A 57,671-nucleotide genomic window follows, 5' to 3' on the forward strand; every position below is an offset into this window, starting at 1 on the left:
TCCGCCCCCCCCGGGCCGCCCCCCGCCCTGGGGGGTTGCCCGCCGCGATTGGCGCGCCCCCGGCTCCGGGGGCGGCCCGGGGGGGCCTCGACGGGTACTACGCCTTCGGGTCGTCGCCCGGGGCGGGCGCCTCGGCGGCGGCCGCAGCCTCCTCCGCGTCCGCGGACGCGGAGGACTCGGGCGACTCCGGGGACGCCGGGGACTCCGGGGCCGCCGGCGACTCCGAGGGCTCCGGCTTCGCGGAGGGCGACTTGGTGATCGTCACCTCCACCGACTCCCTCGCCGTCGGCACCGTCACGCCCTCCGCGTTCTCCGGGTGGTGGCACGCGACGCGCTGGCCCGGGCGGAGTTCGAGGAGCGGGGGTTCCGTCGTCCTGCAGACGTCCGTCGCCTTCCAGCAGCGGGTGTGGAAGCGGCAGCCCGGCGGCGGGGCGATCGGGGACGGGACGTCGCCGGTGAGAAGGATGCGCTCGCTCTTCGCGCCCTTGCGGCGGGGGTCCGGGATCGGGACCGCCGACATCAGGGCGCGGGTGTACGGGTGCATCGGCGACTCGTACAGGGACTTGCGGTCCGCGAGCTCGACGATCTTGCCGAGGTACATCACCGCGATCCGGTCCGAGACGTGCCGGATCACCGAGAGGTCGTGCGCGATGATCACGTACGTCAGGCCCAGCTCCTCCTGGAGGTCGTCCAGGAGGTTCACCACCTGGGCCTGGATCGAGACGTCGAGGGCCGAGACGGGCTCGTCCGCGACGACCAGCTTGGGCTTGAGGGCCAGCGCCCGCGCGATGCCGATGCGCTGGCGCTGACCGCCCGAGAACTCGTGCGGGTAGCGGTTGTAGTGCTCCGGGTTCAGGCCGACCAGGCCGAGGAGGCGCTGGACCTCCTTCTTGACCCCGCCCTCCGGCTCCACGCCCTGGAGGCGGAAGGGGGCCGAGACGATCGAACCGACCGTGTGGCGCGGGTTCAGCGAGCCGTACGGGTCCTGGAAGATCATCTGGATGTCGCGGCGCAGCGGACGCATCTTGGCCACGCCGAGGTGCGAGACGTCCACGCCCTCGAACTCGACCTTGCCGCCCGTCGGTTCGAGCAGCCGCGTGATCAGCCGGCCCATCGTCGACTTGCCGCAGCCCGACTCGCCGACGACGCCGAGCGTCTCACCCGGGAAGACCTCGAAGTCGATCCCGTCGACCGCCTTGACCGCCCCGACCTGGCGCTGCAGCAGCCCCTTCTTGATCGGGAAGTGCTTCACCAGGCCGTTGACCTTGAGCAGGGGCTCGGTGCTCTTGTTGTCGCTCACAGCTTCGGCGCAATCTCTTCGGTCCAGATCCGGGTCCGCTCCTCGCGCGACATGTGGCACGCGGAGTGGTGACGGCTGCCCGTCTCCTTCAGCTCGGGGCGCTCGGTGCGCGTGATGCCGCCCTTGGGCACGTCCGCGTACGGGCAGCGCGGGTTGAAGGCGCAGCCGCTGGGGACGTTGATCAGGCTGGGCGGGTTGCCCTTGACCGGGATGAGGCGCTCGGTCTGGTCCCGGTCGATCCGCGGCATCGAGCCGAGCAGGCCCCAGGTGTAGGGGTGCTGCGGCTCGTAGAAGACCGCCTCGGCCGGCCCGCGCTCCACGCACCGGCCGCCGTACATCACGAGGATGTCGTCGGCGACCTCGGCCACGACGCCGAGGTCGTGCGTGATGATGACGACCGCGGAGCCGAACTCCTTCTGCAGGTCCCGGATCAGGTCGAGGATCTGCGCCTGCACGGTCACGTCGAGCGCGGTGGTGGGCTCGTCCGCGATGAGCAGTTCGGGGTTGTTGACCAGCGCCATCGCGATCATCGCGCGCTGGCGCATACCGCCGGAGAACTCGTGCGGGTAGTTGGAGAAACGCTTGGCCGGCTCGGGGATGCCGACCCGGTCGAGGAGTTCGACCGCCCGCTTCTTGGCGGTCTTCTTGTCGACCGGGTGGTGGACCCGGTACGCCTCCACGATCTGCGCGCCGACCGTGTAGTACGGGTGCATCGCGGACAGCGGGTCCTGGAAGATCATCGCCATCTCGCGGCCCCGCAGCTTGCGGACCTCTTCGGGGTCGGCGGTGAGCAGCTCGCGGCCGTTCAGCCAGATCTCGCCGGAGATCCGCGCCTTCTGCCGGCCGTACTGGCCGACGGTGTGCAGGCCCATGATGCCGAGCGAGGTCACCGACTTGCCGGAGCCGGACTCGCCCACGATGCCGAGGGTCTTGCCCTTCTCCAGCTGGAAGGAGAGCCCGTCGACGGACTTGACCAGGCCGTCGTCGGTCGGGAAGTGGATCTTCAGGTCGCGGACGTCGAGGAAGGCGTCGGACGGGGCGTTGCCGGTGGCGACCGGTTCTCCGAGCGCCGCGCCGGTCTTGGTCAGCTTGTCCGTCATGCGAGCCTCACTCGGGGGTCGATCACCGCGTACAGAAGGTCCACCACGAGGTTGGCGATGACGACGGCGGCGGCGGTGATGAGCGTGACCGCCATGATCAGCGGAAGGTCGCGCTCGGTGACTCCCTTGATCGCCATCTGGCCGAGGCCCTGGAGGTTGAACGCGGTCTCGGTCAGGACCGCGCCGCCGACGAGGGCGCCGAGGTCCATGCCGAAGATGGTCAGGATGGGGGTCATCGTGGAGCGCATGGCGTGCTTGCCGAGCACGACCCGCTCCGGCAGACCCTTGGCCCGTGCCGTACGGATGTAGTCCTCGCCGAGGACCTCCAGCATGGTGGCGCGGGTGAGCCGCGCGTACATCGCCGCGTAGAGGAACGCCAGGGTGATCCAGGGCAGCAGCAGTCCGCCGAACCAACTGGCGAAGGACTCGCTGATCGGCACGTACGAGGCGTTGAGCCAGCCCAGTTGGGTGCGGAAGATCAGCATCGCCAGCATGGCGGTGAAGAAGATGGGGAGCGAGACGCCGGCGAGGGCCGTGACCATCGCGGCGCGGTCGACGAGGGTGCCCCGCTTGAGCGCGGAGACCACACCGGTCGAGACGCCCATGAGCAGCCACAGCACGGCGGCGCCGAGGACCATGGAGATGGTGACGGGGAACGCGTCGACCAGCATCGTCGAGACGTCCTGCTCGGTACGGAAGGAGTAGCCGAAGCAGGGTGCCTCGCAGTGGATGGTGCTGCCTCCGCCGGTGTAGTCACGGCCGACGAAGATTCCGGAGACGAAGTGCCAGAACTGCACCAGGATCGGCTCGTCCAGGCCCAGCTTCTGCCGGACACCTTCGATGGCAGCCGGATCCGCCTGCTTGCCGACGAACATCACGGCAGGGTCGCTGCCGGTCATCTTGGGGATGAGGAAGAAGATGCTGAGCGTCGTCAGGGTGACGACCATCAGCATCACTGCGACGGCGAACAGCCGTCGGACGAGATATGCAAGCATGCGGTCGGCCGACCGGCGGCCGGGGGTCCCGATCGGGATCCCCGGCCGCCGTGAGCGGCCATCACCTGCCCTTCGGACCTAGCGGCGGGTGGTGCGCCGTTGGAGCGGGTGGATTGACTCTCGGACTACTTCATGACGCCGAGCGACGCGTAGTCGTAGCGGCCGTTGTACGCGTCGGCCGTGTAGACGTTGGTCAGTCGCGAGGAGCGCCAGATGATGTTCTTCTCGTGCGTGAAGGGCAGGTACACCGCGGCGTCGGAGACCTTGGTGTTGATCTGCTTGTAGAGCTCGCCGGCCTTGACCGGGTCGGTCTCCTTCAGCGCGTCGTCGAACAGCTTGTTGACCGCCGGGTCGTTCAGCTCCGAGAAGTTGTTGTTACCGCTCTGGAGGATGAAGCGGCCGTCGACCAGCGGCTGCAGGAAGCCCTGGCCCGACGGGAAGTCGGCGCCCCAGCCCATGATGATGATGCCGTAGCCCTTGTCCTTGACGACCTTCGGCGAACCGATGATGCCGGAGGTCTGGGCGCCGTCGAACTGGTCGATCTGGGCGTCGATGCCGACGGCCTTCAGCGACTGCTGGAGGGACTCGGCGGTCGCGATCTCGATCTTCTTGTTGTTGCGGACCGCGATGGTGGTCTTGAAGCCGTTCGGCTTACCGCACTTGGCCAGGGCCTCCTTGGCCTTGGCGATGTCCGGCTTGCCGGCCAGCTTGCCGTACGGGTCGGCCTTCGGGTCGGCACCCTTGATCGCCGGCGGCAGCATGTTGGTGGCGATGTCGCCACCGGCCTGCGGGCCACCACGGGCGGTCTGGAGCGACTTGGAGTCGGCCGCGTAGATGATCGCCTTGCGGCACTCGACGTTGTCGATGACCGTCTGGGGGAAGACCGCGTAGCGGATGAAGCCGGTCTGCGGGTTGTCCGCGTTGCCCTTGTGCTGCTGGAGCACCTTGGCGCGGGCCGCGGCGCCGACACCGGTGGCGTTGATGTCGAGGTCGTACTCGCCCTCGATCAGCCGGTTGTCCATGTCGTCGGCGTTGGTGGTGAACTTGACGCTGATCTTGTCCGGCAGCGCCTTGCGGACGGTGTCCGTCTTGGCGTCCCACTTGTCGTTGCGGACGAGCAGCATCGACTTGTTGGGGGTGTACGACTGCCATTTGTACGGGCCGGAGGAGAAGGGCTTCAGGCCGTACTGGGCCTTGGTGTCCTTGTCCTGGCGGACCGGGGAGGCGGCGGGCATGGCCAGCATCTGCAGGAAGTCACCGTTGGCGACCGGCAGCTTGAAGATGATGGTCTTGTCGTCCGGGGTCTCGATCGCCTTCAGGCCGAGCTTGTCCGGCGTGGTGTCCTTGTAGGGACCCTTGTACTCCATCTTCGGGTCGAGGACCTGCTGGAGGTAGATCGGGCCGCCGGAGATGACGTCCTGGGCCCAGATGCGCTCGATGCCGTACTTGATGTCCTTGGAGGTGATCGGCTTGCCGTCCTCCCAGGTCACCCCGTCCTTCAGCGTGAAGGTGTACGTGAGGCCGTCGGGCGAGACCTTGCCGGCGTCCGTGGCGAGGTCGGGGACCAGCTCGGTGGAGGCGGCGCCCGGCTCGGCCTTGAACGTGACCAGCTGGCGCGTGTAGTAGCGGGCGAAGTCCCACACGAAGCCGTAGTAACCGCGCTGCGGGTCCCACGAGTCGGCTTCCTGCGAGCCGATGAACTTCAGCTCGCCGCCCTTCTTGTCGGACGGGTTGGCAACCTTGTTCACGGCGGCGTTGAAGCCGGCCGCGCCGGTCTTGCCCTTGCCGTCGCCGCTGCCGCCGCCACACGCGGTGGTGACGACCATCGTGGCCGCGGCGAGCAGCGCGCCCGCGGCGACTCTGCGCCGCGAAGAGCTGTTCAGATTCATGGTCTCGCAACCTCCGGAATAGTGGCGGCCGTTACGGCGGTCCGCCGGTGTTGATGTGCCTCCTGTCAACAGCGGCAGGGGCGGGTCTGTGCGGGCTGGCAGGCGGTCAGCGTGCGGCCTTCGGGTCGAGCGCGTCCCGCACGCCGTCGCCGAAGAGGTTGAACGCCAGAACGGTGATGAAGATCGCGAGGCCGGGGATCACCATGAACAGGGGGTCCGATTCATAGGTGGAGATGGCCGTCGACAGCATCTGGCCCCAGGAAGCGGTGGGCGGCTTCACACCCGCGCCGAGGAAGCTGAGGGCCGCTTCGGTGAGGATGTTGGTGGGGATCATGAGGGTCGCGTAGACCATGATCGGGGCGATCAGGTTGGGCAGCAGCTCCCGGCGCAGGATGTAGAGGCGGCCGGCGCCCAGGGAGCGGGCGGCCTCCACGTACTCGCGCTCGCGCAGCGAGAGGGTCTGGCCGCGGACGATCCGGCCGACGTAGGGCCAGCCGAAGAAGCCGATCACGACCACCAGCGCGCCGATGCGGACCCCCGAACCGGAGAAGCCGAGCAGCTCGTTGGGGAGCACGGAGACCAGGGCGATGGTGAAGAGCAGCTGCGGGAAGGCGAGCATGACGTCCATGACGCGGCTGAGCGCCGCGTCGACCCAGCCGCCGAAGTAGCCGGCGACGATGCCGAGGATCGTGCCGAGGACGACCGCGAACATCGCCGCGAGGAAGGCGACGAGGAGCGAGATGCGGGCGCCGTAGATGATCCGGCTGAAGACGTCGCGCCCGTTGACCGGCTCGACGCCGAGCAGGAAGTCGGAGCTGATGCCGCCGTAGGGGCCGATCGGGGTGCCGAAGAGCGGGTCGATCTGGTCCTCGTGGAACTCGTCCGGCGGGTGGCCGAGCAGCCCCACGATGAGGGGCGCGAAGATCGCGACGAGCACCAGGAAGATCACGATCGCGCCGCCGGCCAGCGCGAGCTTGTCACGCTTGAGCCTGGTCCAGGCGATCTGCCAAGGGGAGCGTCCCTCGATCGTCTTGCCCGGTGGCGCCGGGGGCACGGCATCGACGGCGGCGGTCGACTCGGCCGCACTCGTCTCGTGCAGTGGTGCCGTCATCGTGGTGAGGACCCCTCTCGGCCGCCGGTAGCCGGCCCTTGCCCGCCGCGGGTAGCGGCTTGGTGGAACAACTGCGAGGCATCGGCCAGGAGGCCGAACGCCCGGTGTTCCGGGGAGTCTTCAATGTGGTCGCGATCACCCGCCAGACCTCACGGTGAATGTTTGCTCAACCGTGATGCGGTTCGTTGCCTTCCGTTATCCGGACTCTGTGATCGCGTCAGCGGACCATCTCGCCCACTATTCGGCCAGAACGGACATCTACCCCAACCCCCCTGCGACAGGGGTGAATTGGGGGGACGGAGCGGACGTATCAGTACGTGCGGGGCACGGCCGGAGGGTAGCCGTAGCCGGGCGTGGGCGGGGCGGGCGCCGCGTGCGCGTCGCGGTCGTAGAACGGCCGCGCGTTGGCGCGCAGCCACATCGCGACGGGGTCGTACGTGTCCGACATCGCCACCGTCGAGACGGGCAGGCCGTCCGGGACGGCGGAGACCGTCTGGCGCATCATCGCGCGCACCGACTCGACCGAGGCGGCGGAGGTGTCGTACAGGTCGAGACCGATGGCGAGGTACGGGGAGCCCAGCGCGGGCTGCACCCAGGCCCGGCGCAGCGCCCGTACGGACGGGGTGCGATGGGCGTTCTGGGTCAGCAGGGCGTAGAACTGGGGGATCTCCAGGGCGGGCTCGGAGAGCCGCAGCGGCCCGGCGGGCATCCGGTCGAGACCGGTGGCGATCCGGCGGAGGTCGGCCCAGGGGATGCCGACGCCGCCGCCCGCGTCGTGCGGGTTGAGCCAGATGCCCACCCGGTCGGGGTAGAGCGCGCGGGCGATCTCGCGGCCGGTGACGACCTCGTGGGCGCGGTTCCAGCCGGAGGCGGCGAGCTCCTGGGCGGAGGTGACGCACGGGGCGTACCCGAAGCCGTCGATGTCCATGTGCCCGTACTGGGCGTCGGGCGAGCCGGGCGTGCCCTGCCAGAGCAGCGTCCAGACGCTGCCGTCGGCGAGGGCGTGCAGCAGCTGCTCGTACGCGTCGTAGCGCCCGGGTGCCACCTGGCGCAGCATGCGCTCGACCTCGCCGGCCGCAGCCGTGCCTGACGCGCTCACCCTGGTTCCCGCCCCTCGTCCGTCCACCGCACCAGCTTAATTACCGGGAGGCCCGCTGATAGAAGGGGCGCACCCGCTCCAGCATCCAGTCGCCGACCGGGTCCTGCGCGACGTCCAGCAGGATGAGGTTGACCGGCCAGGCCACCTCGACCCGGCCGAGCGCGCGGCCGAGGGCGTCGAGCGGGGCGTTCCGGTCGACGCCGTCCCAGGCGACGAGCTCGACGCCGACGAAGAGGGCCGGTTCGGTGCCCTCGACGCTGGCCAGGGCGCGGCGGGCGGAGAGGACGACGCCGGTGGCTTCGAACTCGGCGGCGGCGGCGGAGAGGAAGTCGACGGGGTCGTCCTGCCAGTCGGGCTCGAAGAGCCGGACCCGGCCGCCGCTCGCGGGGCCGTCCAGCGGGGTCCGGCCGACGCGGCAGAGTTCGGCCACGGCGGGCGGGGGCAGCGGGGCGCCGACGGTGCCGCCGGGGTTCACGGCGATGCCGAGCTGCGGGGGCAGGCCGCGGGCGAAGTCACGGGCGGGGGCGACGGTGAAGGACATGTGGCTGCCGACGCAGGCCATGAACTGCTGCTCGGAGCTGAAGACGGGGACGTACGGGAGTCCGTCGATCTCCATCGTGGGCAGGTCGAGGTCCCGGCTCTCGGGGCTGCCGCCGTTGGGCAGCGGCACCCAGACGGGGCTCCGGCCGAGGACCTCGACGAGGCGGCCTCCGGCGGAGGGGTTGCCGAGCGAGGCCGCGAGGACCTCTTCGAGCTCGTTGCCCGGCCACGTAACGTCCACGGTTTCCGTTTCCCTTTACTCACGCGCCCTGGTCACGACGCCCTCGGGGCAGAACCCTAACGCCGCCCTGGCGCCCCTGTGGCCAAAAGGGCTCAGTGGGCGGAGCGGAAGGTGATCGTCCGCAGGACTCCGGCGGCGTCCCGGTCGAGCAGGGTCGCCGAGGCGCACCCCCGGGGCAGCCGTCCGGACTCCACCGAGGCGAGCAGCCGGCCGACGGCCCGGCGGTGCCGGGCGAAGGCGTACCCCGAGACGCCGCGGCCGCGCTCGCGCTGGCCGGCGCGGGCGGTGTCGGGCGTCACGTCGAGCAGGATCAGATGGAGGGCGCTGCCCCGGCGGCGGGCCTCGCGGGCCAGCCAGTTCCGCACCCAGGACTGCGTGCCGCAGTCGTGGACGACGACGCTCCGCCCGGCGCGCAGGGCGCTCCGCAGCCCGGCGTAGTGGGCGATCCGGGCCAGTGGGCGGTAGACCGCGTACGGCAGGAAGGCGGGCAGCCGGGCCTCCCAGCGCTCGCGGGCGTCCTGGGAGTCGATGCCGAGGCCGTCGGCGGCGCGCCGCATCAGCGTCGACTTGCCGCTTCCGGGCAGCCCGGAGACCACGACGAGGTCCCCGGCGGCGAAGAAGAGCGTCCGGGGTCCCCGGCCGCCACGCTCGCGCAGGTCGCGCAGCAGGGGCGCGGCGCGGCGCCTGCGGGACCGGGCGCGGGCGCGCGGGGCCGGTATCCCCGTACCCGCGGCGTAGGCGCCGGTGTGCTGGATCGTCATCGTCGTCTCCCCCTGTCGGGTCCCGGGACCCCTTGCCCACAAAGTGTAAAGAAGGGGTAATCAGCCACAAGCGATTTGCCGATCGGACACCGCGTGCAATGATGTGCGCGCCAAGCGCACACAACCTCATACCGGCCGCTCGAATCCGCGCGGGAGAGTCCCGGAACCACCACGGTGGGCCCCGGGCGCCGAAGGAGCAAGACCCTCCCTTGAATCTCTCAGGCCCCGTACCGCGTGGATGAGGCAGATCTGAAAAGCGGGACGCCCGTGGCGTTCCCACCCAAGGTGCAAGCCGATCTCTCGGTGACGAGATGCTCTCGGTGAACCTCTCAGGTTCCATGACAGATGGGGAGGATTGTCCTCACCCGTCATGCATGTCGTGCCCTGCACGCCCCTGGGACTTGGGAGCCACCCCATGAGCAACGCCCCCCGCCTGACCGCCCTCGATGCCCTGCATCGTTCGCTCGGCGCGACCATGACCGACTTCGCCGGCTGGGACATGCCGCTGCGCTACGCCAGCGAGCGGGACGAGCACAACGCCGTCCGCACCAAGGCGGGCCTCTTCGACCTCTCCCACATGGGTGAGATCACCGTCACCGGTCCGCAGGCCGTGGAGCTGCTCGACTTCGCGCTGGTCGGCAACATCTCCACGGTGGGCGTGGGCCGCGCCCGCTACACCATGATCTGCCAGGAGGACGGCGGCATCCTGGACGACCTGATCGTGTACCGGCTCCGGGAGCAGGAGTACATGGTCGTCGCCAACGCCTCCAACGCGCAGATCGTCCTCGACGCGCTGACCGAGCGCGCGGCCGGTTTCGACGCCGAGGTGCGCGACGACCGGGACGCGTACGCCCTGCTCGCCGTCCAGGGCCCGGAGTCCCCCGGCATCCTGAAGTCCCTCACCGACGCCGACCTGGACGGTCTGAAGTACTACGCCGGCCTCCCGGGCACGGTCGCCGGGGTCCCGGCGCTGATCGCCCGTACCGGCTACACCGGCGAGGACGGCTTCGAGCTCTTCCTGAAGCCGGAGCACGCCGAGGGCGTCTGGAAGGCGCTGACCGAGGCCGGCGCCCCGGTCGGTCTGATCCCCTGCGGCCTCTCCTGCCGTGACACCCTCCGCCTGGAGGCGGGCATGCCGCTGTACGGGCACGAGCTGACGACCTCGCTCACCCCGTTCGACGCGGGCCTCGGCCGGGTCGTGAAGTTCGAGAAGACGACGAACGAGGGCCGCTTCGTCGGCCGCGAGGCCCTGGAGAAGGCCGCCGAGCGCGCCGAGACCGCCCCGCCGCGCAAGCTGGTCGGCCTGATCGCCGAGGGCCGCCGGGTCCCGCGCGCCGGCTTCTCCGTCGTCGCGAACGGCGAGGTCATCGGCGAGGTCACCTCCGGCGCCCCGTCGCCGACCCTCGGAAAGCCGATCGCGATGGCCTATGTGGACGCGGCGCACGCCGACCCCGGTACGCAGGGTGTAGGTGTGGACATCCGCGGCACCCACGAGCCGTACGAGGTCGTGGCGCTGCCCTTCTACAAGCGCCAGAAGTGACGTTTCGCACGCCGGAACGTCTCGCTCCGCGTCTCATCCCGTAAGACCCGCGTTCATCAGCACTCATCCGATCCAGGAGAATCAGGTCATGAGCAACCCCCAGCAGCTGCGCTACACCAAGGAGCACGAGTGGCTGTCGGCCGCCGAGGACGGCGTCGCGACGGTCGGCATCACGGAGTTCGCGGCCAACGCGCTCGGTGACGTCGTCTACGCCCAGCTCCCGGAGGTCGGTGACACGGTGACCGCGGGCGAGACCTGCGGCGAGCTGGAGTCGACCAAGTCCGTCAGCGACCTGTACTCCCCGGTCTCCGGTGAGGTCGTGGCGGCCAACCAGGACGTGGTGGACGACCCGTCGCTGGTGAACACCGCTCCGTTCGAGGGTGGCTGGCTGTTCAAGGTGCGCGTCACGGGTGAGCCGGACGACCTGCTCTCCGCCGACGCGTACGCCGAGTTCTCCGCCGGGAACTGAGACCCCCAAGGGATCGCAACATGTCTGTGCTGAACACCCCTCTCCACGAGCTGGACCCGGACGTCGCCGCCGCCGTCGACGCCGAGCTCCACCGCCAGCAGTCCACCCTTGAGATGATCGCCTCGGAGAACTTCGCTCCGGTCGCGGTCATGGAGGCCCAGGGCTCGGTCCTCACCAACAAGTACGCCGAGGGCTACCCGGGTCGCCGCTACTACGGCGGCTGCGAGCACGTCGACGTGGCCGAGCAGATCGCGATCGACCGGATCAAGGACCTGTTCGGCGCCGAGTACGCCAACGTCCAGCCGCACTCCGGCGCCTCCGCGAACCAGGCCGCGCTCTTCGCGATCGCCCAGCCCGGCGACACGATCCTCGGCCTCGACCTGGCCCACGGCGGCCACCTGACCCACGGCATGCGCCTGAACTTCTCGGGCAAGCAGTTCAACGTGGTCGCGTACCACGTGGACGACGCCGGTCTGGTCGACATGGCCGAGGTCGAGCGCCTCGCCAAGGAGCACCGCCCCAAGGTGATCATCGCGGGCTGGTCGGCGTACCCGCGCCAGCTGGACTTCGCGGAGTTCCGCCGGATCGCCGACGAGGTCGAGGCGTACCTGTGGGTCGACATGGCCCACTTCGCGGGCCTGGTCGCGGCCGGTCTGCACCCGAACCCGGTCGAGTACGCGGACGTGGTGACCTCCACCACGCACAAGACGCTCGGCGGCCCGCGCGGCGGCATCATCCTGGCGAAGAAGGAGTTCGCGAAGAAGCTGAACTCCTCGGTCTTCCCCGGCTTCCAGGGCGGCCCGCTGGAGCACGTGATCGCGGCCAAGGCCGTCTCGTTCAAGATCGCGGCTTCGGAGGAGTTCAAGGAGCGCCAGCAGCGTACGCTGGACGGTGCCCGGATCCTGGCCGAGCGCCTGGTCCAGGACGACGTCACCGCGCACGGCGTCTCGGTCCTGTCCGGCGGCACGGACGTGCACCTGGTCTTGGTGGACCTGCGCAACTCCGAGCTGGACGGTCAGCAGGCCGAGGACCGTCTCCACGAGGTCGGCATCACGGTCAACCGGAACGCGATCCCGAACGACCCGCGTCCGCCGATGGTCACCTCGGGTCTGCGCATCGGTACGCCGGCGCTCGCGACCCGCGGCTTCGGCACCGAGGACTTCGCCGAGGTCGCCGACATCATCGCGGAGACCCTGAAGCCCGGCTTCGACGCGGAGGCCCTGAAGGCCCGGGTCGTCGCGCTGGCGGAGAAGCACCCGCTGTACCCCGGCCTGAAGTAATTTCGTACCCTTTTGTTCGTACGAAGCTCCGGGGCACCGCGCACACTGGACAGTGAGCACGGTGCCCCACCCTTTTCCCGCACTGCTCTGTTCTGCACCACCCCGGCAGACAACGGCGTCAGCCCCCCACAAGGAGTTCCCCGTGGCCATCTCGGTCTTCGACCTGTTCTCGATCGGCATCGGCCCGTCCAGCTCCCACACGGTGGGCCCGATGCGCGCCGCCCGGATGTTCGCCCGCCGCCTGAAGAACGAGGGGCTCCTCGCCCACACGGCGTCGATACGGGCGGAGCTGTACGGCTCGCTGGGCGCGACGGGCCACGGCCACGGCACGCCGAAGGCGGTCCTGCTGGGCCTGGAGGGCAACTCCCCGCGCACGGTGAACGTGGAGACGGCTGACGACGAGTTCGAGCGGATCAAGGCGAGCGGCCGGATCAACCTGCTGGGCGCGCACGAGATCCCGTTCGACTTCGACGAGGACCTGATCCTGCACCGCCGCAAGGCGCTGCCGTACCACGCCAACGGCATGACGGTCTTCGCGTACGACGCCGAGGGCGCCCTCGTCCTGGAGAAGACGTACTACTCGGTCGGCGGCGGCTTCGTCGTGGACGAGGACGCGGTCGAGGGCTCGGACCCGATCATCCCGGACGACACGGTCCTGAAGTACCCCTTCCGCACGGGCGACGAGCTGCTCCGCCTGGCGAAGGAGACCGGCCTGTCGATCTCCGCGATGATGATGGAGAACGAGAAGGCCTGGCGCACGGAGGAGGAGATCCGCGAAGGTCTCCTGGAGATCTGGCGCGTCATGCAGGCCTGCGTCTCGCGCGGCATGTCCCGCGAGGGCATCCTGCCGGGCGGCCTGAAGGTCCGCCGCCGCGCCGCGAACACGGCCCGCAAGCTGCGCTCCGAGGGCGAGCCGGCGGCGCTGGCGATGGAGTGGATCACGCTCTACGCGATGGCCGTGAACGAGGAGAACGCGGCGGGCGGCCGCGTGGTCACCGCCCCGACGAACGGCGCCGCGGGCATCATCCCGGCGGTCCTGCACTACTACGTGAACTTCGTGCCCGGCGCCGACGACGACGGCGTGGTCCGCTTCCTGCTCGCGGCGGGCGCCGTCGGCATGCTCTTCAAGGAGAACGCCTCGATCTCGGGCGCCGAGGTCGGCTGCCAGGGCGAGGTCGGCTCGGCCTGCTCGATGGCGGCGGGCGCCCTCGCCGAGGTCATGGGCGGCTCCCCGGAGCAGGTCGAGAACGCGGCCGAGATCGGCATGGAACACAACCTGGGCCTGACCTGCGACCCGGTCGGCGGCCTGGTCCAGATCCCGTGCATCGAGCGCAACGGCATGGCCGCGGTCAAGGCGGTCACGGCGGCCAAGATGGCCCTCCGCGGCGACGGCAGCCACATGGTCTCCCTGGACAAGGTCATCAAGACGATGAAGGAGACCGGCGCGGACATGTCGGTCAAGTACAAGGAGACGGCGCGCGGCGGGCTCGCGGTCAACATCATCGAGTGCTGATCACGCGGGCTGATCACCGCCCACGGACCCCCGGGGCGGTGGGGGCCTCGTGCGGGTTCGGCTCGTCGCGCAGCAGCGGCACCGGGCCCCGCAGCGCGAATCCGCCGGGGAGGTCCAGTCGGCCGCCCCGGCGCTCGGCGATCACGGCCCCTTGCGCCGCCAGGCTCGTGTCGACCGCGCACTCCCCCGACCGCACGGCGGTCAGCCAGCCGCCGCGAACCACACAGACGAGCCCGGAGATCCAGAAGACCACGTTCAGCTGCACGTCCAGGGTGCCGATCTTCGCGCCGTCCACGTAGACGTCGACGTAGGGCCGGTGCGTGGAGGTCACCCGGTGGGTGGCGAGCGCGACGACCTCCTCGCTGCCCGGCATGTCCCGGGTGCGGCGCGCGGCGGACTGCAGCGCGGAGTGGCCGCGCCAGCCGGCGGCGGCCAGGTCGAGCACGTCGAGGCCCAGGAAGTCGTCCACGACCCTGGCCATCTCGTGCTCCACCGCCCGGTCGGCGGCGGGCGTCCGGCCCCGTACGGGTGCGAGCAGCGGCCCGGCGGTGTCATGGGCACGCAGCGGGCCGTCGAGGCCTTCGTTGTCGCCGAGCAGGAACGAGCGGACGGGCGTAGGGGGCGTGCCCCGCGGGGGCGCGGTCGTGGTCATCGGTCCTCCTCGTCGAGAGTCTGCCGGCCGGGGTCCGGGTGCGGGTCGAGCCGGGTGGTGCGGGTGGGCGGCTCGCCGGGCGGCCGGTACTCGATCAGCGCCGTGTCACCGGTGGCGGGCCGCAGGGTGGCCCGAACGTGGTTGCGCACCCAGCGGGGGCCCCGGTGCAGCCGCCCGAAGTAGACGGCCGCCGCGGCGGCGAGGGCGAGCAGGCCGCCCAGGGAGGCGGGGCCGACGACCCACCCGACGGGGGTCGAGCCGCCGTCGCCGCCGGTGGTGGTGCCGGGCGGCAGGTCGGTCGGCGGGTCCGTCGGCGGGTCGGTCGGGGGATCGGTGGGCGGGTCGGTCGGAGGGTCCGTCGGCGGGTCGGTCGGCGCGTCCGTGACCTCGTACGAAGCCTCGCCGTACTGCTCCGGATAGTCCTGGCAGACCGCCCGCACCGTGTGCGGACCCGCCTGGGCGTCGTCCGGGACGGGGACCTCGGTACTGAAGGTGGCCTGTTCCGTGACGGGGGCGGTGACCAGCGGCGCTTCGTCGCCGTCCCACAGAAGGTCGACGTTCGAGCACCGGAAGCCCGAGCCCTCCGCCCGTACGGTGCTCCCCCTCGCGCCCTCCGTCTCGGCGAGGGTGAGGAGCGGGTCCCCCGGGCTTTCGACGACGAGGTCGGCGTCCGCGTAGAGGGACGGATCGTCGGTGCACTCGGCCCGGAAGGTGTACGTGTCCGGGTCCGAGTCGGCCGGGATGGGCTCCGTGTACGAGAAGTCGCCGTTCTCCGACACGGGTATGCCGGACGCGATCTCGGGCCCGTCGACCACATGGAGGTACACGGTGCCACCGGGGCACCCGTAGAAGCCCGTGCCCCGGACGTCGATCACGTCTCCGACGGAGCCGTGATCCGGGTTCAGTGTGAGGGAGGGCGCGGCTGCCGGCGGTTCCGACGTGGTCTGCGGCGGTTCCGATGTCGTCGCCGGCGGCTCCGTCGTCGACGGTGGCGGTTCCGTCGTCGGCGGCAGTTCGCCCGTCGCCGTCGGGGTCGGTGTCGGCGGCAGTTCCGCCGACGCCGGGACGGCGACCGGTCCCACGCTGATCGCTACGCTCAGAAGCACAGCCATCAGCAATCGACGCACCAGCCGCGCGACAGTGACCATAGGGGTGAGGGAAGAGGGGAACACCCCTATTTTCTCACCAGGTTCACGCCCGCGCGCGTCGGCTCTCCCGTCGGCTCAGCCGCGGTTCCACTCCAGCCAGTACGGGTCGGGCACCACGGTCAGCAGCGCGGAGATCACCATGACCGCCCCCAGGACACCCAGCTCGATCCGGGCCGGTGCCTGTGCGTCCCCGCCCCTCGACATCCGGTACCGGGCGGTCAGCGCCAGCAGGCTCGCCACTCCGACCAGGGCCAGTTTGGCCAGGAGGACTCTGCCGTAGGCCGTCGTCAGGACGAGGTCCAGGGGGAGGCGGCGGAGGGTCGAGCAGGTTCCTGTGACGATGAGGGCCGTGAAGATCCAGGCCGCCACCCGGGCGTAGCGGACCAGGACGTCCCGGCCGTCGGTGCGGAGCCGTAGCGTGCGCAGGACGTACAGGAGGGCGCCGGTCCAGAGGGACGCCGCCGTCAGGTGGACGACCGTGAGGGTGACGCCGATCGCCGGGGAGGTGGGTTCGGGGTGCGCGCGGAGGGCTTCCGCGCCGACCACGACGGCCAGCGGGGCCAGGGCGAGCCCGGGGCGGCGGCTCGCGGCGCAGAGGGCGGCGAAGGCGAAGGCGTTCGCCGTGACGAGGAGCAGCTTGCCCTCGCGGGTGGCGTAGACCGTCGTGAGGCCGAGGCCGCTGACGGCGGCGAAGAGGAGGATGAGGCCCGCGGTCGCGGCCGCTCCGGACACGGCGGCGACGGCCGACCAGCTGCGGGGCAGGGGGCCGTCGCGGGCGAGCCGGACGCCTGCGAGTTCACCCAGATGGACGGCGAGCGCGACGAGGACGAGGAGCCTCAGGAGACTGGTGGCACCGGCCGCCGGGACGCGGAGTTCGCCGGTGCCCGTCTGGGCGACGCCGGCGCCCATGAACGCGAGCAGGACGGCGGCCAGCACGGCTATGACGGCCAGCGCGACGGCCGTCGGGCGTATCGGGGAGCCTTCGGATCCGGGAGACGTCACCGCTCGATCGTCACCGGCGCCCGGACGGGCGGCAACTCACGTGCGTACGCACGGAGTACACGCCGCCCGCCCTGCTCCGGAGGGGTCAGGCCTTGCTGAGGTGCGCCCAGAACTCGTCCCACGACAGCTTGCCGTCGTGGTTCGCGTCCCGCTGCTTGATGAGCGCCTCGGCGACGGTCTCGGTGACGTTGAAGTCACCCAGTTGGGCCATGACGCTCTTGTACTCGGCGGCGGTGATGAGGCCGTCCCCGTCCACGTCGAACCGCTCGAACGCCCTGCGTGCCGACTCGATGTCCGCCACTGTTTCCGCCCCTTCTCGATGCTTCGATGACGGGGGTCAGATTATCGGTCGGCCCGCCGCGCCCGGGCGCCGGGCCTTGCCCGATCATGGGATCATGAGTGACGACGTGGCACGGATCCTGGCAGCGGCGGCGCACGGGGAGTTCCCGCCGCCGGACGGTTCGACGACGGTCGTCCCGCAGCCCAGCCCCCGGGACGCCGGGGTCCTCGCCTTCACCGCGCACTCGGTCGTCTTCACGGACGAGGACCCGGAGTGGGTGCGGGCGGAGCTGGCGGCGGTGCCGAGCGACCCGCTGGCCGCCTCCATGAACCCGGAGTTCCTCATCGCCCTCATGCGCCGTACGGGACTGCGCATGAACACCGTCGATCTGCTGACGGTCGCCCCCGCCCTGCCCGGGGCCCCCGAGCTGGAGCTGCGGGAGATCGAGGACGTGGACCACCCCCGGGTGGCGCGGGCGCGGAAGTACCGCGACGACGTACGGGTGTGGGCGGCCGACGGCGGGGTGGTGATCCTGGGCCGGGGCGTGGCGGGCCGCTGGGAGGCCGCGATCGAGGTGGACGAGGACGTCAGGCACCAGGGGATCGGCCGGGCCCTCGCGCTCGCCGCCCGGCATCTGACGCCGGGCGACGTGGTCTGGGCGCAGCAGTCCCCGGGCAACGCCCGCAGCGTCCGCGTCTTCCAGGCGGCCGGGTACCGGCCGATCGCCTCGGAGGCCCTGCTCGTCGCGGGCTGAGCGGGGAACGCGAGCGGCCCCGCAGGCTCAGCGGAAGATTCCCGTGTGGCCCAGCGAGTACCGGCCCGGCTGCGGGTAGACCGCCAGGCCGTGCGGGCCGCCGCCGACCGGGATGCGGGCCAGTTGCCTGCCGGTCGTGGTGTCGATCGCGTAGACCTCGGAGTCGTAACGGCCGGACAGCCACAGCACCTTGCCGTCGGCCGAGACCCCGCCCATGTCCGGGGAGCCTCCGTCCGGCAGCCACCACTTCTTCGTCAGACGGTTCTTGGCGAAGTCGAAGACCGAGATGGAGCCCTCGCCGCGGTTGGGGACGTACATCTCCTTGGAGTCGCGGGAGATGTAGAGGCCGTGGCAGCCCTTGCCGGTGGGCAGGAGCCGCGGGGTGGTGAACTTCTCGCCGTCGAGGACCCACATGCCGTGGGCCATCATGTCGGCGATGTAGAAGGTCTTGCCGTCCGGGGAGATCTTCACGTCCTGCGGCATGGCGCCCTCGACGGGAAGCCTCTGCTGGCCGATGACCTCCATCTTCTCCGTGTCGACCTTCAGGAGTTCGCCGGAGAACTCGCAGGAGACGACGAAGTACCGGCCGTCGGCGGAGAAGTCGGCGTGGTTGACGCCGTAGCAGGAGACCGGGACGGTCTTCTTCCGCTCCATCGTGTGCGGGTCGCGGAAGACCAGCTCGCGGTCGAGGGAGGCCATGACGACGGCGTACTTCCCGTTGGGCGTGAAGTACAGGTTGTACGGGTCGTGGACCTCGACGGGCTTGCCCGCGACGCCGGTGGCCGGGTCGATCGGGGTGAGCGTGTGGCCGCGGTTGTTGTTGACCCAGAGGGTCTTCATGTCCCAGGACGGCACGACGTGCTGCGGCTGGATGCCGACCGGGATCGTCTCGATGACCTGGTACGTCGCCGGGTCGATGACCGAGACGGTGTTGGAGTTGGTGTTGGGGACGTACACCCGGCTCGGGAAGTCCTTGACCACGGGCGAGAGCTTGTTCGGGCGGTCGGCCGCGTAGATGTCCTTGGGGTCGAGGACGGGCGGCATGCCGGGCAGCCCGGCGGGGGCGGTCCGCCGCGGTACGGCGGGGGCCGCGCCGGCCTCCTTCTTGGCGCCGCCCCGGGGCTCGGGGGCCGGGTCGGCGATGCCGCAGCCGGCGAGCGCGGCGAGCAGCGCGGCGGCGAGGAGGCTCTTCGTGCGCGTGGTGAGAGGCAGCATCAGGTCAGCAGCTCCGTGGTCGTCACCGCGCGCAGGCCGCGGCGGTCGAGGTCGGCGAGGAGGGGCGGCAGGGCGGCGAGGGTGTCCGCGTAGCCGAAGTGCAGGCTCACCACGGACCCGGCCCGGACCTGCCCGGTGACGTTGCGGACGACGGCCGGGCCGCCGGGCGAGGTGTGGTCGAGGGAGTCGACGTCGTACGAGAGGACGTGCGGATAGCCCACCCGGAGGGCGGCGCGCCGGACGGTCTCGGTGGCGTGCCGGCTCCTGGAGGGGCGGAACCAGGTGCCGATGGAGCCGGTGAGGCGGCGCAGCCGGGTGGCGCAGGCGGCGATCTCGGCGCGTGCCTCGTCCTCGGTCATCGCGTTGACGTCGAGGTGGCGCTGGGTGTGGTTGCCGAGGTCGTGGCCGCCGTCGAGGACGCGGCGGGCGAGGCCCGGGTGGGCGTCGAGCCACTCCCCCACGGCGAGGACGGTGACCCGGGCCCCGCCCTTCTCGGCCTCGGCGAGCACGGCGCGGGCGAGGCCGGGGTCGCCCTGGCCGTGGAAGGTGAGGGCGACCCGGGGGCGGTCGCGCGGGCCGCCGGTGATCTCGGCGGGCAGCCCGGGGAAGCGGCGGGGCGCGGGGGCGGCCGGCGCGGGTGCGGGGCGTTCAGCTGGGTTCTCCGCGCCGCAGGCGGTGGTGAGGGCTCCCGCGAGTGCGGCGGCGCCCGCCCGCAGGACGCCACGGCGATCGGTGGGGGTCACCTGACCATTGAAGAGGCGAGATGCCCGAAAGGTAACGATTACGCCAATCCAGGACGTTTACAGACCGACCCGCCGCGTCCGAAATGCAGACAGGCCACGGAAACACCCGGTGAACACCATACTTATTCACCATTCGCAAGGCTGGTGCTCCATGTCACCAACGATTCACTGGTGAACTATGCGGCTATGTACCAAATTGTCCCAGTAGGGACTTTTGGCGCCAAGGCCCCCTGTCTGCCATAGTCGGGAACACGACCCCCATTGACCCGGGCCAGGTCGTTCCGAGCACCGTGGATACACCCCCCCGATCCGCGGCGCTCCCTACGCAGAAGCCCCCGCACGGGGGCTTCTGGGTTTTCAGCGGTCGGAGACCCGCATCTCGAACCAGGTGGTCTTGCCGCGCGGCTGCAGATCGACACCCCAGCGGTCGGAGAGCTTGTCGACGAGGAAGAGGCCGCGGCCGCTGATGTCCAGCTCCTGCACGGGCATCAGACACGGCAGACCGCGCGAGGGGTCGCGGACCTCCACCCGGATCCAGCCCCGGCGGCGCAGCAGCCGCAGCGCGAAGACGCGCGCCCCGGTGTGCCGGACGGCGTTCCCGACGAGTTCCGAGACCAGGAGGACGGCGTGCTCCGCGAGCTGCGGCGTCAGGGCCCACTGACGGAGCACCACGCACTGCGTGAGCCGGCGGGCGATGGCGGCGGACTCAGGACGGGACGGCAACCGGACGTCGTCCTCGGCCGGGTTGCCGTACAACTCCAGGGCTTCGAGGGCCTGTTCGTCCTCGCCGGTCGGTACCCACCGTGCGGCGGTCGCACCGCCGTGCTGCCGCGGTTGTTCCACACCCTCCAGGCCCGCCATGCCCCCCATCATGGCCGCACGGACGGGGCCGCGTGGCCGTTCCGGAGGAATCCGTACCCCGGAATCGACAATTCCAGGAGATTCCTCCGGCATATGCCAGCGGCGAGAAGCGGTACTGACGAGTACGGCGCGGGTCAGACGAACTTGGCCTTGCCCGGGCCCTCCTCGACGAAGCTCCGCATCCCGCGCTCCCGGTCCTCGGTCGCGAAGAGGCCCGCGAACCAGGTGCGTTCGATCGCGAGGCCGGTGTCGATGTCGGCCTCCAGGCCCTGGTCGATCGCCTCCTTGGCGGCGCGCAGCGCGATGGCGGGGCCCTGAGCGAGCTTCGCGGCCCAGGCGTGCGCCTGCTCGTAGACCTCGGCCGCGGGGACGACCCGGTCCACCAGACCGAGCGTCAGGGCCTCGTCGGCCTTGACCATCCGGCCGGTGAAGATGAGGTCCTTGGCCTTGGAGGGGCCGATCAGCCGGGAGAGCCGCTGGGTGCCGCCGGCGCCGGGGATCAGGCCGAGCAGGATCTCGGGCTGGCCGAGCTTGGCGTTGTCGGCGGCGATCCGGTAGTCGGCGCAGAGCGCCAGCTCGCAGCCGCCGCCCAGGGCGTAGCCGGTGACCGCGGCGACGACGGGCTTGGGGATCCGGGCGACCGCCGTGAACGAGTCCTGGAGCGCGCGCGACCGCTTCACCATGGCCGCGTGGTCCATGGCCTGCATCTCCTTGATGTCCGCGCCGGCCGCGAACACCTTCTCGCCGCCGTACAGGATCACCGCCCGCACGTCGTCGCGGTCGGCGGCCTCCTCGGCCAGCTCACGCAGCCGGTCCTGGACGGCGATGTCGAGGGCGTTCATCGGGGGGCGGTCGAGGCGGATCGTGCCGACGCCTTCGGCGACTTCGAGGTTCACAGTCATACGGGGCAGGTTAGTCCCCGTTAACGCAGCGGGGCCCGGTGCCGTTGGTCACAGCACCGGGCCCCCGCGGAGGAGAGCTACTTGATCCACTCCGACCAGGGCATGTTCCAGCCGTTGAGGCCGTTGTCCGGCTGGATCTGCTTGTCCTTCGAGTTCTTCACGACGACCACGTCACCGATGAGCGAGCGGTCGTAGAACCACGCCGCCGGGGTGGAGCTGTCGCCCGCGCCGCGCGCATCACGCAGACCGACGCAGCCGTGGCTGACGTTGGCGGAGCCGAAGGTCCCGGACGAGGCCCAGTAGTTGCCGTGGACGAAGGTGCCCGAGGTGGACAGACGCATCGCGTGCGGCACGTCCTTGATGTCGTACTCACCGCCGAAGCCGACCGTCGCGCCGTTCATCCGGGTCACCTTGTACTTCTCACTGATGACCATCTGACCGTTGTACGTGGTCGTGGCCGGGGCGCCCGCGGTGATCGGGATCGTCTTGATGATCTTGCCGTCGCGCTCGACCTTCATGGTCTTGGCGCTGGCGTCGACCGTGGAGACCTGGCGGCGGCCGATGGTGAAGGAGACCTTCTTCTTCTGCTTGCCGTAGACACCGGGGCGGCCCTCGACGCCGTCCAGGTTCAGCTCGACCGTCACCTTGGTGCCGGCGGCCCAGTAGTTCTCCGGGCGGAAGTCGAGACGGTCGTTGCCGAACCAGTGGCCCTCGACCCGGACGGCGGGCGTCGCGGTGACCTTGATGGCCTTCTCCACGGCCTCCGGGTCGGTGATGCCCCGGGTGAAGCGGATGGAGACCGGCATGCCGACGCCGACGGTCGAGCCGTCCTCCGGCGTGTAGTGGCCGAGGAAGGTGTTCTTCGGGACCAGCGTGGTGAAGGTGGTGTCCTTGGCCGACTCACGGCCCTCGGAGTCCTTCGCGATCGCGTGGACCTTGTACTCCGTACCGGCGGAGAGGTGTCCGACGGGCTGCCAGCTGGCGCCGTCCGCCGAGATCTTGCCCTCGACCGCGGCGCCCTTGGTGTCCGCGACCGTGACCGTGGTCAGCTTGCCCTGCTCGGCCGTGACCTTCAGCGCCCCGCTGGTGGCGACCGACTTGGCGCCGTCCTTCGGGGCGATGGTGACGACGGCCTGCGAGGCCGCGATCTCCTGCTTGCCGCCGTTGCCGGCCTGCGCCGGGTCCTGGCCCCCCTTGCCGCCGGTGGCGTCACCGCCACCGCACGCGGTCAGCAGCAGGAGCAACGCTCCCGTGGCCAGTGCCCCGAGGCGGTTGCCGCGGCGCCTTCGTCCGGTGGTCGCTCCGGATATCGGCTGCCCGTTCACTATGGTGTTCTCCCCTCGCACGACCCGGCACTGCCTGGGCCCCACCCCCGTGCACATCCTCTCGCGCACACGGCGTTAGATAATCACACCGGAAGACACGAAAGTTCCACGCGAATGTCACCGTTCAGTCCCAGTTCGCACGGGGTGCGAGTCACTCGCCCACGTCACCGCAGGGCCGAACCCGCCTTCCACTCCTCCCATTCCATGTTCCAGCCTCCGAGGCCGTTGTCGGGAGCGACCTTTCGGTCACGGGAGTTGACCACCTCGACGACGTCGCCGATGAGCGTACGGTCGAAGAACCAGCCCGCCGGGGAGTCCGCGCTGCCGCCCTTCTCGTCCCGCAGACCCACACAGCCGTGGCTGACGTTGGCCGAGCCGAACGTGGAGGGCGCGGCCCAGTAGTTGCCGTGCAGGAACGTCCCGGACTCGGTCAGCCGCATCGCGTGCGGCACGTCCTTGATGTCGTACTCCCCGCCGAAGCCGACCGTCCGGCCGTCCATCCGCGTCACGTCGTACAACTCCGTGACCACCATCTTCCCGTTGTACGTCGTGGTCTTCGGCGCCCCGGCCGTGATGGGCAGCGTCGCGAGCAGCTCGCCGTCCCTGCGCACCTCCATGGTGTGCTCGGCCGCGTCGACGACGGAGACCTGGGAGCGCCCGACGGTGAACCCGACGCGCTTGCGCTGGATGCCGTACACGCCCGGAGCGCCCTCGACGTCGCGCAGCGCGAGGTCGACGGTCACCTGGGTGCCGGGCCGCCAGTACTCGGCCGGGCGGAAGTCCAGTCGCTCCTTGCCGAACCAGTGGCCGACCACCTCGACCGGCGGGTCGGAGGTGACCTTGATGGCCCGCTCGACGGCCTCGCGGTTCTCGATCGCGCGGTTGAAGGCGAAGGAGACGATCATGCCGGTGCCGACAGTGGAACGGTTCTCCGGCTTGAAGTAGCCGATGAAGCGCCGCTCGGGCACGACGGTCGTGAAGGTGGTGTGCCGGGCCGAGCGCCGGCCATGCCCGTCGAGCGCCACGGCGTCCACGCTGTACTTGGCCGCGAGGGCGAGCCGGGAGTCCGGCCTCGGCCGCCAGCTCAGCCCGTCCGCGCTGATCTCGCCGGGCACCTCGGCCCGCTGGGCGTCCTCGACCTGGACGACGGTGACCCGCTCCAGGCGCCCGCTGTCGACCCGGACCTCGATCGGGCCGTCGGCCGCCACACCCTTGCTGCCGTCCTCCGGAGTGACCCGGATGACGTCGCCCGGTGCCCGCGCCTTCCCGGGCAGGGGGAGGTCGATCCCACCGCCGCCGTCGCCCATGCCGGTGCAGCCGGCCAGACCCGCCATCAGTGCCGCCACCACGAGGGCGCGGCCCGCCCGCTTCCATACAAGTTCCACGCTCAGCCCAACGACAGCCACCCTCCAGGGGAAACGTGCGTGCGGGTCATGTTGGGAGTACGGCCGTACGGGCAGAACAGGGGGAGGACCCCGTGCGGGGAGCCGCGGCCGGGACGCCGCGGGTCCGTGGCGGCGCGGGCCCGACGAGCCGCGGGAGGCCGACAGGTGTCGAGCGCAGCCGAGCAGGAGGCGGAGGCGGTGGGGGAGGAAGGGGCGCTCCTGCCTGCCCCGGAGCGGAGGCGGCCGGTGGTGTGGCCGGGTGCGCCGACGCCCTTGGGGGCGCGCTGCCGGGTCGGCCCCGACGGGGTCGCGGGCACCAACTTCGCGCTGTGGGCCGGCGGGGCGGAGGCCGTCGAACTCTGCCTCTTCGACCGGGACGGCACGGAGCGGCGGCTGCCGCTGACCGAGCTGACCCACGAGATCTGGCACGGCTTCGTGCCCGGAGTTGGCGCGGGCCAGCGGTACGGCTTCCGGGTGCACGGCCGCTGGGACCCGTGGACGGGGGCCCGCTGGAACCCGGCCAAGCTGCTTCTGGATCCGTACGCGCGGGCGGTCGACGGCGACTTCGCGCTGCCGCCGGAGGCGTACGGGCACGTCCGGGACTGGCCGCAGCAGCATGTGGCCGACACCGTGCGGGACGACCGGGACTCGGCCCCGCACGTGCCGAAGGGGGTCGTCGTCCTGGACGACGACGACTGGGCGGACGATCGCAGGCCGAAGACGCCGTGGCCGGACTCGGTCATCTACGAGCTGCACGTGAAGGGCTTCACCAAGCTCCACCCGGGCATCCCCGAGGAGCTGCGCGGCACCTACGCCGGGCTCGCGCACCCGGCGGCGGTCGAACACCTCGTACGGCTCGGGGTGACGGCGGTGGAGCTGCTGCCGGTGCACCAGTTCGCGCACGAGGACCATCTGCTGCGGCGGGGCCTGCGCAACTACTGGGGGTACAACTCCATCGGCTACTTCGCCCCGCACGCCGGCTACTCCTCCTCGGGGACCACCGGGCAGCAGGTCGGCGAGTTCAAGCGGATGGTGCGGGCGCTGCACGCGGCCGGGATCGAGGTCATCCTCGACGTGGTCTACAACCACACGGCCGAGGCGGGCGAGCTCGGCCCGACGCTGTCGCTGAAGGGCATCGACAACCGGGGCTACTACCGGCTCCAGTCCGACGCTCGCCGGTACGCCGACTACACCGGCTGCGGCAACACCCTGCACGTCGTCCAGCCGCAGGTGCTGCGGCTGATCACGGACTCGCTGCGGTACTGGGTGACGGAGATGGGCGTCGACGGCTTCCGCTTCGACCTTGCGGCGGCGCTCGCCCGCTCGATGCACGACGTCGACATGCTTTCCCCCTTCCTCGCGGTCATCGCCCAGGACCCGGTGCTGCGCCGGGTGAAGCTGATCGCCGAGCCGTGGGACGTCGGCAACGGCGGGTACCAGGTGGGTGCGTTCCCGCCGCTGTGGACGGAGTGGAACGACCGCTACCGCGACGCCGTACGGGACTTCTGGCGGGGCGCCCTGCCCGACGTACGGGACCTCGGCTACCGGCTCTCCGGATCGAGCGACCTGTACGCGTGGGGCGGCCGGCGGCCGTACGCCTCGGTCAACTTCGTCACCGCCCACGACGGCTTCACGCTGCGGGACCTCGTCACGTACGAGCGCAAGCACAACGAGGCCAACGGCGAGGGCAACCGGGACGGGACGAACGACAACCGGGCCTGGAACTGCGGGGCGGAGGGCGAGACCGACGACCCGGCCGTGCAGGGGCTGCGGCTGCGGCAGCTGCGGAACATGCTCACCACCCTGCTCCTGTCGACCGGGGTGCCGATGCTGGTCGCGGGCGACGAGATGGGGCGTACGCAGGGCGGCAACAACAACCCGTACTGCCAGGACAACGAGGTGAGCTGGCTGGACTGGTCGCTGCCCGAGGACCCGGGGCGGCGGGAGCTGCTCGCCCTGACCCGGCGGCTGCTCGCGCTGCGCCACCGCCATCCGGTGCTGCGCCGACGCGCCTTCTTCTCCGGTCGCCCGCAGGGCGCGGACGGGCTGCGGGACCTGGCGTGGTTCACGGCGGACGGCACGGAGATGACCGAGTCCGACTGGTACGCGCCGGCCGCCACGCTGGGCCTCTACCTCTCGGGCAGGGACATCCCCGGGCGCGACGAGCGGGGCGAGCAGGTCACCGACGACAGCTTCCTGGCGATCCTGCACGCCGGTCCGCACCCGGCGGAGTACCGGCTGCCGGGCCCGCCGTGGGCGGCGTCGTACGCCCTGGTCCTGGACACGGCCCTGGAGGACCAGACGCACGCCCCCGAGACCGTGTACGCCGGCGGGGCGACGGTGACGGTGGGGGCGCGTTCGGTGTGGCTGCTGCGGGTGCGGGCGTGAGGGGCCCGCCGGGTCAGGCGCGGCCCAGGATGCCGCGTTCGTAGGCCACCGCGACCGCCGCCGCCCGGTCCTTGACGCCGAGCTTGCCGTAGATGTGCGTGAGATGGGTCTTCACGGTCGCCTCGCTGATGAACAGCTCGACGGCGATGGCGCGGTTGGACGTGCCCTTGGCGACGAGTTCGAGGACCTCGCGTTCGCGGGCGGAGAGCGAGTCGTCCACGGGTGCGGCGGGGGTGCGGACGCGGGAGACGAGCCGGGAGGCGACGGCCGGGGAGAGCACCGTCCGGCCCTCGGCGGCGGCCCGGACGGCCGCGAACAGCTCCTCGCGGGGCGCGTCCTTGAGGAGGTAGCCGGTGGCGCCCGCCTCGATCGCGGGCAGGGTGTCCGTGTCGGTGTCGTACGTGGTGAGCACGAGGACCCGGGAGCGGGCGCCGCGCCGGGTCAGCTCGGCGATGGCGTCGACGCCGTTGCCGCCGGGCATCCGCAGGTCCATGAGGACGACGTCCGGGTCGAGCCGGAGGGCCAGTTCGACTCCCTGCACGCCGTCGGACGCCTCGCCGAGGACGAGGAAGGCGGGGTCGGCGGCGAACATGCCGCGCACCCCGTCCCGTACGACGGGATGGTCGTCGACGATCAGCAGCGTGATGGGGGTGCGGTCAGCCATGGTGCACCAACGGTACGCGGGCGGAGATCGCCGTCCCTTCGCCGGGGGCGGTCTCCACGGTGACGCAGCCGGCGAGGCGTTCGGCGCGGGCCCGCATGCCGTCGAGGCCGAATCCGCCGCCCGTGCCGGCCGTGGTGCGGGCGGCACGGGTGGGGACGGCCCGCGGGTCGAAGCCGTGCCCGTCGTCCCGGACGTCGAGGGTGATCTCGTCGCCCATGTAGGAGAGGGTCACGCCGGCCCGGGAGGCGCCGGAGTGCCGTTCGGCGTTCGCGAGCGCCTCCTGGGCGATGCGGAGCAGGGTGGCGGCGACCTCGTCGTGGGTGGGCTCCTCGGTGCCCGTGACGGTGAACCGGGTGGTGATGCCGGTCCGTTCGGACCAGGCCGCGACGGTCTTGTCCAGCGCCTCGGGGAGGGAGTCGTGCTCCAGGGCGACCGGGCTGAGGTTCTGTACGGAGCGGCGGGCCTCGCCGAGGCTGTGCCGGGCGAGGTCGGCGGCGCGCTGGACGTGGACGCGGGCGAGGGCGGGGTCGGGGGTGGCCGTGACGACCTGGAGCTGGGCGATGATCCCGGTCAGCCCCTGGGCGAGGGTGTCGTGGATCTCGGCGGCCAGTCTGCGGCGCTCGTCGGCGACCCCTGCCTCGCGGGCCTGGAGCAGGAGTTGGGCCTGCAGGGCGGCGTTCTCGGCGAGGGCCTGCTCCAGGCGGGCGTTGGTGCGGGCGAGTTCGGTGATGGTGGCGGCGCGCTCGGCGGCCTTCTCGGCCTCCTTCGTACCGAGGTGGGAGAAGACGACGGCGAGAAAGGCGTTGAGCGCGAACAGACCGCCGAAGGCGACCCAGGTGACGAGCGAGGTGGGCGGGAGCCCGCCGGACTGGGCCCCGGCCATGATGACGGCGGTGACGAGGAGCCCGGCGCGGACGAGCCCGCGGGGCAGGAGGTGGGGGCAGTCGAAGAAGCCGATGCAGGCGAAGACGGAGAAGAACGGGTTGAACCAGGTGAGCGCGAAGGCGAGGACGGTACGGACGGTGAAGTAGACGGTGGAGGCCCGGTCGGGTTCGCCGAGGACCAGGGGCAGGCCGCCCGGGTCCGTCCCGGGCGCCTGCCGCGTGGCCGTCCGGCGCTGGTAGGTGTCCCAGCCGATCTGGAGGGCGAGCGTGGCGACGGTCAGGGCCGTGGCGGCGGCCGTCTCCGTACCGTCCATGGCGAGGGCGTCCGCCGCCGTCGCGGCGAGCACCGTCGCGATGGCCAGCAGGCCGTACGGGCCCCAGCGGAAGAACTGGCGCCACCGCTCCTCGACCGTCGTGGCCATCACCCCGGCGCCCCCTCCCTCATTCCCAGCGGAACCAGCGCGCCGCCGTCGCGGTCAGGACGACCGTCCACAGGGCCATCACCCCCAGTGCGACCCACGCGGTCCCGCCGCCCGTCGTCGCGGCGTCGAGGGCCTGCGAGGCCGCGCCGAACGGCGTGAACTGCACGATGCCGCGGAGCATATCGGGCAGCACCTGCACCGGAACCCAGACGCCTGCCGTGAACATCGCCGGGAAGAACACGGCCGAGCCGACCGCGTAGGCGATGTTCTGCGTACGGGAGACGGCGCAGACGGCGGCTCCGAGGGCCAGACCGGCGGCGACGGCGAGCAGCAGCCCGAGGGCGTACGGGGCGAGGTCCTGCGGCAGCCGGACGCCGAAGGCGACGCGGCCGACGGCGATGACGAGGACGGCGGAGACCAGCGACGCGACCCCGTGGAGCACGATCTGGGCGGTGAGCAGCGCGGCCGGGCGGACCGGGGTGGTCGACATCCGGCGCAGGATGCCGCGTTCGCGGTGGCCGGTGAGGACCGGTGGCATGGCTTGGATTCCGGCCATGATCACGGCGAAGAGGACGGAGACGGGGACGTACAGGTCGATGACGCGGCGGCCGCCGAGGTCGGCGGAGGCCTCGCGGAAGGACGGGATCAGGCCGAGGATCACGAGGAGGACGGTGGGCGAGACCATCACCCAGAACAGGGTGGCGGGTTCACGGGTGAAGAGACGGACCTCGGTCCTGAGGACCATGGTGGTGGCGGTGCTCATCGCTGGTCGGCTCCCGTCAGGTCGAGGAAGGCGTCGTCGAGGGTGGCGTCGACGACCCGGAGTTGCCGGGCGGTGACGCCCCGGCGGGCGAGGAGGACGACGAAGGCGTCGACGGTGGCGTCGGTCCCCTCGACGACCGTCCGCCCGTCGCGGGTCTCCACGCCGGCCACCTGCGGCAGGGCCCGCAACTCGGCCGGGTCCAGGGGGGTTCCGGCCTCGAAGGAGATGACCTTGGAGGCGGTGGCGCGGCCGATCAGCCCGTCGGGGGTGTCGAGCGCGGCGAGGCGGCCCTTGTCGATGACGGCGATCCGGTCGCAGAGGCGCTGGGCCTCCTCCATGAAGTGGGTGACGAGCAGCACGGTCACGCCGGCGGCCCGGACGTCCTCGATGAGGGACCAGGTGTCGCGCCGGGCGCGCGGGTCGAGCCCGGTGGTGAGCTCGTCGAGGACGACGGCGCGCGGGTCGCCGACGAGGGCGAGCGCGATGAAGAGCCGCTGCTTCTGTCCGCCGGACAGCTTCCCGAACCGGGCCCCCAACTGCCCTTCGAGCCCGAGCCTCTCGACGAGGCCGCGCCAGTCGGCGGGCCGCTCGTAGAAGGAGGCGTACAGCTCCAGGGCCTCGCGGACGGTGATCTTCGGCTGGAGTTCGCTCTCCTGGAGCTGGACGCCGAGGATCCGGGTGACGTCGGCGTGGTGCGCGACGGGGTCGAGCCCGCCGACCCGCACGGTCCCGGCGTCCGGCCTCCGCAGCCCCTCGACACACTCGACGGTCGTGGTCTTGCCGGCTCCGTTGGGGCCGAGGATCCCGAAGATCTCTCCTTCGTCGACGTCGAACGAGACCCCGTCGACGACGACCTTGTCCCCGTAGGCCTTGCGCAGGCCCCGTACTTCGATCATTGGCATGGCTCAAGGCTGTCGCGAGCGGCCGAGGGGCGGCATCCGCCATCGCGCTCGACCTCGGGTCAACCGATCGGTTGATGGCCGGTACGACCGAGGGGCCCGGGCGCCCGGGTGGCGCGGCCGACCCCTGCGGCCGGCCCGGCGGCGGAAAACCACGTGAGCGGTGTCAGTGGTGAACCGTAGGGTCGGTCGTGATGCCCGGAGAAGACGCTGTCACCAAGAAGTCCGCCGTTCGGAACCTGCTGCGCCTGTGGCCCTATGTCCGGCCGGTGCGCGTGCGGTTGGCCTCGGCGGCCGTGGTCGCCGTCGTCGCCTCGTGCCTCTCGCTCGTCATCCCGCTCGTCCTGGAGTGGATGGTGGACGGGCCCGTCGCCGCCCGCGACCCCGGCGGGGTCTGGCTCGGCGCGCTGTACCTGCTGCTGCTCGGGATCGCGGAGGCCGTGCTCTTCGGGTTCCGGCGGTGGCTGGTGGCCCGGCCGCTGGCCGGGGTCGAGGCGCGGATGCGGGCGGATCTGTACGGGAGGCTGCAGCGGCTGCCGATCGCCTTCCACGACCGCTGGGCGTCGGGCCAGCTGCTCTCGCGCGGGACGACCGACCTGATGCTGGTCCGGCTGTTCCTCGCCTTCCCGCTGACCTTCCTCGTGGTCAACGGCGTGACGATCCTGGCCGGTTACGTCCTGCTGCTCGGCCAGGACTGGACGCTCGGGCTCGTGCTGCTGACGCCCGTCGTCCCGCTGGTGATCCTCTGCTCGCTCTTCGAGGCGAAGTACGCGGTCGTCGCGCGCCGCGCCCAGGACCAGGTCGGCGATCTGACGACCGTGGTCGAGGAGAGCGTGCTCGGCATCCGGATCGTGAAGGGCTTCGGGCGGCACCGCAGCCAGGCCCTCGCCTTCCGCGCGCTCGCCGAGCGGCTGCGCGGCACGGAGCTGGTCAAGGCGCGGCTGCTCGCCGGGATCTGGGCGCTCATCACGATCATCCCGGAGCTGGCGATCGGCGCCGCGCTCGTGCTCGGCACCGTCCAGGTCGCCGACGGCCGGCTGTCGGCGGGCACGCTCGTCGCCTTCCTGTCGACGGCGCTTGCGCTGCGCTGGCCGGTGGAGTCGATCGGCTTCCTGCTCGCGATGAGCCAGGAGGCGGCGACGGCGACGGAGCGGTACTTCGAGGTGATGGACGCGCCGGAGGAGACGCCCGGTCCGGCCGAGGCCGGCGGACCACCGGGGGCCCGGGACGGGGTCCGGTTCGAGAGCGTCACCTTCCGCTACCCGGACGCGCCCCCGGACGCCCCTCCCGTGCTCGACCGGGTCGATCTGCACATCCGGCCCGGGGAGACCCTCGCCCTCGTCGGCGAGACCGGTTCCGGCAAGACGACCCTCACCGCCCTCGTACCGCGCCTGCACGAGGCGACCGGCGGGCGGATCCTGCTCGACGGCGAGGACATCACGCTCATGGAGCGCGAACGGCTGCGCGCCCTCGTCGCGGTGGCCTTCGAGGAGCCGACCCTCTTCTCGGCGAGCGTCGGCGAGAACGTCCTGATGGGCGCGGCGGAAGGGGCGGGCGAACCCGAGCTGTGGCGCGCGCTCGCCGTGGCCCAGGCGGACGGGTTCGTCGCGGCGCTGCCCGAGGGTGCGGCCACCCAGGTCGGCGAGCAGGGACTGAGCCTCTCCGGCGGCCAGCGCCAGCGCCTCGCCCTGGCCCGCGCGGTCGTCGGCCGGCCCCGCTTCCTGGTCCTCGACGACCCGCTCTCCGCGCTCGACGTCCACACGGAGGCCCTGGTGGAGGCCGCCCTGCGCGAGGTCCTGCGTGACACGACGGCCCTGGTCGTGGCCCACCGGCCGTCGACCGTCCTGCTCGCCGACCGGGTGGCGCTCCTGTCACAGGGGCGCGTCGCGGCGGTGGGCACCCACCAGGAACTGCTCCGGAGCAACGCCGAGTACGCCTGGCTGATGTCCGGCGAAGGGGCTGAGACACGATGACGGCTGCGAAGAATCCGACGAGGACGACCGGCAAGGGCGCGGTCGCCACCGGCGGCGACCCCTTCGACCGGGACGACCTGCCCACCGCCCCCGGTGCCACCGGGGCCCTGCTGCGGTCGCTGCTCTCCGCGCACCGGGCACGGGTGGCCGTCGCCGCGCTCCTGCTGCTGCTCCAGCAGGCGGCCCTGCAGGCGGGGCCCTTGCTCGTCGCGTACGCCATCGACCGGGGTGTGCCGGCCTTCCGGGACGGTGACCACGGGCCCGTCGTGGCCGTCGCCGCCGGGTATCTGGTCTGCGCCCTGGCCGGCGGGCTCCTCCAGTACCTCTTCCTGCGCCGCGCCGCCCGCGTCAACCAGGACGTGCTGCTGGATCTGCGCGGGCGGATCTTCCGTCACGCGCAGGTGCTCAGCGTCGACTTCCACGAGCGGTACACCTCGGGCCGGCTCATCTCCCGGTCCACCACCGACGTGGAGTCGCTGCGCGAGCTGCTCTCCGAGGGGCTCCAGGAGCTGATCGGCGTCGTCCTCGCGTTCGTGTACATCTCGGCGATGCTGCTCTGGCTGGACCTGGGCATCGGGGCGGTCGCCGTCGCCTCCTTCGTCCCGCTGTATCTGCTGGTGCGGCTCTACCAGCGGCGCTCGGCCGTCGTCTTCGCCGAGCGGTCCACGGCCATCGCGGGCGTGATCGTGAAGTTCGCGGAGACGATGAACGGGATCCGGCCGGTACGGGCGTTCCGCCGGGAGCGGGCCAACGACGCCGAGTTCGCCGGGCTCAACCACCGGCACGAGCGCTCCAACGGCGACGCGCTCCTGGAGATGGCCCGCTATGTCGTCGGCTCCCGGCTCGTCGCGAACACGGCCGTGGCCGGCATGTGTCTGTGGGGCGCGTACCGGGTGGCGGGCGGGACGCTGGAGCTGGGTGTGCTCGCGGCGGCGGTGCTGTACATGCGGCGGCTCTACGACCCGATCGACCGGCTCGGCATGTTCCTCAACTCCTACCAGTCGGCGGCCGCGTCCCTCGGGAAGATCGCGGGCCTGCTCGCGCAGGAGCCCGGGGTGCCGGAGGCCGCCGCGCCGAGGGAGCTTCCGGCGGCCCGGGGCGGGCGCCCCGGCCGGGAGGTCGTCTTCGACGGGGTGCGGTTCGCGTACCGGACCGGGGGCGAGGTGCTCCCCCGCTTCGACCTGACGATCCCGGCGGGGCAGACGGTCGCGGTCGTCGGCTCCACGGGCGCCGGCAAGTCGACGCTGGCCAAGCTGCTGGCCCGGTTCTACGACCCGACGCAGGGACGGGTGCTGCTCGACGGGGTCGACCTCCGTGAGCTGGCGACGCCCGAACTGCGGCGGGGCGTGGTGATGGTGACCCAGGAGGCGTTCCTCTTCTCCGGAACCGTCGCCGAGAACATCGCGATCGGGCGGCCGGACGCGACCCGGGAGGAGATCGAGCGGGCGGCGAAGGCGATCGGCGCGCACGACTTCATCGCGGGGCTGCCGGACGGCTACGACACGGACGTACGGAAGCGGGGCGGCCGGATCTCGGCCGGTCAGCGGCAGTTGGTGGCCTTCGCCCGCGCCCTGCTCGCGGACCCGGCGGTACTGATCCTGGACGAGGCGACCAGCTCCCTGGACGTGCCCGGTGAACGGGCGGTGCAGCGGGCCATGGACACCGTCCTGGCGGGCCGCACGGCGGTGGTGATCGCCCACCGCCTGTCGACGGTGGAGATCGCGGACCGGGTGCTCGTGATGGAGGGCGGCCGGATCGTCGAGGACGGCCCGCCGTCGGAACTGGTCCGCGACGAGGGCCGGTTCGCGACGCTCCACCGGGCGTGGCGGGACAGCCTGGTGGGTTGAGGCCCGCCCGGCCCGGTGGAGCGCGGGTAGGACGCGCTCGCCCGTCGCGAGCGGGCCCGGGAGAACGCCGGTCGGCGCCGTGGCCATGATCGACGAAACGTCCGGTTAACGAACGCGCGGCTTCGAGCTCCGGACGAATTCCGGCCAACTTGTTGACACGCTCCTGACAGATGGCGGTCACAGCTGCCACTCTCTCCCCGACTCGTATGAGAGTTCGTGCTCCACAGCTCTGTTTGCACCGCCCGGACGACCCACCCAGCCGTCCGGTACCCCCCTCGCAAAAGGAGTCTGCGTGAGATCCACGCCCAGCCGTCGCGCCACCGCGACCGGCGCTCTGATCGCTGCCGCCGCCATGATCGCCGTCGGTGTCCAGACCGGTGCCGCGACCGCCGCGGACACCCCCGCCGCCCCGAAGGCCCAGGCCGGCATCGCCACCAACCCCGGCAAGCTCCCCGCCGACCTCAGCCCCGCCCAGCGCACCGCGCTGATACGCGCGGCCGACGCCGACAAGGCGGCCACCGCCAAGTCCCTCGGCCTCGGCGCCCAGGAGAAGCTCGTCGTCCGCGACGTGGTCCAGGACCGCGACGGCACGACCCACACGCGCTACGAGCGCACCTACGCCGGACTCCCCGTCCTCGGCGGTGACCTGGTGGTCGCCGAGTCCAAGGCCGGCGTGACCCAGGGCGTCACCAAGGCCTCCCGCGCGGAGCTGAAGAACGTCGACGTGACCGCCGACGTCGCCCCGGCCGCGGCCGAGAAGCAGGCGGTCGCCGAGGCCAGGGCGGAGGGCTCCAAGGAGACCGCGGCCGAGCGCGCCCCGCGCAAGGTCGTCTGGATGGCGCAGGGTTCGCCGGTCCTCGCGTACGAGACCGTCGTCGGCGGCCTCCAGCACGACGGCACGCCGAACGAGCTGCACGTCGTCACCGACGCCACCACCGGCGCGAAGCTGTACGAGTGGCAGGCCGTCCACAACGGCACCGGCAACACCCAGTACAGCGGCCAGGTGACCCTCGGCTCGTCCGGCACGGGCCCGTACACCCTGACCGACGCCGCCCGCGGCAACCACAAGACGTACAACCTCAACCGCGGCACGTCCGGCACCGGGACGCTCTTCTCCGGTGCCGACGACGTCTGGGGCGACGGCACCCCGCAGAACCTGGAGACCGCCGGCGCCGACGCGCACTATGGCGCCGCTCTCACCTGGGACTACTACAAGAACGTGCACGGCCGCAACGGCATCCGGGGCGACGGTGTCGCGCCCTACTCCCGGGTCCACTACGGCAACGCGTACGTCAACGCCTTCTGGTCCGACTCCTGCTTCTGCATGACGTACGGCGACGGCGCGAACAACACCAAGCCGCTCACCTCCATCGACGTGGCCGCGCACGAGATGACGCACGGCCTCACCTCGAACACCGCGAAGCTCGTCTACAGCGGTGAGTCCGGCGGCCTGAACGAGGCCACCTCGGACATCTTCGCGGCGGCCGTCGAGTTCTACGCCAACAACGCCCAGGACAAGGGCGACTACCTGGTCGGCGAGAAGATCGACATCCGTGGCAACGGCACCCCGCTGCGGTACATGGACAAGCCGAGCAAGGACGGCTCGTCCAAGGACGCCTGGTACTCGGGCCTCGGCTCCATCGACGTCCACTACTCCTCGGGTCCGGCGAACCACTGGTTCTACCTGCTCTCCGAGGGCAGCGGCGCGAAGACCGTCAACGGCGTGAACTACGACTCGCCGACCTCCGACGGGCTGCCCGTCACCGGCATCGGCCGGGACAAGGCCGCGCTGATCTGGTTCAAGGCGCTCACCACGAAGTTCAGCTCCAACACGAACTACGCCGGTGCCCGCACCGGTACGGTCGCGGTGGCCACCGAGCTCTACGGCGCCGGCAGCCCCGAGGTCCTCGCCGTCGAGCACGCCTGGGCCGGCATCAACGTGGGCGCGCGCCCCGGCGGCGGCAACCCGCAGCCCGGCAAGGTCTTCGAGAACGCGGCCGACGTGTCCATCCCGGACAACGGCGCCGCGGTGACCTCGACGGTCAACGTCACCGGCATCACCGGCAACGCGCCCTCCACCCTCAAGGTGGACGTGAACATCGTCCACACCTACCGCGGTGACCTCGTCGTCGACCTCGTCGCCCCCGACGGCTCGGTCTACAACCTGCACAACCGCTCCGGCGGCAGCGCCGACAACCTCGTCCAGACCTACACCGTGAACGCCTCCTCGGAGGTCGCCAACGGCGCCTGGAAGCTCCGCGTCCAGGACAAGGCCTCGGTCGACACCGGCTACATCAACAGCTTCAAGCTGACCTTCCCGTAAGCCCCACGGTCCACGGACGCCCGGAGGGAACCTTCCCTCCGGGCGTCCGCGCGTCCGCCGAGCGGCCGGGCGCCGCATCGGCGTCAGTTCGGGTTCGCCGCGTGGGTCAGCGTCTCCCAGGAGACGAAGTAGTTGTCGGTGCCGGAGGGCCGGTGCCCCTCGGTGTAGATCCGGGTGTTGGTCATGGAGATCCCCATACGGCCGTTGAGGGCGTTGTAGCCCATCTCCGTCACGCGTCCGAGGCCCTTCTTCACCGCGCCGCCGCAGAGCCAGGACGGGACCGCCGTGCCGTTCTCGTACGTCGTGTGGAAGCCGAGCGCGTGCCGCAGCCGCTCGGACACCTGGGGGTAGAGGTCCGCGCCCTGGATGCGGCTGGTCTCGGCGGTGTGAACGGCGGCGGCGAGGCCCCAGCCGGTGTGGCCGAAGTCCCGGCAGGTCTCCTGGGAGAGGCCGTCGGCGAAGGTGGACTGGCCCTGCCAGTACTTCACTATCTCGTCGCGCGTGTCGATGCTGCTGTTCGGCGGCGGCTTCGGCGTGGAGCCGTCCGAGGACAGGTAGATGTACGCGGGGACCCGGCCGAGGTAGGTCCTGACGGCCTTGTCGTAGGCCGCGCGGTCCTCCAGGTGGACCGCGATGCCGATCGCGGCCTCGGTCATGATGAGTTCCCAGTTGCCGTTCTTGGTCGCCGCGCCGTTGATGACCTCGGGCAGGTAGACGTCGCGCAGCATGGTCGCGAAGCGGCCCGAGTTCGCCCAGCCGCCGGTGTAGGTGTACTTGATGATCTCGGCGGCGCGGGGCCAGGAGGAGCCCGCCCAGCCGGTCTGGAGCGGGGCGTTGGAGTTGGTGTGGTCCGTGATCACGGCCGACCAGGCGTCCATGATCTCGATCGCCTTCCTGGCGTGGCGGGAGTCGCGGGTGATGTACCAGGCCAGCGCCTGGGTGTACGCGGCGACCGCGTCCTGCCGCTCGTCGGTGCAGCCGTAATTGGGGTTGGACGACGAGCCGCACTCGACGATCGCGCGGGGCTTGGGCGCCCGGGTCAGGGAGGCGGACGGGCTCGCCATCATCTGGTCGTACGCGGCCTTCCAGGGCTGCGCGCCCGCCTGCACCTTCGACCGGACGAAGTCGAGTTGGGGGCGGGAGACGACGACACCGGGGTGGGTGAAGGCCGCGGGCGCCGCGGGGGCCGCCACCTGGAGCGGGGCGGGCCGCGGCGCCGCGGCCTCCGGGGCGGGCGCGGCGACCGACGCGACGGGCAGGGAGACGGCGACGGCCGCCGCGAGGGCGAGAACCAGGGCTCTGAGGCGCATGCGGGGGGTGCCTTTCGTTCCTGTATGTGAACGCCGGACGGAGGATTGAACTCCGTGTCGAGCGAGGAACTTAAGGGCACCCCATGGACACGTCAAGACCTCGGGCGCCTCACCTCAGGAGCACCCCGGCCCCCTCCCCCGTCGCCTCCGTCGGCAGGGTCACCAGACCGAGCTCCGCCGCCGAGGCGAGCAGCGGATGCGCCGGCAGCACCCGGACCGTGCAGCCGAAGCAGCCCGTACGGTCCAGGACGAGCGAGCCCTCGTAGAGCAGCCTGCCCTCCAGGTCCGGGCCGCCCGAGGGCTTCAGCACGCACGTGCGGGTCTCCACGAGCGCGTCGTCGGGGGTGACCCGGCCGGCCACCGCCTGCACCTCCACGTCGTCCGGCCCCAGTTCGCCGAGCGCCACCCGGACCCGTACCGCCGCCGTCGCGCCGAGCTCCGCGTCCGCCAGGTCCTCGCCGAGTTCGCCCACCTCGATGTGGTCGATGGCGACCTTCGGCCAGCCGCCCCGCACCCGGGACTTCCACGCCGACAGCTCCCGCGCGGGCGCCGGGGCGGGCGCCAGCGCCCGGTGGGCCAGGGCCGCCGGGGCGTACAGCTTCTCGACGTACTCCCGCACCATGCGGTCGGCGAGCACCTTCGGGCCGAGGTCCCGCAGCGTCCTGCGGACCATCGCCGTCCAGCGGACCGGCACCCCGTCCGCGCCCCGGTCGTAGAAGCGGGGCGCGACCCGGCGCTCGATCAGCTCGTAGAGCGCGGCCGCCTCCAGGTCGTCGCGGCGCTCCTCGTCCGAGGCGGCCGCGCCGTCCGCGGTGGGGATCGCCCAGCCGAAGTCGGGCTCGAACCACTCGTCCCACCAGCCGTCGAGGACCGAGAGGTTGAGGCAGCCGTTGAGGGCGGCCTTCATCCCGCTCGTGCCACAGGCCTCCAGCGGGCGCAGCGGGTTGTTGAGCCAGACGTCGCAGCCGGGGTAGAGCTTGCGCGCCATCGCCATGCCGTAGTCGGGCAGGAAGACGATCCGGTGCCGCACGCGCGGGTCGTCGGCGAACCGCACCAGCTCCTGCACCAGCCGTTTCCCGCCATGATCGGCCGGGTGCGCCTTGCCCGCCACGACGAGCTGCACGGGCCGCTCGGGGTGCAGCAGCAGCGCCCGCAGGCGGTCGGGATCGCGCAGCATCAGCGTGAGCCGCTTGTACGAGGGGACGCGGCGCGCGAAGCCGATGGTGAGCACGTCCGGGTCCAGGACGGAGTCGGTCCAGCCGAGTTCGGTGGCCCCGGCTCCCCGCTGCCGCCAGGAGGCGCGCACCCGTTCCCGTACCTCGGTCACGAGCTGTTCGCGCAGGGTCCGCCGCAGCTCCCACAGCTCCCGGTCGTCGGCCTCCTCGGCGCGGCGGCCGACCTCGGGGGCGGTCCAGGTCGGCGCGTGGACGCCGTTGGTGATCGAGCCGATCGGCACCTCCTCCGGGTCGAATCCCGGCCACAGACCGCCGAACATCGCACGGCTGACGGACCCGTGGAGGGTGGAGACGCCGTTGGCCCGCTGGGCGAGCCGCAGGCCCATCGCCGCCATGTTGAAGAGCCCGGGTTCGCCGCCGAGCGGGGTCTCGTCGCCGAGGGCGAGGATCCGGCCGACGTCGACGCCCGGCAGCTCGCCGTCCTCGCCGAGGTGGCGGGCGACGAGGCTCCGCTCGAAGCGGTCGATGCCGGCGGGCACGGGCGTGTGGGTGGTGAACACCGTCCCGGCACGGACGGTCTCCAGGGCCGCGTCGAAGTCACGGCCCTCCCCCGCGAGTTCCCGGATCCGTTCCAGACCGAGGAAGCCGGCGTGGCCCTCGTTGGTGTGGAAGACCTCGGGCGCGGGGGTGCCGGTGAGCCGGCAGTACGTACGGACGGCGCGGACACCGCCGATGCCGAGCAGCATCTCCTGGAGCAGCCGGTGCTCGCTGCCGCCGCCGTAGAGGCGGTCGGTGACCCCGCGTTCGGCGGGCGCGTTCCCTTCGACGTCGGAGTCGAGCATCAGCAGCGGTACGCGGCCGACCTGCGCGGTCCAGATGTGGGCGTGCAGCCCGCGGCCGCCGGGCAGGGCGAGGGTGATCCGGGCGGGGGTGCCGTCGCTCTCGCGCAGCAGGGTGACGGGCAGCTCGCCCGGGTCGAGGACGGGGTAGTGCTCCTGCTGCCAGCCCTCGCGGGAGAGCGACTGGCGGAAGTAGCCGTGCCGGTAGAGCAGGCCGACGCCGACGAGCGGGACGCCGAGGTCGCTGGCGGCCTTCAGGTGGTCACCGGCGAGGATGCCGAGACCGCCGGAGTACTGGGGCAGGGCCGCCGCCACGCCGAACTCGGGCGAGAAGTAGCCGATGCAGGCGGGCAGCTTGCCGTTGCCGGTCCGCTGTTCCTGCTGCTCCTGGTACCAGCGGGGCGCGTTCAGGTAGTGGTCGAGGTCCTCGGCCGCGGCGCGCAGCCGGGCCAGGAACTCCTCGTCGCCGGCGAGGGCGGCGAGCCGGGCGGCGGAGACGGAGCCGAGCAGCCGGACCGGGTCGAGGTCGTCGGCGCGGCGGTCGCCCGCGCGGCCGGTGTGGTCGGGGTCGACGGAGCGAAAGAGCTCCCGGGTCGGGTCGTGCCAGGACCAGCGCAGGTTCCGCGCCAGGTCGGTCAGGGGTCGAAGGGTGTCGGGGAGGACGGGACGCACGGTGAATCGACGGATTGCCTTCACGCGTTCCACCTTCGCAGGCGAGTACGGAGCGGAGCCGACGCACCACGCTGTGCAGTCGGTTGTCCATCCACCGAAGGTAAGGCACCCCGCTCTCCCGGGCCACGGCGCGCGGGGGTGGTGCCGTGGCCCGGGAGGGCGTCAGCGCGGCGCGCCGACCGGCCGGCCTCCGGGCCGCACCTGGTAAGGCGAGCCCTGGTTGACGGTGGTCGGGTCGGCGGCGCCGGTGGCGGCGTAGCGCGCGGCGATGTCGGCCAGTTCGGCGGCGGGGATCACCTGGTGGATGTCGGTGAAGCCGTGCGGGGCCCGCTGGTGCGCCAGGTTGATGACGACCTCCGGGCCGAGGCGTCGGCCCGCGCGCTGGAGTTCGGTGGTGACGGGCCTGCGGGCCGCTTCGTAGGCGGCGAGGGCCTCGGCCGGGTCGCGGTGGAGCGCGAGGGAGTGTGCGAGGGCGCGCGCGTCGAGGATGGACTGCGTCGCGCCGTTGGAGCCGATCGGGTACATCGCGTGGGCCGCGTCGCCGATGAGGGTGGTTCGGCCGTGGCTCCACCGCGCGAGGGGCTCGCGGTCGACCATCGGGTACTCGTGGGCGGCGGTGGCGGCCCTGAGCACCTCGGGGACGCTGACGCCGCCGAACTCCCAGCCCTCGTAGTGGTGCAGGAACGTCTCCACGGGGACCGGCCGGTTCCAGTCGCCGAGGTACTGCTCGTCCGCCGTGTCGGCGGGGCGGGCGAGGGCCCAGTTGACCAGGACCTCGCGGAAGGGGCCCGAGGGCGGGCTCATCGGATAGACGACGGCCTTCTGCCGGTCGTCGCCCGCGATGAGCATGAAGGTGCCGACGGACCGGGCGGGCATCCGCGAGACGCCCCGCCACACCAGCGTCCCGTTCCACGGCGGGGCTCCCTCGCCCGGGTTGAGCGACGCCCGGACGGCCGAGCGGATGCCGTCGGCGCCGACGAGGACGTCCGGTTCGAGGGAGCCCCGGCCCCGGAGGGCGCCGTCGCGGTGGATCAGCTGGATGCGCGGGCGGCCGTCGGGCAGTGGCTCCACGCCGGTCACCCGCACGCCGCTCACCAGGGCGGCGGCGCCCAGCCGTTCCCGTACCGCCTCGGCCAGGACCTCCTGGAGGTGGGCGCGGTGCAGGGAGAGCTGGGGCCAGCGGTAGCCGGCGCCGAGCCCTCGGGGTTCCCGGGAGATCAGGCCGCCGGAGCGGTGGTAGTAGCGCAGTTCGCGGGTGCGCAGCGCACCGGCTTCGAGGCGGGGGAGCAGGCCGAGCGCGTCCAGTTCACGGACGGCGACGGGCATCAGGTTGAGTCCGGCGCCGACCGGACGGCTGTCGCGGACGGACTCCACGACGGTGACGCGGTCGAATCCGGCGGCGTGCAGGGCGAGGGCGGTGGTGAGCCCGGCGATGCCGCCGCCGGCGACGACGATGTGGAGCGGTCCGGCACCTGGGTGCGGGGGCGGGATCGTCATCACGCTCCCCCTCGGTGCGCCGCGGCGGGGGCGTGGGCCCGTGCGCCGGTGCGCGCCGCTCCGGACGCGCCCTGCGCCGCGCGGCGCACCAGCGTGTCGTTGTCCCTGGTCAGGTCGAGTATCGAGCGCAGCAGGGCGACGGGCGCGCCGCCGCTGCCCTCCTCGTACAGCCGCACGTCCTCCGCGTAGGCCTTGCGGGCGATGCCGATGTGGCGGGCGCGGAAGGTCTTGAGGATCTTCAGGACCCGGCCGAGCGCGAGGGCGGAGGCGGTCAGCTGCGGGGGCAGGCGGTGGCCGCTCTCCCAGCTGACGGCGGCCGAGAGCTTGCTGACGGCGGAGACCTTGCCCGCGTGCCGGGCGTGGAAGTCCCGCCAGGACGGCAGGCTGTACTGGACGGACTCGGCGAGGAACCTGTCGTAGGCCGGGTCGGAGCGGTCGCACTGCCAGAGCGTCAGGTCGACGAGCCAGAGCGGGACCTGGGCGGCGGCGGGGCCGAGGTAGTCGCGCCCGTCGACCTCGACCTCCTCGAAGTACGGGCGCAGGGTCAGGGCGAAGTACTCCGGGCTGACGTGGGCGACGGTGAAGTCGATGGCGTCGACGATCGACTGGACGTGGTGGGCGATGCGGTCGAGGGCGACCGCGAAGCCGGGGTCGTACGGTTCGAGCGTCGCGAGGCGCGCGCAGCTGTCGAGGGCGGCGACGAGGCCGGGGAACGCCATGCGGACGGCGTCCTGGAGCCGGGCCTCCATGGCGTCGCCGGTGTACATGCGCTGGCGCGGGCCGAGCGGGTTCCACGTCGTGTAGTGGTGGACGGTGTCGCGGGGCACCATGTCCGTGCGTCGCCCGAGGAGTTCGAGGATCGGCAGGACCTCCGGTACGGCGGCCGTGGGCTGGACGCCGTGGCGTTTCAGCGAGCCGAGCAGGAGGCCGAGGTCCCGCATGGCCGCGAGGGCGTCGATCACGCTCCACTCGGCCGCCAGCTCCCGTTCCGGGACGAGAGCCCGCAGGGCGACGGTCAGCGCGGCCACATCGCCGCGCTCGTTCATTCCCGGCACCGCCGCCAACAGTGCGTCGGCGCCGAGCGGGTCGGCGGCGCGTATGTCGGCTATGCGGTAACGCGGATCTCCGCGTTCCTCCAGCCGGGGCGCGACAAGGTCGTACAGGGCCAACGGAAATGCCCCCTCTATTTTGGGGCGCGTTCACCTTCGGGCGCCTCGCGCGGGCATCGTCGGTCGCTCGTGCGGGGGCCCCTCGTTCCTCGAGGCCCGCGCGCGATCTTCCCGTACGACACCAGCGGCGCCCTGGGGCCAACTCGCCGGGTCTACGTGGTCACCGTGCTCACCGTGGTTCGGTCACGCGTCCCTGACGTGGCGGCGCCGGGGTGGGCGTGGGCAGGCGCAAGCGTAGGCAGGTCACCGCTGCGACGGCGGCGAAGGCCCCGCCGACGAGAAGAGCGGCCCGGAAGCCGTCGGTCTGCGCGGCCGCGGTGGCCGCGTCGGTACGGGTGGTGGCGACGGCCACCAGGACGGCGAGTCCGAGCACGGAGCCGAACTGCTGGGCGGTGTTGACGAGTCCGGAGGCGAGCCCGGTCTCCTCCGGGGCGGCGTCGGCGGTGGCGGCCACGTTGGTGGTGACCATGACCAGCGGCAGGGCGGCGCCGAGGAGCAGGCTGGGCGCGAGGACGGTGGTCGCGAAGGTGCCGTCGGCACGGAGCGCCAGGGCGAGCCAGACGGTGCCGGCGCACAGCAGCGTGAAGCCGAGGGTCATGGTCCGGTTCAGGCCGATCCGGAAGATGAGCCGGCCGGTCTGCGGGGCGACCGCGACGACCACCAGGGAGAGCGGCAGCAGGCCGAGGCCGCCGCCGAGGGGCGTGTACCCGAGGACGCTCTGCAGATGGAGGCTCACCAGGAAGAACATCGGGAACAGCGTCATCTGGGCGAGGGCGCTGAGGATGTTGGCGAGCCGGAGCGCGGGGCGCGCGAGGACGGCGGGCGGCACGAGGGGCCGGGCGGCGCGGGTCTCGACGACGGCGAACACGGCCAGGAGCAGGAGTCCGGCGCAGCCCGTGCCGAGTGTGGGCGCGGACAGCCAGCCGTGGCCGGCGGCGTCGACGAGGGCGTACGCGACGAGCGCGAGGCCGGCGGTGACGGTGAGGGCGCCGGCGAGGTCGAAGCGACGACGGTCCTCGGCCTTCGGGGTGCGCCCGTCCAGGAGGCGCGGGACGAGGGCGCCGAGCAGAGCTGCGGCGAGGACGTTGAGCCAGAGGGTGGAGCGCCAGCCGAGGAGGTCGGTGAGGACTCCGCCGAGCACGGTGCCGAGGACACCGCCCAGGCCGCCCATCGCGGCGAACGCGCCGAGCGCCCTGTGCCGCGCGGGCCCGTCGGGGAAGAGGACGAGCAGCAGGGCGAAGGCGGCGGCCGCGGCGAACGCGGCGCCGACGCCCTGCGCGGCCCGGGCGGCGACCAGGACGCCCGCGTTCGGCGCGAGTCCGCCGAGCGCTGAGGCGGCGGCGAGCAGGCCGAGCCCGGCGAGGAACACCCGGCGGTGCCCGAGCAGGTCGGCGGCGCGCCCGCCGAGGAGCAACAGCCCGCCGAACGCGATGAGATACGCGTTGGCCACCCACGACAACGCGGCGGACCCCGCCCCGAGCTCCTGCCCGACGGAGGGCAGCGCGACGTTGACGACCGCGGTGTCGAGGATCAGCAGCAGCTGCGTGGCGGCGAGCAGCGAAAGAGCACCACGGGAGCCACGCCCCGCCTTCACGCCACACCCCCCACGGCCGGGGACATGCCGACGGGACGCCGGCCCCAGCCGGGATCCAGGCCCCAGCCGGGATCCGACTCCCCACGCCGCGCCCCCGGCCCACGGCCCGGCACGATGCCCGCCGTGCCCGCCACGCTCGCCGCCCGACGCGCCCTCACTTGCTCGTGCCCAGGTCGTAGCTCTCCAGGCACGTGCGTGCCAGGGTCTCGCAGGTGTCGGCCGCGCCCGCCCAGGTCTGCATCGTGAGGTAGACGTGCGGGGCGCCCTGGTAGAAGCGTTCGTACTGCTCGTGACGGCCCGCGAATTCCGAGCCCAGGGCGTCCCACGCCAGCTTGAGGAGCTTGAGCCGGTCCTCGGCCGGGTCGCCCGGCGTGCGGACGTACCGGCGGAGCAGCGGGCCCAGTTCGGGGTGGAGCAGATCGCGGCCGCTCGCCGGGGTCTGGATGATCGCGCCGCCCGCGAGCAGCTTGATGTCCGCCACCGCACGCGGGTACAGCTCACCGGCCATGATCCGCTGCGCGAAGGAGATCTCCTGCCCGGGCCGCACCGCGCCGCGCCCGCCGGCGACCGGCTCCCACGACGCCTCCGCGCCGAGGACGAACGCCTTGGCCTGGGCGACCATCCCGAGCAGCCGTCCGATCGCCTGGGTGACCTGCGGGACCCGGTCCGTGCCGTTCGACCGGGCGAGGAGGATCGCGATGCCGGTGAGGAATTCCAGCTTCGTCCAGAAGCGGGTCGACGACTGGTGCGTGAAGTGCAGATATGCCGGGGTCTCCCACCACATCGCGGCCGTCGCCGTCACGTCCCGGTAGGTCAGCACCCGGTCCCAGGGCACGAACACGTCCTCGCAGACGAGCAGCGCGTCGTTCTCGTCGTACCGCGACGACAGCGGGTGGTCGAAGACGGACCGGGCCCGCTCCTCGTAGGAGGTCCGGGAGATCAGCTTGAGGCCGGGGGTGTCCACCGGGACCGAGAAGGTGACGGCCCGCTCGGTGTCCTCCGGCGCGAGCGGCTCGATCGTGCCGACCAGGATCTCGTCGGCGAAGACGGCCCCGGTACCGATCGTCTTGGCGCCCCGCACCACGATCCCTCCGTCGCGCTCCGCGACGACCCGCACGCCCTCGCAGGCGGGGTCGGTGATGGTGAACGCGCTGTAGAGCCCGCCCTCCGCGAGCCTGCGGTGGTAGGCGAGGGCGTTCTCGGCGCCGTCGAAGCCCTCCGTGGTGAAGACCTCCGGCGCGGCGGCGAACCCTGCGGCCCCGGACGCCATGTAGTCGGGGGTACGGCCCAGGAAGCCGTAACTCGCCTCCGCCCACACCTTGTACGCCCGGCGGCGTGCGACCAGGTCCTCGTAGGAGCGGGGCACGGCGTACGCGCGGTGCACTCCGCCCGACACGAGCGCCGGCGTGTGCGCGGAGTCGTGTGCGAGGTCGAAAAGTCCGGCGAAGGATCCCGCGGTGGCCCGGAAGGCGGGGTGCGCGGTGACGTCCTTGATCCGTTCTCCGTCGAGCCAGATCTCGCGCCCGTCGCGCAGCGCCTCCAGATACTCCTGCCCCGACCTCGTCACGGTGATATCGCCTCTCCTCGTACGTCACGGCTGGTTGCCGGTCCCGAGCCTTCACGGCCGGTACGCACGAGGCAATGAACGTCCGTCCAGCGGTCCTTAAGAACCGGCCAGTCAGGGTGCGTTCACGCGGCTTTTGTGCCGATCAGGCGGCGTGGCACTCCCCCGCCCGGTACTCCCCCGGCGTCATCCCGAACCATTTGCGGAACGCGAGGTGGAAGCCGACGGCGCTCTGATAGCCGACCCGGGAGGGGACGGCGGACTGCGGCAGGGAGGTCTCCGCGAGCAGCCGGGCGGCCTCCTGCATCCGCCGCGAGGTGAGGTGCCGGGCCGGGGACTCGCCGACCAGCTCGCGGAAGGCCGCGGTGAACGCCGAGCGGGACATGCCGACCTCGCGGGCGAGGGAGTCGATGGTCCAGGGCTGGGCGAACCGGGTCGCGATCATCACCACCGCCTGGCTGATGCCGGGGTGCCGGAGCAGCGGCAGCGAGGTCGGGTTGTCCGCGAGGTCGCGCAGCAACGGCCGGAGCGCGAGGACGAGGGCCATCTCGAAGGCACGCAGAGTGATGAGCCGGTCCCCGGGGCCGACGGGCCGGTCGGGCGAGGCGAGCAGCCGCAGGGTGTCGCGGAGCAGCGGCTCGCGGTCGACCTGGGCGCCGTCCAGGACGAGCGCCCAGGGCAGCGAGGTGTAGAGCCCGCTCGCGGCACTGGCGTCGTAGTGGAGCCCGGCGCACAGCAGCCGGCTCACGGCGCCGGAGCCGTCGATACGTATCTCCCCGGACGTGCCGGGCCTGCGCTCGGGCAGCACGGCCCGCAGCGGCACGCCCTGGCGGTCGGGCCGGTCGGAGAGCCGGTGGGCGCTGCCCGTGGGGAAGACGATCAGGTCGCCCGCGTGCAGCTCCAGCGGCGTACGGCCGTCGCCGGTGATCCAGCAGCCGCCCTCCACGATGTAGTGCAGCACGGCACAGCTCTGCTCCGCGTCGCCCTCGATGGCCCAGGGTGCGCGGACGTGCCAGCGGCTGTCGAAGACGCCGGTGAGGCGGAGCGGTTTGAGCAGTTCGCTCAGGAGGTCCTCGGCCTCGTCTTCCTCACGCCGGTCGTCACGGTCGGTTGCCACGGTGTCCATGGACGATCCTTCAACTTCCGCCCCGGTTTGTTAATTGAACGGTGTGAGCCGCCGCCGCCAGCCTGAGAGAGACGTCATGGCAGCCACCACACCCTACCGAAGGGCCTCTACGACACATGTCCAGTCAGATTCCGATGCGGGTCGCGGTCGTGGGAGCGACCGGCTTCCAGGGCGGCGCGATCGCGCGTCTGCTCCTCGAACGGCACCATCGGGTGCGGACCCTCACCCGGCGCCCGGCGGGCGACCGGCCGCCGCTGCCCGGCGCCCTGTTCGTGGCGGGCGACCTGGCCAGACCGGCGGACGTGCGGCGGCTCTTCGAGGGGACGACGCACGGGGTGGTGACCCTGCCGCTGGTGTACGAGCCGGAGCGGATCCGCGCCTACGCGAGGAACGTGGCGTTCGCGGCGCTCGCGGCCGGGACCGTGCGCCTGGTCCTCAACACCAACACCCGAATCCCGCACGGTCCGACCTCGGTCGCCGCGTTCGAGACCCGGCGGATCGCCGAGGAGGAGCTGCGGGGCAGCGGGGTCCCGCTGGTCGTCGTACGGCCGCCCGTCTATCTGGACAACCTGTTCTCGCCGTGGAACGGACCGGCCCTGGTGAACGAGGGTGTCCTCGCCTACCCGCTGCCCGCGTCCACGCCGACGGCCTGGCTCTCGCACCGGGACCTGGCGGAGGCGGTGCACGCGGCGCTGACCGGCGAGGGTCTGGAGGGCCGTACCTTCGACATCGGCGGGGCGCGGTCGCTGACGGGCGACGAGCTGGCGGCGGCTTTCAGACGTGGTCTCGGCCGGGCGGTGCGGTATCTGCAGCTGCCTCCGGAGGTGTTCGAGCGCGGGCTCGCCCAGCTGCTCGGCCCGGAGACGGCGGCGGGCGTCGCGGGGATCTACCACTACATGGCGACGGGCGCCGACCCGCTGCTGCTCGCGGCCGACGACGGAGTGTCGGCGGACGTGCTCGGGGTGCCGACGGCCCCCGTGGAGGAGTGGGTGACCCGCCAGCCGTGGCAGATGTGGTCCGGCGAGGCGGAGGAGCAGTCGCCCTCGGCACAGGGCTGACTTTCCGCCAGAAATCGCGAGCCGGTCTCGTCCCACGGGGACGGGGCCGGTTTCCTGTGTCCGGGCGCTTGCCCGCGGGACTACGCCCGAGTAGTTAACAAAGCGCCGGATTGCCCACCCGGAACAGGTGGAAGGCTCCCCCGGTACACCCCGAGTGACCCCGTACGTACGTCCCGTACGACCCCCCGTACGTACATCCGTAGACCCGCCATCCGAGTGAACGCGCACAGGAGCGGCCATGCCCGCAACCCGCCAGCCGTCGACGGAGCTACAAAGAGCGCACCACCACCCGCACCCCCGTACCCCCTCAGGTGATGCTGTGAATCCGCTCATGGGACGCATTCCCGTACTGGACGTCCGCCCTCTGGTCGACTGCGGCCGCCGCCCCGCGAAGGCGGTGGCCGGGGAGACCTTCGAGGTCACCGCCACCGTCTTCCGCGAGGGCCACGACGCCGTCGCCGCCAATGTCGTGCTGCGCGGCCCGTCGGGCCGTCCCGGCCCCTGGATCCCGATGCGTGAACTGGCCCCCGGCACCGACCGGTGGGGCGCCGAGGTCACGCCGGACGCCGAGGGGCTGTGGACGTACACCGTCGAGGCGTGGAGCGACCCGCTGGCGACCTGGCGGCACGCCGCGAAGATCAAGATCCCGGCCGGGATGGACGTCGCCCTGGTCCTCGCCGAGGGCGCCGAGCTGCATGAACGCGCCGCGAAGGGCGTCCCGAAGAAGGGCGGCGGCCGCGAGGCCGTCCTCGCGGCCGCCGACGCGCTCCGGGACGAGTCCCGGCCGGCCACCGCCCGGCTCGCGGCCGCGCTCGCCCCGCAGGTGACCGAGGCGCTGACGCGGCATCCGCTGCGCGAACTGGTCAGCTCCTCGCCCGCGTTGCCGCTCCGGGTGGAGCGCGAGCGGGCGCTGTTCGGCTCCTGGTACGAGTTCTTCCCGCGCTCGGAGGGCGTGAAGAAGGTCCGGGGCCGCACGAAACCAGGCACGTTCCGCACCGCGGCCGAACGCCTTCCGGCCATCGCGGCGATGGGCTTCGACGTCGTCTACCTCCCGCCGATCCACCCCATCGGCACCACCCACCGCAAGGGCCCCAACAACGCGCTGTCGGCGAGCCCGAGCGATGTCGGCGTGCCGTGGGCGATCGGCTCCCCGGAGGGCGGCCACGACGCGGTCCACCCGGACCTGGGCACGATCGAGGACTTCGACGCCTTCGTGGCGCGCGCCCGCGAGCTGCGCCTGGAGGTCGCGCTCGACTTCGCGCTCCAGTGCTCGCCGGACCACCCGTGGGTGGAGAAGCACCCGGAGTGGTTCCACCACCGCCCGGACGGCTCGATCGCCTACGCCGAGAACCCGCCGAAGAAGTACCAGGACATCTACCCCATCGCCTTCGACAAGGACATGAAGGGCATCGTCGCCGAGACGGTCCGGGTGCTGCGGCACTGGATGGACCACGGCGTACGGATCTTCCGCGTCGACAACCCGCACACCAAGCCGGTGGTGTTCTGGGAGCGGGTGATCGGCGAGATCAACGGCACCGACCCGGACGTGATCTTCCTGGCGGAGGCGTTCACCCGGCCCGCGATGATGCACACGCTCGGCGCGATCGGCTTCCAGCAGTCGTACACGTACTTCACCTGGCGCAACACCAAGGCCGAGCTCACGGAGTACGTGACCGAGCTGTCCGGAGACGCGGCGGCGTACATGCGCCCGAACTTCTTCGTGAACACCCCGGACATCCTGCACGCCTACCTCCAGCACGGCGGCCGGCCGGCCTTCGAGGTGCGGGCGGTGCTCGCGGCCACCCTCTCGCCGACCTGGGGGATGTACGCCGGCTACGAGCTGTGCGAGGGCACCGCGCTGCGCGAGGGAAGCGAGGAGTACCGGGACTCGGAGAAGTACCAACTGCGTCCCAGGGACTGGGAGTCGGCGGAGCGGACGGGCGCCACGATCGCGCCCCTGATCACCACGCTCAACCGGCTCAGGCGCCGCCATCCGGCGCTGCGTCAACTGCGGAACGTCCACTTCCACACGACCGACAACGACGCGGTGATCGCGTACAGCAAGCGCTCGGGTTCGAACACCGTTCTGGTGGTCGCCAACCTCGACCCGCACCACACCCAGGAGGCCACGGTCTCGTTGAACATGCCGGAACTCGGCCTCGGCTGGCACGAGACCGTACCGGTGCGCGACGAGCTCACCGGCGAGACCTATCACTGGGGCAGGGCCAACTATGTGCGCCTCGAGCCGGGCGTCACGCCCGCGCACGTCTTCGCCCTGCGACCGTCCCCGTCGACCGGAGGGTCACCCACACCATGACAGTCAACGAACCCGTCCCTGACACCTTCGAGGACACGCCCGCCAAGGACCGTGACCCGGACTGGTTCAAGCGGGCCGTCTTCTACGAAGTGCTCGTGCGGTCCTTCCAGGACAGCAACGGGGACGGCGTAGGCGACCTCAAGGGCATCACGTCCAGGCTGGACTACCTGCAGTGGCTGGGCGTCGACTGCCTCTGGCTGCCGCCGTTCTTCAAGTCCCCGCTGCGGGACGGCGGCTACGACGTCGCCGACTACACCTCCGTGCTGCCGGAGTTCGGCGATCTCGCCGACTTCGTGGAGTTCGTGGACGCGGCGCACCAGCGCGGCATGCGCGTGATCATCGACTTCGTCATGAACCACACGAGCGACGCCCACCCGTGGTTCCAGGAGTCGCGCGCCAACCCCGACGGGCCGTACGGCGACTACTACGTCTGGGCCGACGACGACAAGCAGTTCCAGGACGCCCGGATCATCTTCGTCGACACGGAGACGTCGAACTGGACCTTCGACCCGGTGCGCAAGCAGTACTACTGGCACCGGTTCTTCTCGCACCAGCCGGACCTCAACTACGAGAACCCGGCGGTGCAGGAGGAGATCCTCTCGGCGCTGAAGTTCTGGCTCGACCTCGGCATCGACGGGTTCCGGCTCGACGCGGTGCCGTACCTGTACCAGCAGGAGGGGACCAACTGCGAGAACCTCCCGGCCACGCACGCCTTCCTCAAGCGGGTCCGCAAGGAGATCGACGACCACTACCCGGACACGGTGCTGCTCGCCGAGGCGAACCAGTGGCCGGAGGACGTGGTCGACTACTTCGGGGACTTCACCTCGGGCGGCGACGAGTGCCACATGGCGTTCCACTTCCCCGTGATGCCCCGGATCTTCATGGCGGTACGGCGGGAGTCGCGCACCCCGGTCTCCGAGATCCTGGCCAAGACCCCGGCGATCCCGGACGGCTGCCAGTGGGGCATCTTCCTGCGCAACCACGACGAGCTGACGCTCGAGATGGTCACCGACGAAGAGCGCGACTACATGTACGCGGAGTACGCCAAGGATCCCCGGATGCGGGCGAACATCGGCATCCGCAGGCGGCTCGCCCCGCTCCTGGACAACGACCGCAAGCAGATGGAGCTGTTCACCGCGCTGCTCTTCTCGCTGCCGGGTTCACCGGTGCTGTACTACGGCGACGAGATCGGGATGGGCGACAACATCTGGCTCGGCGACCGGGACGGGGTGCGCACCCCGATGCAGTGGACGCCGGACCGGAACGCCGGATTCTCGTCCTGTGATCCGGGCCGGCTCACGCTGCCGGCCATCATGGACCCGGTCCACGGCTACCAGGTGACGAACGTGGAGTCGGGGATGGCCTCGCCGTCGTCGCTGCTCCACTGGACGAAGCGGATGATCGAGATCCGTAAGCAGAACCGGGCCTTCGGGCTCGGCTCGTACACGGAACTCCCCTCGTCCAACCCGGCGGTGCTCGCCTTCCTCCGGGAGTCCGACGACGACCTGGTGCTCTGCGTGAACAACTTCTCGCGGTTCGCGCAGCCCACGGAGCTGGACCTGCGGCAGTTCGACGGGATGAGCCCCGTGGAGCTGATCGGCCAGGTGCGGTTCCCCGCGATCGGGCAGTGGCCGTACCTGCTGACGCTGGCCGGTCACGGCTTCTACTGGTTCCGCCTGAAGAAGAGCCGGTTGACGACTTCCTGACGTATCGTCAGTCAACTGCCCGGGGTGGAGCGGGTTTCCCCCGCGCCACCCTGGGCACTGTGTCCCACACACAGTCGATTCAGGTCCATACGGGCCTTCTTGTCGGGCCCATACGGATCTTCCCCATCCGACACGTCCCGCACATCCGGACAGCCGAAGCCGCCATCCGGGACACTCTGCGCATTTGAACTCGATTCCTGCGAACTCGAATGTGCGCCCCCCGGGGAAAGGACGCGATGCCATGCCGGAGACCGCATCCACGACCCGGGCCCCGGCCGCCCTCCTCCCGTCACTCGCTCCCCTGCTCCATGAATGGCTGCCCCGGCAGCGCTGGTTCGCGGGCAAGGGTCGCCGAGTCACCGGATTCACACTGGAAACGGCGACCGAGCTGCTGCCGCTGGACGGCACGGGACCCGGGCTGCTGCACCTCCTGGTACGGGTGGAACAACCGGCCCGCCCGGCGGGTACGCCCGCCGACTGCTACCAACTTCTGCTGGGCGTCCGCACCCAACTGCCACCCCGCCTCGCCCCCGCCCTGATCGGGCGGATCCGGCAGGGGCCGCTGGCAGGCCGGGCGGTCTACGAAGGGCTGCGGGACCCGCGGCTCGCCGGACTGCTCTACGAACGGCTGCGCACCCCGGGCCGCATCGGTGGCCTGACGTTCCACGGCACGGACGAGCTGCCCGCGTCCCTGGCCCCCCGGGTCCTGGACGCCGAGCAGTCCAACTCCTCGCTCGTGTACGGCGATACGTACATCCTGAAGATCTTCAGGCGGGTCAGCCCCGGGGTGAACCCGGACCTGGAGCTGCCGCTCGCGCTGGCCCGGGAAGGGTGCGCGCGGGTGCCGGCGCCGGTGGCCTGGTTCGAGTCCGGCGCGAGCACGCTCGGGGTCCTGCAGCCGTATCTGCGGGACTCGCGCGACGGCTGGCGGCTCGCCCTGGACGCCCTCGCGGAGGGCCGGGAGTTCACCGAGGAGGCGCACGCGCTCGGCCGGGCGACGGCCGAGGTGCACCTCGCGCTGGCGACGGCGCTGCCGACGGAGCGGCTGCGCCGGACGCAGTCGGAGCACCTGGCCGCCGAGATGGACCAGCGGCTGCACGCGGCCGCGCAGGCCGTGCCGGCGCTGCTGCCGCACGTCCCCGGCCTGCGGGCGGTCTTCGCCCAGGCGGGCGAGGGCTCCGGGCACCTCCAGCGGATCCACGGAGACCTCCACCTGGGCCAGACGCTCCGCGCGGCGGACGGCGGCTGGGCGGTGATCGACTTCGAGGGCGAGCCCGCGAAGCCGCTCGCCGAGCGCTGCCGCCCGCAGCCGGCGGTCCGCGACGTGGCGGGCATGCTCCGCTCCTTCGACTACGCGGCGCGCACCCACCGCCCGTGGAACGCGGAGTGGGCGACGCGGTGCAGGTCGGCGTATTGCGAGGGCTACGCCTCGGCGTCGGGCACGGACCCGCGGTCGGACCCGGCGCTGCTGCGCGCCTACGAAACGGACAAGGCGGTCTACGAGGTCCTCTACGAGGCCCGCCACCGCCCGGACTGGCTCCCGGTCCCCATGTCAGCCATCGAACGCCTGTCGGGAGCCGAATGACGACGTCACAGGGCCGTGAGGCCCGTTCGGCCGAGTTTCCTGTGCGGGGGCGACCGCGTTGCGGTTGCGTGGGAACCGGCGCATCTTCCTCAGCCCACCACCTTCCGAAACCCTTGCAGGAGGCATCCCCGTGACCGCCCGATCCGCTCGCAAGACGGCAGCGCCCCCGGCCAAGACGCCCGCCCCCCGGGCCGCCCAGGAGGCCGTACGGAAGGCGCCGCCGCTCGACCCCGGGGACCGCGCGCGGCTGCTCGCCGGGGAGCACCACGACCCGCACGCCCACCTCGGCGCGCACCCCGTGCGCGGCGGCGTCGCGATCCGCGTCCTGCGGCCGTACGCCCGTGAGGTCGCCGTGCTCGCCAAGGGCAAGCGCGTCGTCCTGCACGACGACGGCGACGGCTTCTTCTCCGGGCTGCTGCCCCTGCTGCGCAAGATCCCGCCCTACGAGCTGCGCGTCCGCTACGACGGCGACGAGATGCCCGTGGAGGACCCGTACCGCTTCCTTCCCGCCCTCGGCGAGCTGGACCTCCACCTGATCGGCGAGGGCCGGCACGAGGAGCTGTGGAAGGTGCTCGGCGCCCGCACGATGGTCCACCAGGGCGTCACCGGCACCCGGTTCACGGTCTGGGCGCCCAACGCCCGAGGCGTCCGCGTCACCGGCGACTTCACCCACTGGGACGGCACGGCCCTGCCGATGCGCTCCCTGGGCGCCACCGGCGTCTGGGAGCTGTTCGTGCCGGGCATCGGCGAGGGCGCGGTCTACAAGTTCGACATCGCCCGCCCCGACGGCTCCCACACGCTGCGCGCCGACCCGATGGCCCGCCGCACCGAGTGCCCCCCGAACACCGCCTCCGTGGTCACCGACTCGTACCACGAGTGGGGCGACGCCCAGTGGATGGCGAGCCGCGGGGACCGCCCGCACCACGAGGCCCCGCTCTCGGTCTACGAGCTGCATCTGCCGTCCTGGCGGCCCGGGCTCACGTACCGGCAGCTCGCCGAGCAACTCCCCGCGTACGTAAGCGATCTCGGCTTCACGCACGTGGAGTTCATGGCCGTCGCCGAGCACCCCTTCAGCGGCTCCTGGGGCTACCAGGTCACCGGCTACTACGCCCCGACCTCCCGCCTGGGCACCCCCGACGACTTCAAGTACCTCGTCGACGCCCTGCACCGGGCCGGGATCGGGGTCCTGATGGACTGGGTGCCCGCGCACTTCCCGCGCGACGACTGGGCGCTCGCGGAGTTCGACGGCCGGCCGCTGTACGAGCACGAGGACCCGCGCCGCTCCGCGCACCCGGACTGGGGCACGCTGGAGTTCGACTACGGCCGCAAGGAGGTGCGGAACTTCCTGGTCGCCAACGCGGTGTACTGGTGCGAGGAGTTCCACATCGACGGCCTGCGCGTGGACGCGGTCGCCTCGATGCTCTACCTCGACTACTCGCGCGAGAACGGCGAGTGGCTGCCGAACGAGTTCGGCGGGCGGGAGAACCTGGACGCGGTCGCCTTCCTCCAGGAGATGAACGCGACGGTGTACCGGCGCTGCCCGGGCGTCATCACCTTCGCCGAGGAGTCGACGGCCTGGGACGGCGTGACGCGGGCGACCGACCAGGTCGGCCCCGGCGGCTTCGGCGGGCTCGGCTTCGGCATGAAGTGGAACATGGGCTGGATGCACGACTCCCTCGGCTACATGGCGAAGGAGCCGGTGCACCGCAAGTACCACCACAACGAGATGACGTTCTCGATGGTGTACGCGTACAGCGAGAACTACATCCTGCCGATCTCCCACGACGAGGTCGTCCACGGCAAGCAGGCGCTGGTGTCGAAGATGCCCGGCGACTGGTGGCAGCAGCGCGCCAACCACCGCGCCTACCTCGGCTTCATGTGGGCCCACCCCGGCAAGCAACTCCTGTTCATGGGCCAGGAGTTCGCGCAGGGCGGCGAGTGGTCCGCCGAGCACGGACCGGACTGGTGGCTGCTCGACCCGTCGTACGGCGCGGAGGCGGACCACCGGGGCGTGCGGGACCTCGTGCGCGACCTGAACACCGTCTACGGGGCGACCCCGGCGCTGTGGGAGCGGGACACCTCGCCCGAGGGCTTCCAGTGGGTGGTGGGCGACGCCGCCGAGGACAACGTCTTCGCCTTCCTCCGCCACGACGCCGAGGGCTCGCCGCTGCTCGCGGTCTGCAACTTCTCGCCCGTCGTCCGGCACGACTTCCGTCTCGGCGTCCCGGACGCGTTCGCGGCCTGGGCGGAGGTCCTGAACACGGACGCGGCCCGGTACGGCGGCGGCGACGTGGTGAACACCGACCCGGTGAAGACCGAGTCGGTGCCGTCCCACGGCCGTACGGCGAGCGTACGGATGACGCTGCCGCCGCTGGCGACGGTGTGGCTACGCCCGGCGTGAGATGACGCCGAGGCGCTGAGTGGCCCGGGTCAGCGCCACGTACAGGTCGTTGATCCCGTGCGTGGCGCCGGTCCGGATGCCGTCCGGGTCGACGACCAGGACCGTGTCGAACTCCAGGCCCTTGGCCTGCCGGGGGTCGAGGAGGACGACCGGCCGGGTCAGGTCGGGGTCCTGGCCGTGGGAGGCCTCCGGAAGGGCGGCGGTGAGCGCCGGGTGGAGGTCCGCCGGGGCGATCACGGCGAGGCGGCCCTCGTCCCGCGCCTCGGCGGCGACCGCGTCGGCGGCCTCCTTCACCGGGTCCTCGACGGCGCGCCGCCAGGGCTCGACGCCCGTGGAGCGGACCGAGCGGGGCGGCTCGAAGCCCGGGTCGGCCTCGCGCCGGACGTCGGCGGCGACGGCCATGATCTCGGCGGGGGTGCGGTAGTTGACCCCGAGCCGTACGAGCTCCCAGCGGTCCTGCACGTACGGCGTGAGGATCTCCTCCCACGCGCCGACGCCGGCCGCGTCGCCGGTCTGCGCCGGGTCGCCGACCAGGGTCATGGAGCGGGTCGGGCTGCGGCGCATCAGCAGCCGCCAGGCCATCGCCGAGAGCTCCTGCGCCTCGTCCACGATGATGTGGCCGAAGGCCCAGGTGCGGTCGGCGGCGGCGCGTTCGGCGGCGCTGCGGTGGTCGGCCTCCTCGTGCCGCTCGGCGAACCGCTCGGCGTCGATGATGTCGTGCGCGGCGAGGACCTCGGCGGCGTCCTTGTCCTGCTCCTCCTTGTCCTCGAACTCGTAGGTCCGCGAGGCGTAGCTGACGTCGAGGACGCCCTGCGCGTACTGGATCTGCTTCTCCCGCTCGGCCTCCTCGGCGGCGCGGGCGGCCGAGTCGTCCACGCCGAGGAGTTCGGCGGCCTCGTCGAGCAGCGGGACGTCGGCGGGGGTCCAGGGGCCGTGCTCGCGCCGGATCGCGGCGGCGTCCTCATCGGTGAGGTGGGTCGGCTCGGCGAGGTAGTCGGCGAGGAAGGCCTCGGGGGTGAGGTCCGGCCAGAGGGTGTCGACGGCGGCGTGGACGTCGGCGTTGGCGGCGATGCCCTTGGCAAGCAGGGCGATGTCGTCGGGGCCGAGGAAGTTGGGGCCGCCGTAGGGGTCGGCGCCGATGCGGTCGGCGAGCTGCGCGGCGAGTGAGTCGAGGATGTTGAAGACGAAGTAGGGGCGGGCGAGGTTGTGCGGGAGCGCCGTCTCACGGGCCTTGTGGCGGGCTTCCAGGGCCATGTCCCAGTCGATGACGAGGTCGCCGTCGTCGTGCGGGACGATCAGCGGTTCGCCGCGCTCGGGGACCTGCTGCCGGTCCCGTACCGCCAGGGCGAGCGTCTCGGCCATGGCGGCGGCGCCCTTGACGGCGGCGGCG

General features: G+C 71.8%; 44 protein-coding genes and 1 riboswitch (1 of these 45 running past the window's edge). Of the genes, 14 read left to right on the forward strand and 30 right to left on the reverse strand.

The features are described from left to right. Positions 1-97: 97 nt before the first annotated feature. From ACWF79_RS25415 to ACWF79_RS25450, 8 genes are all read right to left on the reverse strand, one after another. Complete coding sequence (locus ACWF79_RS25415; RefSeq protein ID WP_453730444.1) at positions 98-1,300, reverse strand: ABC transporter ATP-binding protein; 1,203 nt, start codon at positions 1,298-1,300, stop codon at positions 98-100. Next, complete coding sequence (locus ACWF79_RS25420; RefSeq protein ID WP_453730445.1) at positions 1,297-2,400, reverse strand: ABC transporter ATP-binding protein; 1,104 nt, start codon at positions 2,398-2,400, stop codon at positions 1,297-1,299. Before ACWF79_RS25420 ends, ACWF79_RS25415 begins: the two co-directional genes overlap by 4 nt. Further along, positions 2,397-3,395 carry an ABC transporter permease gene (locus tag ACWF79_RS25425; RefSeq protein ID WP_453730446.1) on the reverse strand — a complete coding sequence of 333 codons (999 nt, stop codon included), beginning with the start codon at positions 3,393-3,395 and terminating at the stop codon, positions 2,397-2,399. Before ACWF79_RS25425 ends, ACWF79_RS25420 begins: the two co-directional genes overlap by 4 nt. A gap of 125 nt (positions 3,396-3,520) precedes the next feature. After that, a complete protein-coding gene (locus tag ACWF79_RS25430; RefSeq protein WP_453730447.1) occupies positions 3,521-5,284 on the reverse strand; it encodes an ABC transporter substrate-binding protein in 1,764 nt (587 codons plus the stop codon). Positions 5,285-5,390: 106 nt separating this feature from the next. After that, entirely contained in the window at positions 5,391-6,395 is a 1,005-nt protein-coding gene (locus tag ACWF79_RS25435) for an ABC transporter permease (RefSeq protein ID WP_453730448.1), read from the reverse strand. A 310-nt stretch (positions 6,396-6,705) separates the two neighbouring features. Next, a complete protein-coding gene (locus tag ACWF79_RS25440) occupies positions 6,706-7,494 on the reverse strand; it encodes an enhanced serine sensitivity protein SseB C-terminal domain-containing protein (protein WP_453730449.1) in 789 nt (262 codons plus the stop codon). Positions 7,495-7,534: 40 nt separating this feature from the next. After that, positions 7,535-8,275, reverse strand: a complete 741-nt coding sequence (locus ACWF79_RS25445; RefSeq protein ID WP_453730450.1) for an enhanced serine sensitivity protein SseB — start codon at positions 8,273-8,275, stop codon at positions 7,535-7,537. A gap of 92 nt (positions 8,276-8,367) precedes the next feature. Continuing rightward, complete coding sequence (locus ACWF79_RS25450) at positions 8,368-9,036, reverse strand: AAA family ATPase (RefSeq protein WP_453730451.1); 669 nt, start codon at positions 9,034-9,036, stop codon at positions 8,368-8,370. Between the two features lie 140 nt (positions 9,037-9,176). Then, a riboswitch (glycine riboswitch) is annotated at positions 9,177-9,279 on the forward strand. 172 nt (positions 9,280-9,451) lie between these two features. Here ACWF79_RS25450 and gcvT point away from each other — a divergent pair. From gcvT to ACWF79_RS25470, 4 genes are all read left to right on the forward strand, one after another. Continuing rightward, complete coding sequence (gene gcvT / locus ACWF79_RS25455; protein ID WP_453730452.1) at positions 9,452-10,576, forward strand: glycine cleavage system aminomethyltransferase GcvT; 1,125 nt, start codon at positions 9,452-9,454, stop codon at positions 10,574-10,576. Between the two features lie 88 nt (positions 10,577-10,664). Next, complete coding sequence (gene gcvH, locus ACWF79_RS25460) at positions 10,665-11,045, forward strand: glycine cleavage system protein GcvH (protein ID WP_453730453.1); 381 nt, start codon at positions 10,665-10,667, stop codon at positions 11,043-11,045. Positions 11,046-11,065: 20 nt separating this feature from the next. Next, positions 11,066-12,325, forward strand: coding sequence for a serine hydroxymethyltransferase (locus tag ACWF79_RS25465; protein WP_453730454.1), 1,260 nt, complete (start codon positions 11,066-11,068; stop codon positions 12,323-12,325). Positions 12,326-12,467: 142 nt separating this feature from the next. Next, positions 12,468-13,838, forward strand: a complete 1,371-nt coding sequence (locus ACWF79_RS25470) for an L-serine ammonia-lyase (RefSeq protein WP_453730455.1) — start codon at positions 12,468-12,470, stop codon at positions 13,836-13,838. Positions 13,839-13,851: 13 nt separating this feature from the next. On the opposite strand, the gene ACWF79_RS25475 is transcribed toward ACWF79_RS25470, so the two are convergent. The 4 genes from ACWF79_RS25475 to ACWF79_RS25490 form a co-directional block, all read right to left on the reverse strand. Continuing rightward, positions 13,852-14,490 (reverse strand): hypothetical protein, encoded by a 639-nt coding sequence (locus tag ACWF79_RS25475; protein WP_453730456.1) that lies wholly within the window; start codon positions 14,488-14,490, stop codon positions 13,852-13,854. Next, entirely contained in the window at positions 14,487-15,596 is a 1,110-nt protein-coding gene (locus tag ACWF79_RS25480) for a hypothetical protein (RefSeq protein WP_453730457.1), read from the reverse strand. Before ACWF79_RS25480 ends, ACWF79_RS25475 begins: the two co-directional genes overlap by 4 nt. A gap of 117 nt (positions 15,597-15,713) precedes the next feature. Next, positions 15,714-16,640: a CopD family protein gene (locus tag ACWF79_RS25485; RefSeq protein ID WP_453730458.1), complete on the reverse strand. Its 927-nt coding sequence runs from the start codon at positions 16,638-16,640 to the stop codon at positions 15,714-15,716. Positions 16,641-16,725: 85 nt separating this feature from the next. Then, on the reverse strand, positions 16,726-16,941 hold the full coding sequence (locus tag ACWF79_RS25490) for an EF-hand domain-containing protein (protein WP_453730459.1): 216 nt from the start codon (positions 16,939-16,941) through the stop codon (positions 16,726-16,728). A gap of 94 nt (positions 16,942-17,035) precedes the next feature. On the opposite strand from ACWF79_RS25490, the gene ACWF79_RS25495 reads away from it, so the two are divergent. Further along, positions 17,036-17,674 (forward strand): GNAT family N-acetyltransferase, encoded by a 639-nt coding sequence (locus tag ACWF79_RS25495; protein ID WP_453730460.1) that lies wholly within the window; start codon positions 17,036-17,038, stop codon positions 17,672-17,674. A 27-nt stretch (positions 17,675-17,701) separates the two neighbouring features. On the opposite strand, the gene ACWF79_RS25500 is transcribed toward ACWF79_RS25495, so the two are convergent. The 6 genes from ACWF79_RS25500 to ACWF79_RS25525 form a co-directional block, all read right to left on the reverse strand. Then, on the reverse strand, positions 17,702-18,889 hold the full coding sequence (locus ACWF79_RS25500) for a YVTN family beta-propeller repeat protein (RefSeq protein ID WP_453730461.1): 1,188 nt from the start codon (positions 18,887-18,889) through the stop codon (positions 17,702-17,704). Beyond that, the gene (locus ACWF79_RS25505; RefSeq protein ID WP_453730462.1) at positions 18,889-19,632 is read right to left on the reverse strand and encodes a polysaccharide deacetylase family protein; all 744 of its coding nucleotides are present in this window, start codon (positions 19,630-19,632) and stop codon (positions 18,889-18,891) included. The genes ACWF79_RS25500 and ACWF79_RS25505 overlap by 1 nt, the downstream gene beginning before the upstream one ends. 357 nt (positions 19,633-19,989) lie before the next feature. After that, positions 19,990-20,493, reverse strand: a complete 504-nt coding sequence (locus tag ACWF79_RS25510) for an ATP-binding protein (protein WP_453730463.1) — start codon at positions 20,491-20,493, stop codon at positions 19,990-19,992. Between the two features lie 134 nt (positions 20,494-20,627). Beyond that, complete coding sequence (locus ACWF79_RS25515; protein ID WP_453730464.1) at positions 20,628-21,395, reverse strand: enoyl-CoA hydratase/isomerase family protein; 768 nt, start codon at positions 21,393-21,395, stop codon at positions 20,628-20,630. Between the two features lie 77 nt (positions 21,396-21,472). Further along, entirely contained in the window at positions 21,473-22,720 is a 1,248-nt protein-coding gene (locus ACWF79_RS25520; RefSeq protein ID WP_453730465.1) for a L,D-transpeptidase, read from the reverse strand. Between the two features lie 164 nt (positions 22,721-22,884). Then, positions 22,885-24,105: a L,D-transpeptidase gene (locus tag ACWF79_RS25525; protein ID WP_453730466.1), complete on the reverse strand. Its 1,221-nt coding sequence runs from the start codon at positions 24,103-24,105 to the stop codon at positions 22,885-22,887. 165 nt (positions 24,106-24,270) lie between these two features. On the opposite strand from ACWF79_RS25525, the gene glgX reads away from it, so the two are divergent. Continuing rightward, entirely contained in the window at positions 24,271-26,493 is a 2,223-nt protein-coding gene (glgX, locus tag ACWF79_RS25530; protein WP_453730467.1) for a glycogen debranching protein GlgX, read from the forward strand. A 13-nt stretch (positions 26,494-26,506) separates the two neighbouring features. Here glgX and ACWF79_RS25535 read toward each other — a convergent pair whose 3' ends face one another. The 4 genes from ACWF79_RS25535 to ACWF79_RS25550 are packed head-to-tail and all read right to left on the reverse strand — an operon-like array spanning position 26,507 to position 30,128. Further along, positions 26,507-27,157, reverse strand: coding sequence for a response regulator (locus ACWF79_RS25535; protein ID WP_453730468.1), 651 nt, complete (start codon positions 27,155-27,157; stop codon positions 26,507-26,509). Beyond that, entirely contained in the window at positions 27,150-28,463 is a 1,314-nt protein-coding gene (locus ACWF79_RS25540; RefSeq protein WP_453730469.1) for a sensor histidine kinase, read from the reverse strand. The genes ACWF79_RS25535 and ACWF79_RS25540 overlap by 8 nt, the downstream gene beginning before the upstream one ends. A gap of 19 nt (positions 28,464-28,482) precedes the next feature. After that, positions 28,483-29,226 carry an ABC transporter permease gene (locus tag ACWF79_RS25545; protein WP_453730470.1) on the reverse strand — a complete coding sequence of 248 codons (744 nt, stop codon included), beginning with the start codon at positions 29,224-29,226 and terminating at the stop codon, positions 28,483-28,485. Beyond that, positions 29,223-30,128: an ABC transporter ATP-binding protein gene (locus ACWF79_RS25550; RefSeq protein WP_453730471.1), complete on the reverse strand. Its 906-nt coding sequence runs from the start codon at positions 30,126-30,128 to the stop codon at positions 29,223-29,225. Before ACWF79_RS25550 ends, ACWF79_RS25545 begins: the two co-directional genes overlap by 4 nt. 191 nt (positions 30,129-30,319) lie before the next feature. Here ACWF79_RS25550 and ACWF79_RS25555 point away from each other — a divergent pair, with 191 nt between their 5' ends. The 3 genes from ACWF79_RS25555 (at position 30,320) to ACWF79_RS25565 (ending at position 36,268) form a co-directional block, all read left to right on the forward strand. Then, positions 30,320-32,098, forward strand: a complete 1,779-nt coding sequence (locus ACWF79_RS25555; RefSeq protein WP_453730472.1) for an ABC transporter ATP-binding protein — start codon at positions 30,320-30,322, stop codon at positions 32,096-32,098. Then, complete coding sequence (locus ACWF79_RS25560) at positions 32,095-33,945, forward strand: ABC transporter ATP-binding protein (RefSeq protein ID WP_453730473.1); 1,851 nt, start codon at positions 32,095-32,097, stop codon at positions 33,943-33,945. The genes ACWF79_RS25555 and ACWF79_RS25560 overlap by 4 nt, the downstream gene beginning before the upstream one ends. Before the next feature lie 292 nt (positions 33,946-34,237). After that, on the forward strand, positions 34,238-36,268 hold the full coding sequence (locus tag ACWF79_RS25565) for a M4 family metallopeptidase (protein WP_453730474.1): 2,031 nt from the start codon (positions 34,238-34,240) through the stop codon (positions 36,266-36,268). A gap of 83 nt (positions 36,269-36,351) precedes the next feature. On the opposite strand, the gene ACWF79_RS25570 is transcribed toward ACWF79_RS25565, so the two are convergent. The 7 genes from ACWF79_RS25570 to ACWF79_RS25600 all read right to left on the reverse strand — a co-directional run bounded on the left by ACWF79_RS25570 (position 36,352) and on the right by ACWF79_RS25600 (position 47,214). Beyond that, complete coding sequence (locus ACWF79_RS25570) at positions 36,352-37,578, reverse strand: alginate lyase family protein (RefSeq protein WP_453730475.1); 1,227 nt, start codon at positions 37,576-37,578, stop codon at positions 36,352-36,354. A gap of 109 nt (positions 37,579-37,687) precedes the next feature. Continuing rightward, the gene (gene glgP, locus ACWF79_RS25575) at positions 37,688-40,288 is read right to left on the reverse strand and encodes an alpha-glucan family phosphorylase (protein WP_453730476.1); all 2,601 of its coding nucleotides are present in this window, start codon (positions 40,286-40,288) and stop codon (positions 37,688-37,690) included. Positions 40,289-40,426: 138 nt separating this feature from the next. Further along, positions 40,427-41,761 carry an FAD-dependent monooxygenase gene (locus ACWF79_RS25580; protein WP_453730477.1) on the reverse strand — a complete coding sequence of 445 codons (1,335 nt, stop codon included), beginning with the start codon at positions 41,759-41,761 and terminating at the stop codon, positions 40,427-40,429. Further along, on the reverse strand, positions 41,761-42,930 hold the full coding sequence (locus ACWF79_RS25585; RefSeq protein ID WP_453730478.1) for a monodechloroaminopyrrolnitrin synthase PrnB family protein: 1,170 nt from the start codon (positions 42,928-42,930) through the stop codon (positions 41,761-41,763). The genes ACWF79_RS25580 and ACWF79_RS25585 overlap by 1 nt, the downstream gene beginning before the upstream one ends. 169 nt (positions 42,931-43,099) lie before the next feature. Beyond that, positions 43,100-44,524, reverse strand: a complete 1,425-nt coding sequence (locus tag ACWF79_RS25590; RefSeq protein ID WP_453730479.1) for an MFS transporter — start codon at positions 44,522-44,524, stop codon at positions 43,100-43,102. Positions 44,525-44,678: 154 nt separating this feature from the next. Further along, on the reverse strand, positions 44,679-46,091 hold the full coding sequence (locus tag ACWF79_RS25595; RefSeq protein ID WP_453730480.1) for a 4-hydroxyphenylacetate 3-hydroxylase family protein: 1,413 nt from the start codon (positions 46,089-46,091) through the stop codon (positions 44,679-44,681). Between the two features lie 142 nt (positions 46,092-46,233). Beyond that, entirely contained in the window at positions 46,234-47,214 is a 981-nt protein-coding gene (locus ACWF79_RS25600) for an AraC family transcriptional regulator (protein ID WP_453730481.1), read from the reverse strand. Positions 47,215-47,330: 116 nt separating this feature from the next. On the opposite strand from ACWF79_RS25600, the gene ACWF79_RS25605 reads away from it, so the two are divergent. The 5 genes from ACWF79_RS25605 to glgB all read left to right on the forward strand — a co-directional run bounded on the left by ACWF79_RS25605 (position 47,331) and on the right by glgB (position 56,281). Next, a complete protein-coding gene (locus ACWF79_RS25605; protein WP_453730482.1) occupies positions 47,331-48,272 on the forward strand; it encodes an SDR family oxidoreductase in 942 nt (313 codons plus the stop codon). Positions 48,273-48,603: 331 nt separating this feature from the next. Continuing rightward, positions 48,604-50,589 carry an alpha-1,4-glucan--maltose-1-phosphate maltosyltransferase gene (locus tag ACWF79_RS25610; RefSeq protein ID WP_453730483.1) on the forward strand — a complete coding sequence of 662 codons (1,986 nt, stop codon included), beginning with the start codon at positions 48,604-48,606 and terminating at the stop codon, positions 50,587-50,589. After that, the gene (treS, locus tag ACWF79_RS25615) at positions 50,586-52,295 is read left to right on the forward strand and encodes a maltose alpha-D-glucosyltransferase (RefSeq protein ID WP_453730484.1); all 1,710 of its coding nucleotides are present in this window, start codon (positions 50,586-50,588) and stop codon (positions 52,293-52,295) included. Before ACWF79_RS25610 ends, treS begins: the two co-directional genes overlap by 4 nt. A gap of 241 nt (positions 52,296-52,536) precedes the next feature. Then, the gene (locus tag ACWF79_RS25620) at positions 52,537-53,880 is read left to right on the forward strand and encodes a maltokinase N-terminal cap-like domain-containing protein (protein ID WP_453730485.1); all 1,344 of its coding nucleotides are present in this window, start codon (positions 52,537-52,539) and stop codon (positions 53,878-53,880) included. A gap of 130 nt (positions 53,881-54,010) precedes the next feature. Beyond that, on the forward strand, positions 54,011-56,281 hold the full coding sequence (gene glgB / locus ACWF79_RS25625; RefSeq protein ID WP_453730486.1) for a 1,4-alpha-glucan branching enzyme: 2,271 nt from the start codon (positions 54,011-54,013) through the stop codon (positions 56,279-56,281). Here the strand turns inward: glgB and ACWF79_RS25630 are convergent. Next, on the reverse strand, positions 56,267-57,671 hold the 3' portion of the coding sequence (locus ACWF79_RS25630; RefSeq protein WP_453730487.1) for a HelD family protein. 830 nt of this gene lie beyond the right edge of the window; only the last 1,405 of its 2,235 coding nucleotides appear in the window; the start codon falls outside the window, past its right edge; the stop codon is at positions 56,267-56,269. The two genes, glgB and ACWF79_RS25630, sit on opposite strands and share 15 nt — an antisense overlap.

The organism is Streptomyces sp. NPDC054975 (assembly GCF_053609105.1).

Excerpts from the sequence above, each read along its gene's own strand:
- ACWF79_RS25535 (WP_453730468.1), bottom strand. The coding sequence starts at position 27,157 with ATGGCTGACCGCACCCCCATCACGCTGCTGATCGTCGACGACCATCCC.
- ACWF79_RS25560 (WP_453730473.1), top strand. The coding sequence starts at position 32,095 with ATGACGGCTGCGAAGAATCCGACGAGGACGACCGGCAAGGGCGCGGTC.
- ACWF79_RS25465 (WP_453730454.1), top strand. The coding sequence starts at position 11,066 with ATGTCTGTGCTGAACACCCCTCTCCACGAGCTGGACCCGGACGTCGCC.
- ACWF79_RS25550 (WP_453730471.1), bottom strand. The coding sequence starts at position 30,128 with ATGCCAATGATCGAAGTACGGGGCCTGCGCAAGGCCTACGGGGACAAG.
- treS (WP_453730484.1), top strand. The coding sequence starts at position 50,586 with ATGACAGTCAACGAACCCGTCCCTGACACCTTCGAGGACACGCCCGCC.
- gcvH (WP_453730453.1), top strand. The coding sequence starts at position 10,665 with ATGAGCAACCCCCAGCAGCTGCGCTACACCAAGGAGCACGAGTGGCTG.
- ACWF79_RS25545 (WP_453730470.1), bottom strand. The coding sequence starts at position 29,226 with ATGAGCACCGCCACCACCATGGTCCTCAGGACCGAGGTCCGTCTCTTC.
- ACWF79_RS25425 (WP_453730446.1), bottom strand. The coding sequence starts at position 3,395 with ATGCTTGCATATCTCGTCCGACGGCTGTTCGCCGTCGCAGTGATGCTG.
- ACWF79_RS25495 (WP_453730460.1), top strand. The coding sequence starts at position 17,036 with ATGAGTGACGACGTGGCACGGATCCTGGCAGCGGCGGCGCACGGGGAG.
- ACWF79_RS25475 (WP_453730456.1), bottom strand. The coding sequence starts at position 14,490 with ATGACCACGACCGCGCCCCCGCGGGGCACGCCCCCTACGCCCGTCCGC.
- ACWF79_RS25555 (WP_453730472.1), top strand. The coding sequence starts at position 30,320 with ATGCCCGGAGAAGACGCTGTCACCAAGAAGTCCGCCGTTCGGAACCTG.
- ACWF79_RS25510 (WP_453730463.1), bottom strand. The coding sequence starts at position 20,493 with ATGGCGGGCCTGGAGGGTGTGGAACAACCGCGGCAGCACGGCGGTGCG.
- ACWF79_RS25600 (WP_453730481.1), bottom strand. The coding sequence starts at position 47,214 with ATGGACACCGTGGCAACCGACCGTGACGACCGGCGTGAGGAAGACGAG.
- ACWF79_RS25450 (WP_453730451.1), bottom strand. The coding sequence starts at position 9,036 with ATGACGATCCAGCACACCGGCGCCTACGCCGCGGGTACGGGGATACCG.
- ACWF79_RS25580 (WP_453730477.1), bottom strand. The coding sequence starts at position 41,761 with ATGACGATCCCGCCCCCGCACCCAGGTGCCGGACCGCTCCACATCGTC.
- ACWF79_RS25435 (WP_453730448.1), bottom strand. The coding sequence starts at position 6,395 with ATGACGGCACCACTGCACGAGACGAGTGCGGCCGAGTCGACCGCCGCC.
- ACWF79_RS25500 (WP_453730461.1), bottom strand. The coding sequence starts at position 18,889 with ATGCTGCCTCTCACCACGCGCACGAAGAGCCTCCTCGCCGCCGCGCTG.
- ACWF79_RS25605 (WP_453730482.1), top strand. The coding sequence starts at position 47,331 with ATGTCCAGTCAGATTCCGATGCGGGTCGCGGTCGTGGGAGCGACCGGC.
- ACWF79_RS25430 (WP_453730447.1), bottom strand. The coding sequence starts at position 5,284 with ATGAATCTGAACAGCTCTTCGCGGCGCAGAGTCGCCGCGGGCGCGCTG.
- ACWF79_RS25540 (WP_453730469.1), bottom strand. The coding sequence starts at position 28,463 with ATGGCCACGACGGTCGAGGAGCGGTGGCGCCAGTTCTTCCGCTGGGGC.
- ACWF79_RS25610 (WP_453730483.1), top strand. The coding sequence starts at position 48,604 with ATGGGACGCATTCCCGTACTGGACGTCCGCCCTCTGGTCGACTGCGGC.
- gcvT (WP_453730452.1), top strand. The coding sequence starts at position 9,452 with ATGAGCAACGCCCCCCGCCTGACCGCCCTCGATGCCCTGCATCGTTCG.
- ACWF79_RS25570 (WP_453730475.1), bottom strand. The coding sequence starts at position 37,578 with ATGCGCCTCAGAGCCCTGGTTCTCGCCCTCGCGGCGGCCGTCGCCGTC.
- ACWF79_RS25515 (WP_453730464.1), bottom strand. The coding sequence starts at position 21,395 with ATGACTGTGAACCTCGAAGTCGCCGAAGGCGTCGGCACGATCCGCCTC.
- ACWF79_RS25620 (WP_453730485.1), top strand. The coding sequence starts at position 52,537 with ATGCCGGAGACCGCATCCACGACCCGGGCCCCGGCCGCCCTCCTCCCG.
- ACWF79_RS25420 (WP_453730445.1), bottom strand. The coding sequence starts at position 2,400 with ATGACGGACAAGCTGACCAAGACCGGCGCGGCGCTCGGAGAACCGGTC.